At 59.2% G+C, this 52,801-nt stretch carries 70 protein-coding genes (2 of these 70 running past the window's edge); 48 read left to right on the top strand and 22 right to left on the bottom strand.

Annotated elements, in window-relative coordinates; genetic code table 11:
• Both METFOR_RS13750 and METFOR_RS13745 read right to left on the bottom strand, forming a co-directional pair.
• Positions 1-475 carry the 5' portion of a hypothetical protein gene (locus tag METFOR_RS13750; RefSeq protein ID WP_015286764.1) on the bottom strand. 281 nt of this gene lie to the left of the window's left edge, so only the first 475 of its 756 coding nucleotides appear in the window; its start codon is at positions 473-475; its stop codon lies off the left edge, out of view.
• Between the two features lie 27 nt (positions 476-502).
• Entirely contained in the window at positions 503-1,282 is a 780-nt protein-coding gene (locus METFOR_RS13745) for a DNA-methyltransferase (RefSeq protein WP_015286763.1), read from the bottom strand.
• 220 nt (positions 1,283-1,502) lie between these two features.
• On the opposite strand from METFOR_RS13745, the gene METFOR_RS13740 reads away from it, so the two are divergent.
• The 5 genes from METFOR_RS13740 to METFOR_RS13720 are packed head-to-tail and all read left to right on the top strand — an operon-like array spanning position 1,503 to position 7,160.
• Positions 1,503-2,300: a hypothetical protein gene (locus METFOR_RS13740; RefSeq protein WP_015286762.1), complete on the top strand. Its 798-nt coding sequence runs from the start codon at positions 1,503-1,505 to the stop codon at positions 2,298-2,300.
• A gap of 59 nt (positions 2,301-2,359) precedes the next feature.
• On the top strand, positions 2,360-2,863 hold the full coding sequence (tsaA, locus tag METFOR_RS13735; protein WP_015286761.1) for a tRNA (N6-threonylcarbamoyladenosine(37)-N6)-methyltransferase TrmO: 504 nt from the start codon (positions 2,360-2,362) through the stop codon (positions 2,861-2,863).
• 50 nt (positions 2,864-2,913) lie between these two features.
• Complete coding sequence (locus METFOR_RS13730; protein WP_015286760.1) at positions 2,914-3,285, top strand: hypothetical protein; 372 nt, start codon at positions 2,914-2,916, stop codon at positions 3,283-3,285.
• Between the two features lie 57 nt (positions 3,286-3,342).
• Positions 3,343-6,291, top strand: coding sequence for a phosphoribosylformylglycinamidine synthase subunit PurL (locus METFOR_RS13725; RefSeq protein WP_015286759.1), 2,949 nt, complete (start codon positions 3,343-3,345; stop codon positions 6,289-6,291).
• A 2-nt stretch (positions 6,292-6,293) separates the two neighbouring features.
• Positions 6,294-7,160 (top strand): phosphoribosylformylglycinamidine synthase subunit PurQ, encoded by an 867-nt coding sequence (locus METFOR_RS13720; protein ID WP_015286758.1) that lies wholly within the window; start codon positions 6,294-6,296, stop codon positions 7,158-7,160.
• Positions 7,161-7,203: 43 nt separating this feature from the next.
• On the opposite strand, the gene METFOR_RS13715 is transcribed toward METFOR_RS13720, so the two are convergent.
• Together METFOR_RS13715 and METFOR_RS13710 are read right to left on the bottom strand one after the other, a co-directional pair.
• Positions 7,204-8,169 (bottom strand): hypothetical protein, encoded by a 966-nt coding sequence (locus METFOR_RS13715; RefSeq protein ID WP_015286757.1) that lies wholly within the window; start codon positions 8,167-8,169, stop codon positions 7,204-7,206.
• 88 nt (positions 8,170-8,257) lie between these two features.
• Entirely contained in the window at positions 8,258-8,923 is a 666-nt protein-coding gene (locus METFOR_RS13710) for a zinc ribbon domain-containing protein (protein ID WP_015286756.1), read from the bottom strand.
• 182 nt (positions 8,924-9,105) lie between these two features.
• Here METFOR_RS13710 and recQ point away from each other — a divergent pair, with 182 nt between their 5' ends.
• A complete protein-coding gene (recQ, locus tag METFOR_RS13705) occupies positions 9,106-10,941 on the top strand; it encodes a DNA helicase RecQ (RefSeq protein WP_015286755.1) in 1,836 nt (611 codons plus the stop codon).
• Positions 10,942-10,948: 7 nt separating this feature from the next.
• A complete protein-coding gene (locus METFOR_RS13700) occupies positions 10,949-11,251 on the top strand; it encodes a hypothetical protein (protein WP_015286754.1) in 303 nt (100 codons plus the stop codon).
• Positions 11,252-11,827: 576 nt separating this feature from the next.
• On the opposite strand, the gene METFOR_RS15865 is transcribed toward METFOR_RS13700, so the two are convergent.
• Positions 11,828-12,076, bottom strand: a complete 249-nt coding sequence (locus METFOR_RS15865; protein WP_048111012.1) for a hypothetical protein — start codon at positions 12,074-12,076, stop codon at positions 11,828-11,830.
• On the opposite strand from METFOR_RS15865, the gene METFOR_RS13685 reads away from it, so the two are divergent.
• Positions 12,075-13,523 carry an RNB domain-containing ribonuclease gene (locus METFOR_RS13685; protein ID WP_015286753.1) on the top strand — a complete coding sequence of 483 codons (1,449 nt, stop codon included), beginning with the start codon at positions 12,075-12,077 and terminating at the stop codon, positions 13,521-13,523. The genes METFOR_RS15865 and METFOR_RS13685 overlap by 2 nt on opposite strands.
• A 23-nt stretch (positions 13,524-13,546) precedes the next feature.
• On the opposite strand, the gene METFOR_RS13680 is transcribed toward METFOR_RS13685, so the two are convergent.
• Genes METFOR_RS13680 through METFOR_RS13670 form a run of 3 tightly spaced genes read right to left on the bottom strand, consistent with a single transcriptional unit; the run spans position 13,547 to position 17,001 of the window.
• Positions 13,547-15,565, bottom strand: a complete 2,019-nt coding sequence (locus METFOR_RS13680) for a helix-hairpin-helix domain-containing protein (RefSeq protein WP_015286752.1) — start codon at positions 15,563-15,565, stop codon at positions 13,547-13,549.
• Between the two features lie 3 nt (positions 15,566-15,568).
• Positions 15,569-16,330, bottom strand: a complete 762-nt coding sequence (locus METFOR_RS13675; RefSeq protein ID WP_015286751.1) for a PP2C family serine/threonine-protein phosphatase — start codon at positions 16,328-16,330, stop codon at positions 15,569-15,571.
• A complete protein-coding gene (locus METFOR_RS13670; protein ID WP_015286750.1) occupies positions 16,327-17,001 on the bottom strand; it encodes a vWA domain-containing protein in 675 nt (224 codons plus the stop codon). Before METFOR_RS13670 ends, METFOR_RS13675 begins: the two co-directional genes overlap by 4 nt.
• A gap of 300 nt (positions 17,002-17,301) precedes the next feature.
• Between METFOR_RS13670 and METFOR_RS14740 the strand changes: the two genes are divergently transcribed.
• Entirely contained in the window at positions 17,302-19,419 is a 2,118-nt protein-coding gene (locus METFOR_RS14740) for a PAS domain-containing protein (protein WP_052310805.1), read from the top strand.
• A gap of 186 nt (positions 19,420-19,605) precedes the next feature.
• Here METFOR_RS14740 and METFOR_RS13660 read toward each other — a convergent pair whose 3' ends face one another.
• Both METFOR_RS13660 and METFOR_RS13655 read right to left on the bottom strand, forming a co-directional pair.
• The gene (locus METFOR_RS13660) at positions 19,606-19,806 is read right to left on the bottom strand and encodes a helix-turn-helix transcriptional regulator (protein WP_015286748.1); all 201 of its coding nucleotides are present in this window, start codon (positions 19,804-19,806) and stop codon (positions 19,606-19,608) included.
• Between the two features lie 6 nt (positions 19,807-19,812).
• A complete protein-coding gene (locus tag METFOR_RS13655) occupies positions 19,813-20,376 on the bottom strand; it encodes a DUF2178 domain-containing protein (protein ID WP_048111011.1) in 564 nt (187 codons plus the stop codon).
• A 565-nt stretch (positions 20,377-20,941) separates the two neighbouring features.
• On the opposite strand from METFOR_RS13655, the gene METFOR_RS14735 reads away from it, so the two are divergent.
• The 6 genes from METFOR_RS14735 to METFOR_RS13620 all read left to right on the top strand — a co-directional run bounded on the left by METFOR_RS14735 (position 20,942) and on the right by METFOR_RS13620 (position 26,890).
• Entirely contained in the window at positions 20,942-23,407 is a 2,466-nt protein-coding gene (locus METFOR_RS14735) for a PAS domain-containing sensor histidine kinase (RefSeq protein WP_083883447.1), read from the top strand.
• 2 nt (positions 23,408-23,409) lie between these two features.
• A complete protein-coding gene (locus METFOR_RS13640; protein ID WP_052310809.1) occupies positions 23,410-24,753 on the top strand; it encodes a response regulator in 1,344 nt (447 codons plus the stop codon).
• A gap of 343 nt (positions 24,754-25,096) precedes the next feature.
• Positions 25,097-25,369, top strand: a complete 273-nt coding sequence (locus METFOR_RS13635; protein ID WP_015286744.1) for an Hsp20/alpha crystallin family protein — start codon at positions 25,097-25,099, stop codon at positions 25,367-25,369.
• A 128-nt stretch (positions 25,370-25,497) separates the two neighbouring features.
• Entirely contained in the window at positions 25,498-25,692 is a 195-nt protein-coding gene (locus METFOR_RS13630; RefSeq protein ID WP_048111009.1) for a hypothetical protein, read from the top strand.
• Positions 25,693-25,747: 55 nt separating this feature from the next.
• Positions 25,748-26,491, top strand: coding sequence for an SRPBCC family protein (locus tag METFOR_RS13625; protein WP_015286742.1), 744 nt, complete (start codon positions 25,748-25,750; stop codon positions 26,489-26,491).
• Between the two features lie 24 nt (positions 26,492-26,515).
• The gene (locus METFOR_RS13620; protein WP_015286741.1) at positions 26,516-26,890 is read left to right on the top strand and encodes a DUF488 domain-containing protein; all 375 of its coding nucleotides are present in this window, start codon (positions 26,516-26,518) and stop codon (positions 26,888-26,890) included.
• Between the two features lie 18 nt (positions 26,891-26,908).
• Here the strand turns inward: METFOR_RS13620 and METFOR_RS13615 are convergent, their stop codons facing one another.
• Complete coding sequence (locus METFOR_RS13615; protein ID WP_015286740.1) at positions 26,909-27,319, bottom strand: hypothetical protein; 411 nt, start codon at positions 27,317-27,319, stop codon at positions 26,909-26,911.
• 316 nt (positions 27,320-27,635) lie between these two features.
• Here METFOR_RS13615 and METFOR_RS13610 point away from each other — a divergent pair, with 316 nt between their 5' ends.
• The 13 genes from METFOR_RS13610 (at position 27,636) to METFOR_RS13550 (ending at position 33,622) form a co-directional block, all read left to right on the top strand.
• Positions 27,636-28,118, top strand: coding sequence for an Hsp20/alpha crystallin family protein (locus tag METFOR_RS13610; RefSeq protein ID WP_015286739.1), 483 nt, complete (start codon positions 27,636-27,638; stop codon positions 28,116-28,118).
• Between the two features lie 129 nt (positions 28,119-28,247).
• Positions 28,248-28,565 carry a DUF2769 domain-containing protein gene (locus tag METFOR_RS13605; RefSeq protein ID WP_015286738.1) on the top strand — a complete coding sequence of 106 codons (318 nt, stop codon included), beginning with the start codon at positions 28,248-28,250 and terminating at the stop codon, positions 28,563-28,565.
• Positions 28,566-28,603: 38 nt separating this feature from the next.
• Positions 28,604-28,858, top strand: coding sequence for an ATP cone domain-containing protein (locus METFOR_RS13600; RefSeq protein WP_015286737.1), 255 nt, complete (start codon positions 28,604-28,606; stop codon positions 28,856-28,858).
• A gap of 27 nt (positions 28,859-28,885) precedes the next feature.
• A complete protein-coding gene (locus tag METFOR_RS13595; protein ID WP_015286736.1) occupies positions 28,886-29,098 on the top strand; it encodes a hypothetical protein in 213 nt (70 codons plus the stop codon).
• Positions 29,099-29,447: 349 nt separating this feature from the next.
• A complete protein-coding gene (locus METFOR_RS13590) occupies positions 29,448-29,624 on the top strand; it encodes a rubredoxin (RefSeq protein ID WP_015286735.1) in 177 nt (58 codons plus the stop codon).
• On the top strand, positions 29,621-29,968 hold the full coding sequence (locus METFOR_RS13585) for a DUF488 domain-containing protein (protein WP_015286734.1): 348 nt from the start codon (positions 29,621-29,623) through the stop codon (positions 29,966-29,968). Before METFOR_RS13590 ends, METFOR_RS13585 begins: the two co-directional genes overlap by 4 nt.
• 289 nt (positions 29,969-30,257) lie before the next feature.
• Entirely contained in the window at positions 30,258-30,872 is a 615-nt protein-coding gene (locus METFOR_RS13580; RefSeq protein WP_048111008.1) for a superoxide dismutase, read from the top strand.
• A gap of 45 nt (positions 30,873-30,917) precedes the next feature.
• Positions 30,918-31,283, top strand: a complete 366-nt coding sequence (locus tag METFOR_RS13575; protein ID WP_015286732.1) for a ferritin family protein — start codon at positions 30,918-30,920, stop codon at positions 31,281-31,283.
• 12 nt (positions 31,284-31,295) lie between these two features.
• Entirely contained in the window at positions 31,296-32,084 is a 789-nt protein-coding gene (locus METFOR_RS13570; RefSeq protein ID WP_015286731.1) for a family 1 encapsulin nanocompartment shell protein, read from the top strand.
• Positions 32,085-32,112: 28 nt separating this feature from the next.
• Positions 32,113-32,463 (top strand): hypothetical protein, encoded by a 351-nt coding sequence (locus METFOR_RS13565; protein WP_015286730.1) that lies wholly within the window; start codon positions 32,113-32,115, stop codon positions 32,461-32,463.
• A gap of 20 nt (positions 32,464-32,483) precedes the next feature.
• Complete coding sequence (locus METFOR_RS13560; protein WP_015286729.1) at positions 32,484-32,735, top strand: helix-turn-helix domain-containing protein; 252 nt, start codon at positions 32,484-32,486, stop codon at positions 32,733-32,735.
• A 76-nt stretch (positions 32,736-32,811) separates the two neighbouring features.
• Positions 32,812-33,372 (top strand): DUF6448 family protein, encoded by a 561-nt coding sequence (locus METFOR_RS13555; RefSeq protein ID WP_015286728.1) that lies wholly within the window; start codon positions 32,812-32,814, stop codon positions 33,370-33,372.
• A 25-nt stretch (positions 33,373-33,397) separates the two neighbouring features.
• Positions 33,398-33,622, top strand: coding sequence for a ferredoxin (locus METFOR_RS13550; protein WP_015286727.1), 225 nt, complete (start codon positions 33,398-33,400; stop codon positions 33,620-33,622).
• Positions 33,623-33,816: 194 nt separating this feature from the next.
• On the opposite strand, the gene METFOR_RS13545 is transcribed toward METFOR_RS13550, so the two are convergent.
• Positions 33,817-34,062, bottom strand: a complete 246-nt coding sequence (locus tag METFOR_RS13545; protein WP_015286726.1) for an MTH865 family protein — start codon at positions 34,060-34,062, stop codon at positions 33,817-33,819.
• A gap of 266 nt (positions 34,063-34,328) precedes the next feature.
• Here METFOR_RS13545 and METFOR_RS13540 point away from each other — a divergent pair, with 266 nt between their 5' ends.
• From METFOR_RS13540 to METFOR_RS15695, 5 genes are all read left to right on the top strand, one after another.
• The gene (locus METFOR_RS13540) at positions 34,329-35,831 is read left to right on the top strand and encodes a DUF2193 domain-containing protein (protein WP_015286725.1); all 1,503 of its coding nucleotides are present in this window, start codon (positions 34,329-34,331) and stop codon (positions 35,829-35,831) included.
• Positions 35,832-35,853: 22 nt separating this feature from the next.
• Positions 35,854-35,976, top strand: a complete 123-nt coding sequence (locus tag METFOR_RS15110; protein ID WP_015286724.1) for a DUF2180 family protein — start codon at positions 35,854-35,856, stop codon at positions 35,974-35,976.
• Positions 35,977-35,979: 3 nt separating this feature from the next.
• On the top strand, positions 35,980-36,720 hold the full coding sequence (locus tag METFOR_RS13530; protein ID WP_015286723.1) for an MIP/aquaporin family protein: 741 nt from the start codon (positions 35,980-35,982) through the stop codon (positions 36,718-36,720).
• A gap of 137 nt (positions 36,721-36,857) precedes the next feature.
• Positions 36,858-37,469 carry an isochorismatase family protein gene (locus METFOR_RS13525; protein ID WP_015286722.1) on the top strand — a complete coding sequence of 204 codons (612 nt, stop codon included), beginning with the start codon at positions 36,858-36,860 and terminating at the stop codon, positions 37,467-37,469.
• A gap of 450 nt (positions 37,470-37,919) precedes the next feature.
• On the top strand, positions 37,920-38,090 hold the full coding sequence (locus METFOR_RS15695; protein ID WP_015286721.1) for a hypothetical protein: 171 nt from the start codon (positions 37,920-37,922) through the stop codon (positions 38,088-38,090).
• 258 nt (positions 38,091-38,348) lie between these two features.
• Here METFOR_RS15695 and METFOR_RS13520 read toward each other — a convergent pair whose 3' ends face one another.
• The gene (locus METFOR_RS13520) at positions 38,349-38,804 is read right to left on the bottom strand and encodes a metal-dependent transcriptional regulator (RefSeq protein WP_015286720.1); all 456 of its coding nucleotides are present in this window, start codon (positions 38,802-38,804) and stop codon (positions 38,349-38,351) included.
• Between the two features lie 168 nt (positions 38,805-38,972).
• On the opposite strand from METFOR_RS13520, the gene METFOR_RS13515 reads away from it, so the two are divergent.
• The 11 genes from METFOR_RS13515 (at position 38,973) to METFOR_RS13475 (ending at position 46,434) form a co-directional block, all read left to right on the top strand.
• On the top strand, positions 38,973-39,254 hold the full coding sequence (locus METFOR_RS13515) for a FeoA family protein (protein ID WP_015286719.1): 282 nt from the start codon (positions 38,973-38,975) through the stop codon (positions 39,252-39,254).
• A 2-nt stretch (positions 39,255-39,256) separates the two neighbouring features.
• Complete coding sequence (locus tag METFOR_RS13510) at positions 39,257-39,502, top strand: FeoA family protein (RefSeq protein ID WP_015286718.1); 246 nt, start codon at positions 39,257-39,259, stop codon at positions 39,500-39,502.
• Positions 39,499-41,493, top strand: coding sequence for a ferrous iron transport protein B (gene feoB / locus METFOR_RS13505; RefSeq protein WP_015286717.1), 1,995 nt, complete (start codon positions 39,499-39,501; stop codon positions 41,491-41,493). The genes METFOR_RS13510 and feoB overlap by 4 nt, the downstream gene beginning before the upstream one ends.
• 1 nt (position 41,494) lies before the next feature.
• Positions 41,495-41,932 (top strand): hypothetical protein, encoded by a 438-nt coding sequence (locus METFOR_RS13500; RefSeq protein WP_015286716.1) that lies wholly within the window; start codon positions 41,495-41,497, stop codon positions 41,930-41,932.
• Entirely contained in the window at positions 41,929-42,228 is a 300-nt protein-coding gene (locus METFOR_RS13495; protein WP_048111007.1) for a helix-turn-helix domain-containing protein, read from the top strand. The genes METFOR_RS13500 and METFOR_RS13495 overlap by 4 nt, the downstream gene beginning before the upstream one ends.
• Before the next feature lie 351 nt (positions 42,229-42,579).
• Positions 42,580-42,804 carry a hypothetical protein gene (locus tag METFOR_RS15465; RefSeq protein ID WP_148277698.1) on the top strand — a complete coding sequence of 75 codons (225 nt, stop codon included), beginning with the start codon at positions 42,580-42,582 and terminating at the stop codon, positions 42,802-42,804.
• Between the two features lie 37 nt (positions 42,805-42,841).
• Positions 42,842-43,153 (top strand): hypothetical protein, encoded by a 312-nt coding sequence (locus tag METFOR_RS15460; RefSeq protein ID WP_015286714.1) that lies wholly within the window; start codon positions 42,842-42,844, stop codon positions 43,151-43,153.
• Positions 43,154-43,197: 44 nt separating this feature from the next.
• Entirely contained in the window at positions 43,198-43,569 is a 372-nt protein-coding gene (locus tag METFOR_RS13485; RefSeq protein WP_015286713.1) for a DUF134 domain-containing protein, read from the top strand.
• Positions 43,570-43,728: 159 nt separating this feature from the next.
• Positions 43,729-43,887: a DUF5320 domain-containing protein gene (locus METFOR_RS15690; RefSeq protein WP_015286712.1), complete on the top strand. Its 159-nt coding sequence runs from the start codon at positions 43,729-43,731 to the stop codon at positions 43,885-43,887.
• A 9-nt stretch (positions 43,888-43,896) separates the two neighbouring features.
• A complete protein-coding gene (gene atwA / locus METFOR_RS13480; RefSeq protein WP_015286711.1) occupies positions 43,897-45,492 on the top strand; it encodes a methyl coenzyme M reductase system, component A2 in 1,596 nt (531 codons plus the stop codon).
• A gap of 48 nt (positions 45,493-45,540) precedes the next feature.
• Positions 45,541-46,434 carry an Mrp/NBP35 family ATP-binding protein gene (locus METFOR_RS13475; protein WP_015286710.1) on the top strand — a complete coding sequence of 298 codons (894 nt, stop codon included), beginning with the start codon at positions 45,541-45,543 and terminating at the stop codon, positions 46,432-46,434.
• 818 nt (positions 46,435-47,252) lie between these two features.
• Here METFOR_RS13475 and METFOR_RS13470 read toward each other — a convergent pair.
• From METFOR_RS13470 to METFOR_RS13460, 4 genes are read right to left on the bottom strand one after another with little or no spacing between them, the layout of a single operon-like run.
• Positions 47,253-47,720 carry a hypothetical protein gene (locus METFOR_RS13470; protein ID WP_015286709.1) on the bottom strand — a complete coding sequence of 156 codons (468 nt, stop codon included), beginning with the start codon at positions 47,718-47,720 and terminating at the stop codon, positions 47,253-47,255.
• On the bottom strand, positions 47,717-47,974 hold the full coding sequence (locus METFOR_RS13465) for a hypothetical protein (protein ID WP_015286708.1): 258 nt from the start codon (positions 47,972-47,974) through the stop codon (positions 47,717-47,719). The genes METFOR_RS13470 and METFOR_RS13465 overlap by 4 nt, the downstream gene beginning before the upstream one ends.
• Entirely contained in the window at positions 47,974-48,123 is a 150-nt protein-coding gene (locus tag METFOR_RS15685) for a hypothetical protein (protein WP_015286707.1), read from the bottom strand. The genes METFOR_RS13465 and METFOR_RS15685 overlap by 1 nt, the downstream gene beginning before the upstream one ends.
• Positions 48,120-48,473 (bottom strand): hypothetical protein, encoded by a 354-nt coding sequence (locus METFOR_RS13460; RefSeq protein ID WP_015286706.1) that lies wholly within the window; start codon positions 48,471-48,473, stop codon positions 48,120-48,122. The genes METFOR_RS15685 and METFOR_RS13460 overlap by 4 nt, the downstream gene beginning before the upstream one ends.
• A 479-nt stretch (positions 48,474-48,952) precedes the next feature.
• On the opposite strand from METFOR_RS13460, the gene METFOR_RS13455 reads away from it, so the two are divergent.
• The gene (locus METFOR_RS13455) at positions 48,953-49,324 is read left to right on the top strand and encodes a transcriptional regulator (protein WP_015286705.1); all 372 of its coding nucleotides are present in this window, start codon (positions 48,953-48,955) and stop codon (positions 49,322-49,324) included.
• 174 nt (positions 49,325-49,498) lie between these two features.
• Here the strand turns inward: METFOR_RS13455 and METFOR_RS13450 are convergent, their stop codons facing one another.
• Positions 49,499-49,843 (bottom strand): cupin domain-containing protein, encoded by a 345-nt coding sequence (locus METFOR_RS13450; protein WP_048111004.1) that lies wholly within the window; start codon positions 49,841-49,843, stop codon positions 49,499-49,501.
• 4 nt (positions 49,844-49,847) lie between these two features.
• The gene (locus METFOR_RS13445) at positions 49,848-50,099 is read right to left on the bottom strand and encodes a hypothetical protein (RefSeq protein ID WP_052310803.1); all 252 of its coding nucleotides are present in this window, start codon (positions 50,097-50,099) and stop codon (positions 49,848-49,850) included.
• An 18-nt stretch (positions 50,100-50,117) separates the two neighbouring features.
• Here METFOR_RS13445 and METFOR_RS16020 point away from each other — a divergent pair, with 18 nt between their 5' ends.
• The 3 genes from METFOR_RS16020 to METFOR_RS13435 are packed head-to-tail and all read left to right on the top strand — an operon-like array spanning position 50,118 to position 50,764.
• Positions 50,118-50,363, top strand: a complete 246-nt coding sequence (locus METFOR_RS16020) for a DUF6448 family protein (protein WP_052310802.1) — start codon at positions 50,118-50,120, stop codon at positions 50,361-50,363.
• 13 nt (positions 50,364-50,376) lie between these two features.
• Positions 50,377-50,514, top strand: a complete 138-nt coding sequence (locus tag METFOR_RS16015; protein ID WP_015286703.1) for a hypothetical protein — start codon at positions 50,377-50,379, stop codon at positions 50,512-50,514.
• Positions 50,515-50,542: 28 nt separating this feature from the next.
• Positions 50,543-50,764 (top strand): ferredoxin, encoded by a 222-nt coding sequence (locus METFOR_RS13435; protein ID WP_015286702.1) that lies wholly within the window; start codon positions 50,543-50,545, stop codon positions 50,762-50,764.
• Positions 50,765-50,795: 31 nt separating this feature from the next.
• Here METFOR_RS13435 and METFOR_RS13430 read toward each other — a convergent pair whose 3' ends face one another.
• The 3 genes from METFOR_RS13430 to METFOR_RS13415 all read right to left on the bottom strand — a co-directional run.
• A complete protein-coding gene (locus METFOR_RS13430) occupies positions 50,796-51,350 on the bottom strand; it encodes a DUF2179 domain-containing protein (protein ID WP_015286701.1) in 555 nt (184 codons plus the stop codon).
• 751 nt (positions 51,351-52,101) lie between these two features.
• Complete coding sequence (locus METFOR_RS13420) at positions 52,102-52,476, bottom strand: hypothetical protein (protein ID WP_015286699.1); 375 nt, start codon at positions 52,474-52,476, stop codon at positions 52,102-52,104.
• Positions 52,477-52,488: 12 nt separating this feature from the next.
• Positions 52,489-52,801: the 3' portion of a hypothetical protein gene (locus tag METFOR_RS13415; RefSeq protein ID WP_015286698.1), read on the bottom strand. 29 nt of this gene lie beyond the right edge of the window; only the last 313 of its 342 coding nucleotides appear in the window; the start codon falls outside the window, past its right edge — the gene reads right to left on this strand; its stop codon occupies positions 52,489-52,491.

Below are 52,801 nucleotides of genomic sequence, written 5' to 3'. Positions count from 1 at the left end.
GGTGCCGGATCTCGCTCTGGAGGTCCCGGATGACAAACCCGCCGGTATTGACCCGGGCACGCTGGAATGTCTCCATCTCGCGGCGCCGTGCAAAGAAGACCAGGGTGTCGATATCTTTTGCATTCAGCGCCTGCATGAAGGCCCGGATATCGGCATGGGCGCCGGCAATGGCCTTTCTTGCACGGCGTGTCCCCTCTGCGTCAAGACGGTATTTTTCCTCCGGCAGCGTCTCGCCGGGCCGGCTGAGGTTGAAGACCCGCCTGAACCCGTCCACCCGTTTCCCGATGTGGTTGGTGACATTTTTCCAGAGCTCGACCTCGACATCGTGGCAGAAGTCCCTGCCGGCAAACGAGATGCTGTCGGAGACCGGCTCGTGCAGGACAACCCCGATCTCGATAGGGATCTGCATCCCCTGCCGGGTGCCGCGGATGCCGGCAAATTCCATATCGATGTACGCGGTCCACGGGGCAGGCATGCGTTGTTCACCAGTCGGCCGGATGGCTCACTCCTCCAGGGCCGGGGTTCCTGCACCCGCGAGGCGGTTCTGTGCGATGGCGCAGTATCCCCTGTCGATCTCGATACCGATCCCTCTCCGCCCGCAGAGGGCCGCGGCAACGAGCGTGCTCCCGCTCCCCATGAACGGGTCGAGCACGGTATCCCCGACAAACGTGAAGAGCTTCATGCATCGCAGCGGGAGCTCGACCGGGAACGGCGCCGGGTGCCCGATCTTCTTCTTGCTCTCGCCGTTGAATGTCCAGAGGCCGTTGGTCCAGGCCATGAACTCGTCCCGCGTGATATCGGATTTTCGCGAGCCGCTGGTCTTCTTCCAGCTGTCCTTGTAGAATACCACGATCAGTTCCACCGGCGCGATCACGTGCGGGGCCGAAGCGCTCATCCACGACCCCCACGCGGTCCGGCGCGAGATGTTCCCCTCATTCCAGACGATGGTGGAGTGGTACGAGAAGCCGGCCTCCTTTGCAATGGCCGTGAGATCTGCCCCCACGCTCTGGTGGCCTCCCTTGTTCTTGTCGAGCGGGATGTTCAAGCAGAAGCGCCCGTCGCGTCTCAGCCACCCGTGGCACCGTTTCATCCATCGGGCCGAGAAGGAAAGATACTCGTCATACGTGCCCCGGTCATCGTGGGAGTTGTACGGGATGTCCACGTTGTAGGGCGGCGATGTTACCACGAGATCGATGCTCTCGTTCGCGATTGTCCGGGTGGCAAAAAGGTCCTCGTTGATGATCATGGACCGGTCATCACGGAAAAAAACAGTTCCTGCCACAATGCCCTCCTTACTACTGGTTTGTCAGCGTGAGGTTTAGCGTTTCGCTCTTTTTTTGGCCTGCTTTGGGGGAGGCAGATACATCCTGGAGTTATCCGGGTATTTCTATTCGATTGAACCGCATGGTTATACGAATAACCCCCGCCATCCTGCCAATATTATTAAGCACCTCCCCCACTTCTGAAGAGAGCATTCGTTTCTTTATTGAGGTGGAGAGAGCGTGGTTTTTTCAATTCCGAAGATGGCGTTCAGGGCAGGCATTGTTGTTGTGCTCCTGATGCTCATCGCACCGTCCGTGTCAGCAGCAGTTGACCCGGACACGATCCCCAGAAGTACCGCCCCCGACCATGCTGACCGGCCCGAAGCGATTCTTCTGGAAAAGACCCATATCGCGTACGTTGCCTGCGACCAGGACACCCGCATGAACGGCATCATCCGGTACATCGAGATCATCAGCAACGGCACCGGTGCCTATCGCCTCCGGCAGATCCGGGACGACTATCTGGTCACGGCCTCGACCATCCCCCTGATGCAGACCTCAGCCGAGATCGGGAAGGCCCGTGACAGTCTCGGCGCCTCTGCCCGGGAGTTCTCCGATGAGACGCAGGCGCAGATGCTGCTCTTCAACGGGAGCGCGACCCGGATGCAGGCCTGTATCCGCAGCATGGCAAATGCAAGCGCAGTCAGGAATGCCGACAGCCCGGATGGCGCCCTCTGGCTCAAAAGCGAGTCCTCGCGGCTCGTGCTCTTCAACCGGGAATCAACAGACCGGAAACGGATCATCGCAGATCTGGGGAAACAGGGTGCCAACACGACACTCATCCGGAACATCTCGCTGCAGATCGATGCACAGCGCCCCAACATCCAGGGGGCCCTCATGAACAAGTCTTCGGAGGCGCTCCAGTCCACCAATGTCGTGATAAAAGACCTGAACCGCGAGTTCCGCTCGACCGTTGCCGACACCCGGGCTGCGCTTGCCATTGCGATGAAACGCGATGCGATCATGGCCATGAAATGACCGGCACCGTGCCCCTCCCGCATCCATACGTTTTTCCCTGAACCGCCTGAAATCTCTTCATGCAATCCCCGCCCGATTCTGCCCCGTCGATCACGCTCACCCCGGTTGGAACGATCCACTCGCCGTTCGCCGATATCGCGGGCATGCCCATCCAGCCGAACGGTGCCCGGGGCACACGGGGCACTGTCGAGGTATTCCCCTCCTTTGCGGGGGGCCTCCGGGATCTCGACGGGTTTGAGCGTATCATCCTGATCTATGCATTCCACCAGTGTAACGGGCACCAGCTGGTTGTCAGGCCCTTCCTTGACACCACGCCCCGTGGCGTCTTTGCCACCCGGTCGCCAAAGCGCCCGAATGCCATCGGCTTATCGACCGTCCGCCTCATCGAAGTGAAGGGCGGGACACTGACGGTCGAAGATATCGATGTGCTGGACGGCACGCCGCTGCTTGACATCAAGCCGTACGTCCCGGCCTTCGATGCGTACCCCGGCTCCCGCTGCGGGTGGTTCGAGAACGTTGCCTGCAATGCCGAGACCCACCGGTCCGATGACCGGTTCCGGTAGGTCCTGCAAAGCCTCATCATGATGCGGGTCCAACAAACCCCCTGATCGCCATGCACTGGTACCCGCTCTCAGGAAAAGATGCCGTCCTCCTCCTGCTCGTCTTCGTGATGAGCGGGATATTCAGCCGGGTCCAGCCGTATTTTGTCGCCCCCTCCCTCATCCCGTTCACCTACGCCTTCTTCCTCTTCCTCCTCATGCTGGCCTATTTCCCCCTTGCCCGGCCGAAAGACCCGCTGGCGCTGGGGAAGTTCCTTGCGCTCCTTCTCGGGGCGATTTACGCAGTTATGATCGTTCTTGTCGAGATCATCGGCCGGCACAATTATTCCTGGGGCAGCGTTGTTGTCCTTGCCGGAGCCGTCCTCTCCCCGCTCGTGGCAGCCGGGATCTACCATCTCTTCTTTGGGCGCCGTCCCCCGCGCTGAACGGCTTCCTGCCCCCTTCGATATCTATTTTCTCCTTGTGCAGCAAACCCTGTATACATGGCTTCTTTTGTCCACCGCATAGAAGTTCACTTCACCAAAGACCCCCGGCTGAAGACCCGGACGGACCGTGTCCGTTCGCTCGGTTTTCCGGTCGACGAGCTGCACCTTGCCGATGTCTATACGATCGTAACCCGTTCCCGCGACTTCACCCGGGACGAGCTTGTACAGGTTGCGCAGCAGCTGGTCAACCCGGTGGTGCAGGAGTATACGGTGGATGAAGCTACCCTGCCGCTCTTCGATTATGCCATCGAGGTCGGGTTCCTCCCGGGCGTTACCGATAATGTGGGCACGACCGCCCGGCAGACCATCGAGGACTTCCTCGCGATGAAATTTGTTGAGGGGGAAGCGGTGTACTCCTCGCAGCTCTATTTCGTGCGGGGCCAGATGCCGCGGCCGGCACTTGAGAAGCTTGCCGCAACGCTTGCAAACCCGCTGGTCAACCGGGTCTATATCCGCACCCGGCAGGAGTACGGGCAGAAGGGAATGGACCGGGTCGTCCCCGCCGTCGAGCTCCATGAACTCTCCACCGCCGAACCGGTAGATCTTGAGATCAGCGACGCAGAACTCATGAAACTGGGAAAAGAAGGGATTTTAGACCCGCAGACCGGCCAGCGCCGGGGGCCGCTCGCCCTTGACCTTGCGCAGCTCCATACCATCCGCGATCATTTCCGCACGCTTGGGAGAAAACCGACCGATGTGGAACTCGAGTCGCTTGCCCAGACCTGGAGCGAGCACTGCAAGCACACGATCTTTGCGTCCTCCATGGACGATGACGTGCCCCGCGGGCTGTACAAAACCTACATCCAGGCAGCAACGAACGAGATCCGCGAGGCAGCGGGGGAGAAGGACATCTGCGTCTCGGTCTTCTCCGACAATTCCGGCGCGATCGTCTTCGACGACGAGTTCATTGTCACGCACAAGGTCGAGACCCACAACTCGCCCTCCGCCCTCGACCCGTTCGGCGGGGCCCTCACCGGCATCGTGGGAGTGAACCGCGACACCATCGGATTCGGCCTCGGGGCAAAGCCCTGCATCAACATCTATGGTTTCTGCGTCGGCGACCCGGAGACCGGCCCCTCCCTCTTCCGCGGGAAGGACGCATCAAACCCGGTCCTCTCTCCCCGGCAGATCCTCGAAGGGGTTGTGCGGGGCGTGGGGGTTGGGGGGAACTGCTCGGGCATCCCGACGCCGCAGGGCTTCTGCTGGTTCGACAACCGGTACGCGGGAAAACCGCTCGTATTCGCCGGGACCGTCGGGATCCTGCCCCGGGAAACGGGCGGGCGGAAGCTGCACGAGAAGACAGCGCACAAGGGCGACCTCATCGTGATGGTCGGCGGCCGCGTCGGAAAGGACGGGATCCACGGGGCCACGTTCTCTTCGGAGGCGCTCGATTCGAAGAGCCCGGTCACCGCAGTGCAGATCGGCGACCCGATCACCCAGAAGAAGTTCTCTGACGTGATCGTGAAGGAGGCCAGGGACCTTGGGCTGTACCGGAGCATCACGGACAACGGGGCCGGGGGGCTCTCCTGCTCGGTTGCCGAGATGGCAAAGGAGTGCAACGGCTGCCACGTTCACCTCGACCGGGTCCCGCTGAAGTACCACGGCATGGCGCCATGGGAGGTCTGGATCTCCGAGTCGCAGGAGAGAATGACGCTTGCCGTGCCCCCTGATAACCTCGGGGCATTCATGGACCTGATGGACCGCCGTGACGTGGAAGCAACTGTGATCGGTGAATTCACCGATTCCGGCCGGTGCGTGGTGGAGTGCGGGGGCAGGACCGTGATGGACATCGGGCTTGACTTCCTCCATGACGGCCTCCCGAAGAAACAGTTAACGACACGCTTTGAAAGGAAAGCGAACCCGGAGCCGGTCGTCCCCTGTCCCGGCCGGCTCGATGCAATCCTTCTCCTGATGATGAAGCAGAAGAACATCTGCTCAACGGAGTTCATCACCGTCCAGTACGACCATACCGTGCAGGGCGGCCACGTGCTCGGCCCGGTCCAGGGGAAGGGCCGGGTCCAGTCAGTCGCGACCCTGACAAAGGTGGTCCTGAACTCGAAGAAGGCGGTGGGGCTCTCGCAGGCCCTCTTCCCTTCGTATTCCGAGATCGATCCCTACCAGATGGCCGGTGCCGGTATCGACACCGCTATCCGCGGCCTTGTCGCGATGGGCATTCCCCCGGATACGATCGCGATCCTCGACAACTTCTGTTGGTGTTCATCGGACGATCCGGAGCGCCTCGGGCAGCTGAAACTCGCGGCAAAGGGCTGTTATGACTTCGCGAAGGCATTTTCGACACCGTTCATCTCCGGCAAGGATTCCATGTTCAACGACTTCTCGGGGTTCGACGCGGACAACAATCCCGTGAAGGTCTCGGTCCCGCCCACGCTCCTCATCTCGTCCATCGGCGTCCACCCGGATGCGGCAAAGGCGGTCTCGCTGGACGCAAAGATTGCAGGCGACCTCGTGTATATCGTGGGGCAAACAAGGGAGGAGCTGGGCGGGTCCGAGTACTTTGCCTACCTTGGCAGCCCCGGCAACACCGTGCCGGTGCTGGACGCAGGTGCGGCAAAGGAACGCTACGCCCGCCTTGCCTCTGCGATTGCCCACGAGCTCGTGGCCTCGGCGTTTCCGGTCAGCCACGGGGGTCTTGGCGTTGCGCTCGCAAAGGTCGCGGTTGCCGGAAAGCTTGGCATGGATCTCACGCTCCCGGTCCCGGATCGCATGCGGCCCGATTATTTCCTCTTCTCTGAATCGCTCTCCCGGTTTGTTGTTACGGTTGCGCCCGACCACAAGCGGGCATTTGAGCAGGCGCTGGGTGCGGATGCCGTGCTGGTCGGCCGGACCGGCGGCAGCCGCCTGCGGATCAGCGGCCGCGTCCTGCTGCTCGATGTCGGCGTCGATGACCTGGAGAAGGCCTACAAGGCACCATTCGGGGGGTACTGACAATGGCAGCAGCAAAGAGGAACATCAAAAGGCCCGTTGTGGCAGCGAAGGCGCCCGCAGCCCGCAAGATGATCCCCGAGAAGGCTCTTATCATGAGCGGGTACGGGATCAACTCCGAGATGGAGACGCAGGAGGCGCTGGCCCGGGCCGGCATGGCCTCCGACATCGTCCACATTAACGACCTGATCGCGGGGGAGCAGCGGCTCTCTGACTACCGGCTTCTCGTCTTCCCGGGCGGATTCTCGTATGGCGACGACACCGGTGCCGGCAATGCCTATGCAAACCGGGTGAGAAACAACCTCTGGGACGAACTCCAGGAGTTCCTGGATGGCGACAATCTGGTGCTTGGCATCTGCAACGGGTTCCAGATCCTGGCAAACCTCGGCCTGGTTCCCGCGTTTGACCGGAGTTATGGACGCGAGATTGCCCTCATGCCAAACCGCGGCGGAAGGCTTGAGTGCCGGTTCGTCACCCTGAAGCCGGAACACGAAAGCCACTGGACAAAGGGGATCGAGCGCATCTGGTGCCCGGTCTCCCATGGTGAGGGAAACTTCTCCTGTTCAGCAGAGACACTCAAAAAGATCAAACAGAAGAAGATGGTGGCGTTCACCTACTGCCGCGAGGACATGAGCCCGGCAAACGGTGAATACCCGTACAATCCCAACGGGGCGCTCGGGGATATTGCCGGCATCACCTCAGCCGACAGGAAAGTGCTCGGCATGATGCCGCATCCCGAACGGGCCATGGAGTTTTACAACCTCTACGACTGGCCGCTGGTAAAAGAGCAGGCCCGGCGCGAGGGAAGGCCGGTGCCAAAAGAATCGCCCAACATGCAGATCTTCAAAAATATCGTGGAATACTTCTCGTAATCCTGTTTTTTTGATGAGGGTCCGCCCCTCTTCCTTTGCCCCCTCACTCTTTTGTAAGGGTATAGACAATGACGGCACCGACAAAGATGATACCGAGAATCAGGAGTTTGTCGAGCCAGTCCGGAAGGGAAGCCTCACTGGGCGGCAGCGGTACCGGGGGCTGGTGGGTGGGTGCCCTGCCGTCCGCGTTTTTGACCGTCACGTATGCCATGGCGCTCTTTTCGCCCCCCATTGCCGCGCTGGACAGGGTGATGCGATACTTCCCCGGTTCGAGGCCGGGCTCTTCCAGAACGTACGACCACCTGTTCAGGCTGCTGCCGGGGAGGATGGCAATGTCTTTGGTGGTAATCGCCGTACCGGACCCGGCATCGGAGATAACAGCATGGATCGCATCATCGCCCCGCAGGTTCGTGGTGCCGGAAATGACGATCTTCTCGCCGGTTGTTGTGTCCGGAAGGCGCGAGTCCGAGGCTGGGATGATCCCGTCGAAGTAGATGGATGGTTTTTCGACAGAGAAATACCGGACAAGGAAGATGTCATCTACCCCCTCCAGCCGGGCCGAGGATGCAAGTGCCTCAGCCTCCCGCTGGACATTGCCCGGGAGGTCTTCCATCCGGCCGAGGCGGAAGATGATCTTGCCCCGGTTCATGACCGTCAGGTTGCCCCCGGTATCCCTGCCGGGCCCGATCTCAAAGGAACGCGATTGCCCGGGGTCCTGAAGCACCACGGCATACTGCCCGTTCTGGAACTTCATGGTGTCGGTCGGTTTGTACACGAGGGAAAAGTTGCCGTACCGGTCAGGGGTCACGGTCCTGACATCGAAGTACTCCCTCCCGATGATCCAGAGGGCAACCGTGCTGTTTTTCGCACCGATGCCGCTGACGACAAACGTGTCGCCCTTCGTGATGATCTGGGGGGTGCTGGCGCTGTAGTAGACCTCAGCGGCGGCAGGAAATGCGAGGCAGGACGCTGCAAGGAACAGAATCAGAATGGGAATTGCAGACTTCATGCACTATCACCGCGGGGAATACTAATTCGTGTACCCTGAGCGGTTATACGTTTTCGGGTCTGGATGAGGGGGGCCTCACCGGCCCCGCCTACTTTTTCAGGAAGTTGAGGCCGCCCTTCCTGCGGGATGCCGGTTCAGCAGGTGCCGGGAAGTCGTCAAGACCCGCAGCGGATTTCTTGTAATCCTTCAGTTCATCGGCTATCAGGGGGAGGTGGGAGTATTTCTTCTGCGGGACCCGGATCTGCGGGGCGGGCGCCGGGGTTTCCTGTTCGCCGGGGCTGTCGGACCAGGGGTCCCAGTCGGCCGCCGGGGGCTCCTCCACTATTGGGAGGGGAGAGCGCTTCGGGGTGAGGACCACGGACGGGGCAGGCGAGGCCGGTGCCGCTGCGGGTGGGGCGGCGGCTGTCTTCAGTGCTGCCCCGCACCGGTTACAGAAGCCGGCGTTTTCAGGATTGACAAAGCCGCAGGACGCACAGGTCCCCGGCTTTGCAAACGTTGTCCCGCACCGGGTGCAGAACTTCGAGTTTTCGTCGATTGCCGGGTTCCCGCATGTCGGGCAGGCCAGGGATTTTTTCATCGGCCCCCCGCACTTGTCACAGAACTGCGCCAGGGGATCGGCCACCTGTGCGCCACAGGTCCCGCAGACCGGGAACTGCGGTTCCGGTTCATCCACGATCGCGGCCCCGCACCGGTTACAGAACCGTGATTCTCCGTCAGGTGCCGGGATACCACAGGAACTGCATTTTCTGGTCATGATACTCCTTAGTGGATTTTCGGGGCAGCGGGATAAAACCTGTGGTTCCAGCGGCAACCGTCCCGCCTCCAGCCCTTTTTCGGGCTGTGCACTTGCGCGTCCCGCACCAAAGGTTTTTCCCTGATTCCGGTCGAAACCTCTAAAAAACGTCTCCTGACCCGTTCGGGGATTTCCAGGTTCCCATGGCAACGATACACGACCTTCTCCGGCAATACTGGGGCTCACCCTCGTTTTTGCCGCTCCAGGAAGAGATCATCGGCTCCGTTCTTTCCGGCAACGATACGCTCGCGATCCTGGCGACCGGCGGCGGAAAGTCGCTTTGCTACCAGCTTCCCGCCCTGTACCTGGGCGGCCTCACGCTGGTCATCTCCCCCCTCATCTCCCTGATGAAGGACCAGGTTGACGACCTGCAGGCCCGGGGGATTCCGGCAGCTGCCTGGAACAGCAGCCTCGACCAGAAGGAGCGTGCCCGGATCACAGGGGGGATCTCCGACGCGAACCTCCGGCTCCTCTTCATCTCACCGGAGAAATGCCTGCAGCCGGGCTTCCTCTCGTCGCTTGCCACTGCCCGCGTACGGCTTATCGCGATCGACGAGGCCCACTGCATCTCCGAATGGGGCCACAACTTCCGGCCCGAGTACCGGCAGCTTGCCCGGATCAAAGAGGTATTCCCCGGCATCCCCCTCATTGCCCTGACCGCAACCGCAATCCCCGGGGTCCGACGGGACATACGGCAGCAGCTGAAGATGGAATGTGCCCGGGAATTCACGGGCAGTTTCAACCGGAAGAACCTCCGGTACCGCGTTGTTCCCAAGAAGAACCCACTGGTATTCCTTGCCGATTACCTCGGGCAGCACCGCGAGGAGTCAGGGATCGTGTACTGCCTGTCGCGCAGCGAGACCGAGACCGTTGCCGGGGACCTTCAGCAGCGGGGCTTTTCTGCAGCCGCATACCATGCCGGGCTTTCCCGGCAGGAGCGGGAGCGGGTGCAGGAGTCCTTTATCCGCGACCGGGTGCAGGTGGTCTGCGCCACGGTGGCTTTCGGCATGGGAATCGACAAGCCGGACGTGCGGTTCGTCATTCACTATGACCTGCCAAAGACTCTCGAAGGGTATTACCAGGAGACGGGCAGGGCCGGCCGTGACGGCCAGTACAGCGAGTGCGTCCTCCTGTACAGCCGGGGCGATTACGCGAGGATCCGCTCCCTGCTCGAACAGGGCGATTCCGGCGGACAGCACCTGAAAGTCTCCCTCGCAAAACTCCGCGACATGCAAGAGTACTGCGAGACGACAGGCTGCCGCCGGAAGTTCCTGCTCACCTACTTTGGCGAGGATTACCCGGAGGAAAACTGCGGCTCGTGCGATACCTGCGATCACCCCCCCGAGATGACGGACTGCACGGATGCGGCAAAGCTGATCGCAGGCTGCGTAAAACAACTCCCCCGGAGTTTCGGCATCGACCTGATCGCCGATGTCCTGAGGGGCTCTAAAAACGAGAAGGCCCGGCAGTACAATCTCACCTCTCTCCCTGCGTATGGGACCGGGAAGAAGTACAGTAAGGCGCAGTACCGCACCTGGATCCAGGAGATGGTACGGCAGGGATTCCTTTCCCGCGCCGGTGAGCAGTATCCCGTGATCGGGTGCACAACCCGGACCGATGAGATCGTAAGGAACCGTTGCCGCGTGATGCTTCCGGCGCCGGAAGACGCCGCGGTACGGCGCCGTGCTTCGCCGGCGGTGGTGCCGGTGCATGGCAGCGAAGACCTCTTCCAGCGCTTAAAAGCCCTGCGCCGGGAGATTGCCGAAGAAAACCGCGTGCCCCCGTATGTTATCTTTCCTGACCGGACCCTGCAGGAGCTCGCTTCCCGCCGGCCGTCCGGCATGGCGGGCCTCTCGACAATCTTTGGCATCGGGGCGGTGAAGCGGGAGAAGTACGGCATGGCCTTCCTCAGAGAGATTGCCCGCCAGGACACATACTCCTGGGGGAAAGAAGGGAATATCTGCGTCAACGACCAATGATCTGCACATGAAGTACACGGCGCGGCATATCCAGCGATTCCTCGAACAGGGCAAAATCGGCGCGACCCTCTGGAAGAGCCACTTCCCCTCGCTGCTGCCAACCCAGGTGCCGGCCTGCAGCGACTGTACGGAGTTCTCGGCAAAAACCTGCCCCGGGAACAAGGACCCGGTCGACTGTCATCTCTCTAAAGTTTCGGCATCGGAGGGGGACAGCCAGAAGAAGAAAAAACGCGACCCGATGCTCGGCCTTGGTGCAAAAGGCCCGGCAGCCCGCGGCACGGCACTCCCGAGAGACCAGTCGAAGATGTGAGTCCGAGCGGGATAGAACGGAGATTTTTTCATCCCGTTTTTCCTGATATTTTCAGAGCCGCACGACTGGAGGATGAATCAGCCCCTCTCTTTTATTCCTGAACAGATACCAAGTGCACCGACGGGCAAATAACCGTTGATGCCGTCCGTTTTTTGCTCTGAAGAATACCTATTTCCTCCTTCGATTACCCCCCTTGCGCCTCCGACTGGTTTGAAAAATCAGGAGGATGAGAAGAATGCGGATGCGTTCTTCGAAAGCCCTGACTCGAAGAACCTTGCAGGTTCTTCTCGTGTCTCGGGTCTGAAGACCCTCAACATCCCCGTGGGGGCGGGGGCGCAGGCGATGCCTCTGTATTACCTGAAAGGGATACTCCGACAAAGGTTGTTTTCAAAAAAAAGAATTTGAAGCCGCCACGGGGACAGCCGCTGGCTGTGGAGAAGTGATAACTTCGACTCGCCCTTTGGGGATTGAGTGGTTCATCAGAACCACGAAGTCGAGAAGAACCATCAGGTTCTTTGAATCGGCGGCGGCAAGCATCTTGATAGGGATATGGGGGCATCAGCCCCCATCATTACTTCAAAGGATTTCAACGGAGAAAATGTTTAAAAAATTTACTTTCAGATTTGCTGGCCCCAACCCAATCATCCGTAAACCTGCCGGCAGTTCATTGGAAGAAACAACACGAAAAACCGGCATTCCACCCAGCCCTTGGATCCCCTTGCCCGGTCCGATCAGGACATATGGGAGAAGAGCTGACACACTGTCTTGATCACGAACCATGACCAGAAAGCCACGAACACGACGCGGTGCCCCGGCAGTTGACATGGAGGCGATTGCCTGGGATGCCATGAAGAAGTACGGTTTTAGGCCACAGTTTTCCAATACCGTGATGCGGGAGGTCGGCAACATGGAGGAAGGTGACCAGAAATGGCCACGGCATTCCACAAAAGACCTGCGTGCCCTCCTCTGGTCATCCATTGACAACTTCGACTCCATGGACCTTGACCAGCTGGAGTACTGCGAGAAGGAGACCAACGGCGAGATCCACGTGCAGGTCGCCATCGCCGATGTCGACAGCCGTGTCCCGAAGAACTCCCGGACCGACCGGCATGCCGCCCTCAACGGCGCCTCGATTTACCTCGACGTGGCAACGTTCCCCATGCTTCCCCTGAAACTCTCGGCAGGGATCACCTCCCTCCTGCCGGGGAAGGACTGTCTTGCGATGGTCGTGGACTACTGGGTCCTCCCGGACGGGAACATCCGGTACGGCACGGTTGGCCGTGCGCTGGTCGAGAACAAGGCAAAACTGGTGTACGAGCAGGTCGGTGCCTGGCTTGAGGGGAACGTTCCCGAGCCCGACAATGTCAGCATCATCCCCGGGCTCGCTGACCAGATCCGGCTCCAGAACGAGGCGGCGGTGCGCCTGCGGCAGAAGCGGACCGGGCAGGGCTCCCTTGACCTTGAAACGATCGAGGCGCAGGCGGTGTACGAGAAGGGCGAGGTCAGGGACCTGCTCCTCGTGGAGAAGAACGCGGCCCGGTCGCTCATCGAGGAGTTCATGGTTGCTGCAAACCGGACCATGATGGCGTTCCTCTCGGCAGCGGGGGTCCCCCGGATCGAGCGGATCGTCCGGGTACCCAAGCACTGGGACGGGATCGTGCTTGTCGCCGCAGCGCTTGGCGAAGACCTGCCGGACCAGCCCGATGTCAAAGCCCTTGCCCGGTTCTTAGACCGGCAGCGGGAGAAGGACCCGGAGCGCTTTCCGGACCTTTCGCTGACGGTCGTCAAACTGATGGGGCCAGGGGAATATGCCATGCTCCTGCCCAACAGCACCCCGATTGGTCACTTCGCGCTTGCGGTCATGGATTACACGCACGGCACGGCACCCAACCGGCGCTATGCCGATCTCGTCATCCAGCGGCTCATCAAGTCCGTGATCGACCGGCAGGAAGTCCCGTACACCCCTCGGGAACTCGAGGAGATCTGCCAGTGGCTGACCGACCAGGAGAAGCAGTCCAAGAAGGCGGAGCGGTTCATGCGCAAGGCTGCCGCCGCCGTGCTCCTGCGCAACCGGATCGGCGAGGTTTTCCCCGCTCTCGTGACCGGTGCGTCCATGAAAGGGACCTATGTCCGGCTCCTTGCTCCCCCCGCGGAGGGCCGCGTCATCGAGAAAGAGCGGGGCCTTCGCGTGGGCCAGAAAGTGCGGGTGAAACTGCTCGGGACCGACCCGTACAAAGGGTACATCGACTTTGCGTTTATCGGAAATGCCTGATAAGGGGGTGCAGACTCCGACGGTTACCGGGCAACGATACGCTGGATGAGCGTCTCGATATCCCGGCGGATCGCCTCCTCGATGTCGCTCTCGAAGGGGCGGTAGTCTGCCCGTGCCTGGGCGAGCTCCTTAGCCCGTTTCTCGACCGGGGCCCGGAGGCTGACCCGTTTTTTGAATACGTCCTGCTGGATTCGTGCAAGCCGGTGGACCCCCTGCACCAGCTCCGCCTCGACCGGCCGCATCTGCGGCTGGTACTTGTGGACGAGCGCCCGGATCCCGGACCGGCTCCCGCCTTTTCCGGGATCGAACAGGAATGCCTTCTCCAGCCGCTCCCGCCAGGAGATCAGCTCACCGGAGACCTTTGGATCGAGAAGCGGAACGCGCCGGAGTTTGCCGGGCGTCACGTCAGCGGCAGTCACAATCCCCGCGGCAGTCAGGGCCGCCATCTGGGTGGGACTGATCCGCGTGAGGCTGCCCGACGCGATCGCGTACCGCTCTAAAAATCCGCTGATCTGCTCGTCGCGCACGGTCTTTTCGAGTGCCATGACGCCCCGCTGGAACTCCCGGTCGATCCGTTCGTAGGCCTGACGGAGTTCCCGGATCCGGGCAAGCTGCGCGGAAAATGCTGCGTCGCCGGCCTCGTCGGTCCATTTTTTGCTCCAGAGCCGCCACATGTATTCCGCCGTCTCGAGATGGGACCAGCGCTTCTTCCGCTCCGTCTCCTCTCTGCCGGGCACAAAGAAGAGAGCGATGGCAACAAGGCCGATCAGGAGGATCACGAGCGGATCGGTGACCAGTTCGCCGATGGCAAGGATGAGGCAGGCAACCGCCAGGGTAATGCCGGTCAGCTGACGGAACTTGCGGAACTGCAGCGACTGGCGGACCGCTGGTGCGAGGGGCGCAGGCTGCACGTAATACATGCCGGGCGTAACAGCCGGCAGCGCACCCGGTGAAGGTATCGCCTCGATTTTCTGCATCTCGCGCCGGAGGTCGATCTTCGTTATGCTGTCTGCCGAGAGGAAGAGCAGGACACCGGATGCTGCTTCAAGCCGGCACCACGGGCAGGACGAGAGGCCGGCATAATAGTAATGGACGCCGTCCGTGCCGCACCGGCGGAGCCTGCTCTCGAAGGGGTCGAGGGCGTCCCACCACTCCTCCGCGGTCGGCCGGCCGCCATCCCGCATCCCCCCATCGGCAAAGGCCTGCTCGAAGAGCGAGGCAATCGTGTCCGGGACAACCGCGAGCCCCACGGAGTTGGGCGGCGGAGCCATCAGGCGCGCCCGGGCATTCCTGCCGTACGGGAACCGGAACTCGGCGATGGCTTTTTCGATAGGCATGTCCTCTTTCCCGGAATAGACGCCGGCATACGGGTGCCTCCCCAAAAAGAGGAGCTGGAAGATCAGGACGGCAAGCCCGAAGTTGTCCTGGTTGGCGGTCCGTTCGAGCCGGTAGGTGTCCGTCTTCTGGAGCTCCGGCGGGGTGAAGTGCGCAACGCCTACCTCGCAGTAATAGGTCCGGCCTCCTGACCGCACCTGGAACGAGTCGCAATCGATGAGCCGGACACAGGCCGTGTCGTTGACGAGAATGTTCCCCTCGTTGACATCCCCGATAACGTAGCCGTATTTGTGGATGACGCAGAACGCGGCTGCAAGGTTCTTTGCCGCCCGGACCAGGAAGCGCCAGTCGGCGTGGGGGAAGGTCTCCTTGCGGTGGGTGGGCCCGTACACCTTGTGGACCGGTTCCGCGTCCGAGATCCTCGGCATGATGAAGCCGACCACCGGGCCGCCGGGCCGGGAGGAGAGCACGTCGGTGGGCCAGGCCGAGATCGCCTCCAGCTCGTCGTTACAGCCCCGGGCCATCAGCCGGAGTTTCTCCTGCTTGTGCTCTTCGAGCGGCTTTTTGTAGATCTTGGCAACCGTCGTAGTGGGGGAGGAGAGCAGTTCATACACGTCCCCTTCGCCCCCGCTCCCGATGCGCCTGCCGAGGCGGACCGGGCTGCCGCGGCTGTCATAGAACGGGGATCGGGAAGCGGTTGTTGTCATGGATTATCCCTGCACGGCAAGGACAAGGGTCTTGTCGTCGTCGCTCCGTGCCGAGACATCGTCCCGGAGGAGGAAGCGCTCAAGCTGCCCGGCAAAGTCGGAGAAGCCTGATGCCGGATCGTTCCGGAGGGCAGCAAAGAGCGGCTGGAAAAACCCGGCATGGGCCTGCTTCTGCGCAAAGGAGAGGGCGAGGTTCTGGAGGCCGTCAGAGAAGAGAGCGATCTCATCCGGCGAACCGTCGCGGTGCCGGATGCTGAGAGTGTCCCGGTAGGTCTCGTCGGAGAGGAAGAAGGTGGTGTTGGCGTACTCCCCCTGTTCGGGCCAGAAGACGGTCTGGTATGCGCTGTCCACGCGGATCACGATGGCGCCATCGCCGATCTGGAAGAAGAGCGCATGGCTGTCGCCTGCTGCTGCCCCGAGGAGCGTGCAGGCATAGTCACGGATCCGCTTTCCCTTTCCCTGTGCTTCTGCAGAAATCGCTTCCCGGGCAGCGGTGACCCATGTGCGGATCATGTCGTCGGTGATCGCGGCAATGCTGCCATCCTGACGGAGAGTGTCGAGGATGGATGCGTGCAGGGTATCGCAGGCGATCTCCGCCCCCCTGCCGCCATCGGTCGTGCTCCCGGCGCCATCGGCAACAAGGCCGATAAAGTACTCACTGTCGGCAATCCGGATGGAGCCTGCACGGCAGAAGTCCTGCCCGCTCTCCCCCCGGTTTGCGTGCGAACTTCCCGTGACAGACGATGCGGCAACCTTCCAGCTCATATCTCGCTCCAGCCGAGCGGGGGAGCCAGCTGGATGCGGTCCCCGGGGTTGGAGCGGGACGCGGACTTCATGGAGTTGGAGAGCCACTGGAAGAACTCGCGGAATTTGAGGCCCTGGAGTTTCACGGGCTCGCGGACCGAGATCTGCTTTAAGACTTTCATGTCCGCCTTGTTGACGCCAATCGTAAAGAAAGCAAAGTTTTTACTAGCCTCGCCCTCGCGGACGAGGGCTGCGGCGCTCTGCCACTCGTCGGTCGGTGCGCCGTCGGTGATCAGGAAGATCCACGGGCGGTAGAACGAGATGCCGTTTGCCCGGTACTGCTCTTTCCGTGCACGGATCAGCTCGATCCCCTTCCGGATCGCCTCGCCGATGGGGGTATCTCCCTCGGCCACGAGCTCCGGGTCAAAGACGCATTCCGCGGTGTTGAATTCGCTGATGACCCGGACAGGCCCAAAGGTCATCAGGGCAACTTCGACCCGCTTTATCGCAAGGGAGTCGCTCTGGAGTTCGGCATAAAATGATTTGATACCGGCATTGAGTTCCGCTATTGCCTCGCCGGCCATCGATCCCGACGTGTCGAGCAGCAGGAGGCAGGGGCAGCGGGGTTCCGGGTTCTCCGCAAAGGTCACCGCTGCCATCGGCTGCTGGTCCAGGTACATATTGTCGCTCATATCATCTCACCAAAAATACTGGATATATTGAAGGATGGTCTCGTAGTGCTTAGTTGGATTTGTAACGTATTATTAACTATTTTCTCGTGATGGATCGATCGATATGGGTAAAGAACGCCCCTTTCCATCTGCCCGGGAGGGGGGCTCATCCTTAGCTCTCCCAATCAGTAAAGGTAAGGGCCCCTGATGAGTATCCGGCTCTCGAGGAACCTCCGCGAGGGTGATCATCCCGCCTCAGTTCCCGCGCCAATCTTTAAATTGTTACAGGAATTACTGATGGTAAAAGCGGGATGCCGGAGAATGGATTTTTTATTCTTTGATGATCTCGGGAAGAGGCCCTACCTGGTTCCCGCCCTGATCGTCATCAGTTCCCTAGCATTTCTTCTCCTGAACGTGTTCGGGCTTACCCATGGCATCTCGTACGTTCTCCCCCACCTGTTGTACTTCCCCATCATCCTGACCGCCTATTATTACCCGAAGCGCGGGATTCTCTTTACCCTTGGCCTGTCCCTGTGCTATTGCGCACTGGCGTTCACGGTCGTCGCACCGACAAACGCGGAAATGGTTTCTGCGATTGCACGCTCGGCGGTCTTTGTCATCATCGCCGCAGTTGTCTCGAATATCAGCGGCCGGATGCACCACGACACCCAGATGTGCCGGCGCCTGGTATCGGTGGTGCGGTCTTCCGGAGATGCAATCATCAGTGAGACGTTCGACGGTATCGTTACGGACTGGAACCGGGGCGCTGAAATGCTCTACGGGTACACCGCGGAGGAGATTGCAGGGCATTCATTATTCAGGATCATTCCCCCGGATCGGCAGGAGGAAAAGCGCCACCTGATGGAGAGGATCCGGCAGGGAGATGTTGTTGAGCGCTTCGAGACCGAACGGATAACAAAAGACGGCACGCACATCCAGATCTCCCTCTCCCTTTCCCCGATCCGGAACAACCGGGGGGAGATCATCGGGATCTCGGAGATCGCCCATGATATTACCGAGCGGCAGCGGTTCCAGAAAGCGATCCTGATGGAGAAGGAGCAATGGGAACGCACGTTCGATGCCGTCCCGGATATGATAGCGATCATCGACAACCAGTTCCGGATCGCCCGGGTAAACAGGGCAATGGCCGATCGTCTGGGCATTTCAACGGCAGAGGCGGTCGGGCTCCAGTGCCATGATGTAGTCCACCATACCGCAGTTCCCCACGGGCTCTGCCCGCACCGGCTCCTTCTCACAGATGGCCATAGCCATTCGGTCGATATCCATGAAGAGAACCTCCATGGCGATTTCTTCCTGACCGTCTCACCCATCCGCGATCCTGACGGTACGGTTGCCGGGAGTGTCCACATCCTCCATGATATCACAGAGCGGAAAAAGATGGAAGCAGCGCTCCGCAAGAGCGAGGAACGGTACCGTACCGTGATCGAGAATATCCAGGACGTCTTCTTCCGGGTCAGCAGGGAGAATACGATCGTCATGGCAAGCCCCTCGGCAGTGAAGGTATTCGGGTACGGATCGGTACAGGACCTGATCGGATTGCCAATAACGTCCCTGTGGAAAGATCCGCAGAAACGCGAAGAGCTCCTCGATGCATTGAAGGCGCGAAACGGTGCTGTGCAGGACTGGGAGGCGGAATTCAAAAAATCCGATGGTTCGGCGTTCTGGGTATCCCTTACGGTCCGGTTGCAGACGGACGAAGTGGGGGGATATGCCGGGACCGAGGGAATAATCCGGGACATCTCGAAACGGAAGAAAGCGGAGGAGGCCTTAAAAAGTGCCCTTAAAAAACTGAACATGCTCTCCTCCATCACCCGCCATGACATCCTCAACCAGATCATGGGACTCCGGGCATACCTGGAACTCTCGAAAGAGGACCTCAAAGGCACGAAGTACGAGGCGTTTATCACAAAAGAGGACCAGGCGGCGGAGGCCATCCAGCGGCAGATCGAGTTCACGAAATACTACGAGGATATCGGGGTCAATGAGCCCCGGTGGCAGGATGCCGGCGCGGTCATGAACGAGGCGCTCACCCAGCTCTGCCCTGCTGGCGTCGATGTGCAGGTAGCGGTAGATGGCATTGAGATATTCGCCGATCCGCTGATCGTCAAGGTCTTCTTCAACCTCATGGAGAACTCGCTCCGGCACGGGGAGCGGGTAACCACCGCGCAATTCTCCGCAGAGGAAACCGGTGAGGAGCTTGTGATCATCTACCGGGACAATGGGGTGGGCGTGAGCGAGGCCGACAAGCAGAAACTCTTCCGGAAAGGATTCGGGAAGCACACCGGCCTTGGGCTCTTCCTCTCCCGCGAGATCCTTGCGATCACCGGTATCTCCATTGTGGAGAACGGTGAGCCGGGGAAGGGCGTGCGGTTCGAGATTGTGGTACCGGACGGGGCGTGGCGGAAGACCGGCCTGTAACCGGGACCGGCCTGCCTGAAGGTGGGCCGGCGTTATCCCCATCATGACCGAATCGCTGGTCTCGGAATGGATGCAGGACTGGGGCAACCCGAAGGCCATGGAGCTGGTCCGGAACGTGTACTCGCAGTACGGGTACATGATCGGGCTGCAGGAGGGCAGGCAAGGAGTCTCCCGGGGAAAAAGGCGTTATTCCCCTTCGTCGAGGCTGAAGATCTCCTCGACGGGGACATTGAAGAGCCGGGCAATCCGGAACGCGACCTCAATGGACGGGTTGTACTTCTCCCGCTCGATGGAGTTGATCGTCCTGCGGGTGACGTGCAGGAGCTCGGCAAGCTCCTCCTGCGTCATGTCGTGCATGGCCCGGTAGACCTTGATTTTGTTCTTCATCGCTCGCTATTCCTCATATTTCCGGGTATAGTAATAAGAAAATGCCGCATAGAGGGCGGTGAGGAGGAGGACAATGAAGCCCATGCCGATCCCGAATACCAGGGGGAATTCACGGGCCTGGTGGCCGTTCTTGAAGAGCAGGTCGAGGCCCCAGAAATCCTCCCCGGTCATGTTCGCCGGGTCGGGGATGAGGTAGTAATTCCAGGTATCTCCCTGCCTGAACGGCGCCTCCGTTGCGAATCCGACGCTCACCGAGCCGTTCGGGAACGTATGGAATCCCCCGCCATATCCGGAGTTGAAGTACCAGGTCATGGCCCCCGCGTACAGGATAGCGGCAACAATGATGGTCACGATGAGGGCATTGAGGGCTGCCTTGCCGTAGATCGTGTCGGACAGGTCATCGCTCATCACGTCCGTTACTTTCCGTTTTGCGAACCATACGACTGCAATTCCGGCGAGGATGAGCAACGCCGGGATGACCGGATTGCCCGTGGTTATCGCGATCCCGAGACACAGGATCTCGGCCGCGATGACGCAGCCGACCACCGCATAATATGTCTTCATTCTCATGATTTCACAATGTAACATATGTTTCTCATTTAGATAAAAACATTTCTCATATTGGGAACAATAATTCTCATATGCGGGGAATCCGGCCAGGGCAGAGGTACCCACCCCACCCTTTGTCCCGGCCCGGAACCGGCGCGGGGCCCCCCTCCCGCTGAGGAACCCCTACCAACCCCCCTTAGCACTGGAAGGGTAGTGACCTCTCTCCTCTTTCCGGATTAACGACTCCGGTGATGTTGAACCCCGCAGGGGCTGAGACCGGAGAAGATCTCCTTCGTCTGTTAGGTTCTTTAAAAAACTGCAGTTCTCTCACCCGTTAGCCCTGACGACCTGTCGGGCTTCGCTGTGGTGAGGGTCGAAGACCCGAACCATAAGAAGAACGCGAAGCGTTCTTCGCTGTGGTGAGAGTCATCCTCCCTATCGTTTCAAAATCTGCAACAAAACCATATCCTTTTTTAAACCTGCCACGAGGTTTACAGTACGATAACCGGATGCGTGCAGGTACGGGACCGTGGGTATTGTTCCGGCATACCCGTGTTCCTGGAAATCCCGGTAGCGGTGATGGCAGATGAGAAAAGCGATCGGGCAACAACCAGGGGCCGGCCTTTCGGCATCGTCTCGCCATGTGCAACCCGCTGCGGAGAGCAGGCACAGTTCCCCTTCAGCCCCGGACTCCGCAAGCATGCCCTGCGACCAGGACCCGGAGCTGGAAAAACTACGGGAAAGCGAGTCGATCCTACGGAGTTTTTTTGATTCAACCGGTGTCCTGCGGGGCATCGTGGAAGTCATCAGTGAAGACGATATCAGGCATATCGCCAGCAACACCGTCTCCGCAGCATTTCTTGGCCTGACACCCCGGGACATGAAGGACAAACGCGGGTCTGAACTGGGAGAACCCCGGGATATCCTGCGGATGTGGATTGGCCATTATACCGAGAGCCGGAAAACGGGAAAGCCCGTGACATTCGAGTACGCAGACCCGCGGGCAAAGACCCTGATCTGGTTTCTTGCCACCGTCACGTTCATCGGGACACCCGCCGGGGGATTTCCCCGGTTCGCGTACGTGGTTATCGACATCACCGAACGTAAAAGGGCCGAGGAAACTCTCCGGAACGCCCGTAATGAGCTGGAAATCCATATCCAGAAACGCACCGGGGAACTGAAGCGGGCAATAGACGCCCTGACTACCGAGCGGCACCAGCTGTACGATGTACTGGAGACCCTGCCGGCCTATGTCTGCCTGATCGATGCGGAATACCGCATGCCGTTCACAAACAGGACCTTCCGTAAGATGTTCTGCGAACCGGCCGGGCGCCGGTGCCATGAATTTCTCTTTAACCGCGACACCCCCTGCGAGAACTGCGAGACCTTCATGGTGATGAAGACCCGCGAGCCGCACCACTGGTTCTGGACCGGCCCGAACGGCAGGGACTACGACATCTACGATTTCCCCTTTACCGATACCAACGGCTCGCGCATGGTCCTCGAGATGGGGATCGACATCACGGAACAGAAGATGGCCGGGGCAGCGATCGTGAAGGCGAATGCGTACAACCGGAGCCTGATCGAGGCGAGCCTTGACCCGCTGGTCACCATCAGCCCGGACGGGACGATCAGCGACGTGAACGAGGCCACCACCCGGGTGACCGGGTTGTCCCGGGATGAACTGGTGGGGACCGATTTCTCCGACTATTTCACCGAGCCGGCCAAGGCAAAAGCCGGTTACGAGAAGGTATTCCGTGACGGCTTGGTGACCGATTATGCGCTGGAGATCCGGCACCGGGATGGGCACGTGACGCCGGTGCTCTATAATGCGAGCGTGTACCGGGATGCATCCGGGCATGTCATCGGGGTCTTTGCCGCGGCCCGTGACATCACCAAGCTCAGGAAAGCCGAGGAATCCCTGCAAAAGGAGCACGACCTTCTCGAAGAACGGGTGAAGCAGCGCACGGAGCAGCTTGCGATCAGCAACGCCCACTTAAAGGACGAGGTCACCCAGCGCAGGGAGGCGGAAGCCCTTGTCAAAAAGACCGTGTCCGAACTGCACGCAGCCCTCGAATCCACGGCCGACGGGATCTATGCCGTGGACCGGAGCGGGAAGATCAGCCGGTACAACCAGAATTTTGCCTCGATGTGGAAGGTCCCGGAGAATATACTCCTGAGCGGAGACGACCGGAAGGTCACCGCGTACCTGAAAACGCAGGTCAGGAACCCCACGCTGTTTGCGGACTACAATAACGAGACGTCACGGAACAAGGACCGCGAGGTCTACGATATGCTGGAACTGGCTGACGGGAGGATCTTCGAGCGGTATTCCAAACCCCAGAAAATGGACTCTGCCATCATCGGCCGGGTCCTGAGCTACCGGGACGTCACCGACCGGAGGCATGCCGAGGAGAAACTGCTCCAGTCCCTCCAGGAAAAGGAGACCCTGATCCGGGAGATCCACCACCGGGTGAAGAACAACCTCCAGATCATCTCGGGCCTTCTGGACATGACCCGGATGCGGACGCCGGACAGTGCGACCCACGGTATCCTTACCGACATGATGATGAAGATCAAGACCATGGCCCAGATCCATACGCGGCTGTACGAGAGCAAGCAGTTCGACCGGATCAACATGGGGAGCCAGATCCGGGACCAGGTTGTGGACCTGTCTACTATCTACGGCCGTGCCGGTGCCGAGATAGAACCGGAGATCGATACGCAGGAGATCTACCTGCCGGTCGACCAGGCCATCCCCTGCGCCCTGATCGTGAACGAGGTCCTCTCCAATGCCTTCAAGCACGCCTTTATGGGGAGACGGCACGGGACGCTGCACGTCTCGGCAGTGCAGACCGGCGACCGGGTCCGCATCGTCGTGCAGGATAATGGTGTTGGCATCTCCGGAAGCATCGACGTGTACCAGACCACGAGCCTCGGGCTCAAGCTTATCCGGAGCCTCGCGATGCAGCTCGGGGGGTCCGTGGAGATCGCCAGTGAAAAAGGTACACGGGTAACGGTAGAGTTCCCGCTCCATAACAGGGGAAAATGATCATGTCGAAAATTCTTGTTGTTGATGATGAAGCGATCATTACCATGCAGCTGGAGGAACGCCTGACCGCTATGGGATACAGCGTTGCGGGGATGGCAGCGTCGGGCGAGGACGCCATCGAGAAGGCCCGGAGGCTTTCCCCCGACCTGGTACTGATGGATATCGTCATGCCGGGAAAGCTCAACGGCATCGAGGCGGCAAAGACTATCACCGGGGAGATGGGGATCCCCGTGGTCTTCGTCACGTCCTATGCCGATGACGCGATCATCGAGAAGGCCAAGCAGGTCGGGCCGTACGGGTATATTGTCAAACCGTTCAACGAGCTGGAGATCAAGGCCGCGATCGAGGTCGTCCTGTTCCGGAAGGCCGCCGAACAGGAGCTCAGGAGAGCTGACGTGGCAGCTGCCATGAAAGGGGGCCGCCCGGCCGCCGGCGAAGTGGGAGAAGGGGCAGAGTACATCGATCTGCCGGAGATCAAGACGCTCCTCTTAAAAGACATTGTCTCCGACATCCTCCTCTTCCTCTATGTCGACCCCGCGCTCAGGGAGCCGGTTTTCAGGTTCGCCATCGAGGAAGGCGTGAAGAAGGGCGGGCGCAACTTCTTTGCCTACCACCGCTCGGTGCTCCAGAAATATTTCTTAAAAGAGATCCAGGAGGGGGCGCTCCATATGCGGAGGGTGAAGAAAGGCGAGGTTTACCTCCTGCCGGGCATCCTGGAGAAATGCACCGGGTCGCTCTCCCCGGAACAGCCGCAGGGAACGCTCCAGGTGCTTTTCGATTTCTCGGAAACAGACGAGTTTTCCGACATCCTTGCGGTGAAGGACCTGGTCCTTGCCAGGAAAAGCCAGGGTGTCCCCCTGTCCGGCATCATCGCGGTGAACATGGCCGATATCGACCACAACCAGATCCGCGAGCTCTCGGCCGGCATTGCCAAGATCATCATCTCCACCGGGAAAGAGACGACCCTCTCCTTCGCCCGGCAGTCGTTCCCCTCGGAGGCCGTTACGGTCGTCCCGCAGGCAACCATCGACGACGTGGTGAAGAAGTCCCTTGAGCCCGTCGTGCTCTCGATGCTGGACAAACCCATCTCCGGCTACGACATCGTCCACGAGATCCACAGCCGGTACAACGTGCTCATCCCCCAGGCACGGATCTACACCTACCTCTACGATCTGGAGCAGAAGGGGTACCTGATGATGAAGGCATCCGGCAAGTCGAAACTCTACTCACCGACCGAGACCGGGAAGAAGTATATCCACAACCGGCTCAACGAGTTCAAGTTCGTCTTCCGCCATATCATGGGGGAGGGTCTGGCACCGGGAAGTCCGCCCGACCGGAAGCAGTAAAACGAATCATAAAAGTGCACCACGATCTCACAAAACGTGAAACAATCCCTGCAATACCCGGATACCTATATTGACTTCCGGAAAAAAGCAGGATGCGTGGGCGAGAAGGACCCACACAATGGGAAAATGCCGTGATGGCGGGTTGACACTATCACCTCTGGAACAACCTGCCGTCCCGGCCACGGGAAACAGGATATGCAAGAACGCCATGCACACGGGTGTCCGCAAAGGACAACGATCAGGGGAGTTTGATTCCTCCAGAATCACATCCATCCATTCCCGGGCACGGGCAGGCTGCCCGGGAACCATGTTCCGCCCCGGCGGTGCCGGAAGGTGATGACCGATGAGACACGAGAGACAAGAAAGGAGCAGTGCGTTCAACCCAAGCGTCCACCGAAGAGATGAAGGCAGGACGATCCACGTCACGGTTCCCCTTGACGGTATCGCGGAAGAGCAGATCCGGTTCGACCTGGAGAAGACAACGCTGACCCTTTCTGTCACGCGTGACTCGGAGGTCACAAAGAAGACCCTTCGGGTGCCCGGCGGGACGCGGTTTTTCAAAAAGAAGATCCACGACGGGATCCTGGAGATCATTCTCGAGAAACCAGCGCCGTGATGCCGGTCAGGATATCCCGGTTTTTGTCTCAAAATCTGTTTTGTACCGATGAGGCTATCATCTCCCAGCCGCCATGTCGGAAACGGGTGTTACGTATTTCCCATCCCGAAACCACAGACACGCTTTTCATGGCGGGCGAGGACCTGGACCAGATCTGGCGGGATCTCTTCCGCTGGAATGGCAACCGGATTGCCGGGGGGAGTTCCGGCCTCCGGAACCGCGGAGTCATCTGTCCTGCCCGGGGTTGTCACGGCTGTACGGAACCGGGGTGTTCCTATGCCGTGTTCATCCGCCGGTACTGGGACCACCCGCAGTGTGACTGATCGTGTCAGGGTAAGGAGTCATGGGGCAGGGAAGTTCAATGGAGGGGATAAGAATATGCAGCAGATTACCGGCAGTAAAAAGTACCAGAACGGGATTATGGTCTTCTGGACCGAAGAAGGAAACGAAAAGAAGGATTTCTTCTCGTACGATGAGCTTGTTGAACAGAGAATCAATGCGCTGGATCTCCTGAACAATCCCCGGCTCTACCTGGTGAATGTGCCGGGCCACCGGATCGAGTCCGCAGCCTCAGGATGCAGTTTTGCATCGAAGACCTGCGAGGACGAGATTGTCATTACCCGCTTTTTCGATGCCCCGCGGGAATTTGTCTGGCGGGCATGGACGGCGCCTGAACTCGTCATGATGTGGTGGGGGCCAAAGGACTTTACCGCCCCGTCCTGCACAAGCGATTTCCGGGTCGGCGGGTCGTACCTCTACTGCATGCGGTCGCCCGATGGGAAGGACTACTGGAGCACCGGTACATTCCGGGAGATCCGGGCACCGGAGCGGATCGTCTGCACTGACAGTTTCTCCGATGAGAACGGCAAGGTGGTACCGGCAACGTACTATGGGATGAGTGCGGATTTCCCCATGGAACTGCTCGTAACAGTGACCTTCGGGGAACAGGCCGGCAGGACCCAGCTCACCCTGCGCCATGCCGGGTTCCCTGACGGACGGGACCGGGACCTGGCACGGGAGGGGTGGAACGAGTCGCTGGACAAGTTTGCGGGCGTTGTTGCACGGAATGTCTTTCGGGGAAAGCGTGCCGTGCATGCGGCAGATAATGAAAGGAGGGCCTAAAAAGGCCGCCCGTGAGATGATCCCATGATCAAGGCAAAGCATATCGGGGATCCGGTCTCCGCTGACGACGGGCTCCGGGTTCTCATCGAGCCGGCCTGGCCAAAAGATGTTGGCCGGACACGGGCCCCCCTTAACATGTGGCTCAAGGACCTTGCGCCGAGCCAGAAGCTCTTTGCCCGGTTGCAGGACAATACGCTGAACTGGGGCGACTTCGTCCTGCTGTACTCGGTCGAGCTGGAGAAAAACCGCGAATATTTCCCGGGCCTGCAGGACCACAACCGCAACGGCGGGCTCACCCTGCTGCACGCATCGTCCGATGACGATCACAACGCGGCAGTCGCCCTGAAGATGATCCTTGAGGATGAAGACCGGATGGCAAAGGATCCACGGATTGTATGAAACCGGGATCCCGTTCTTTTACCGCCCAGGATCCGGAACCTGCGTTTTTTTCAGGACGATGAGTGCCGTGTCAATCTTCTGGGCAGGATATCCCAGCCTGAGAAGGGCCGAGCGGATCTCGTCTACAGGCAGATCGCACGAGATCCCGCGGGAAAAATCCGCAAGGAGCCGGGAGAACAGGAAGAGGAACCGCTCGGGAAGATGGTGGTGCAGGTGCTCCAGGAAGCGGGTGAACGCATAGTTCCACACCGAACTCCCGTAAAGAGCAGGATTGTCCCGGCCCAGCTCAAGGTATTTCCTCCATTCGTCGCATAATTCATGGTCCAGCAGGAACCTGATAAACGCTGAAGACGACAGGTAATCCTCAAAAGACCGCGCCCACAGCAGGGATATCATTTCCCCGATGGTTTCTCTCACTTCCTGGGTCATGACCTTCCGGCCCCGTGCCCGGTTCCTGCTGTTTCATGGGAGCTTCTCTGATTATTGTGTTGCTGATGGTTTCAGGAAATGTCTCAAAAACTGCGGTTCCGCCATAGCTTGATACCATCACAAAAAGATGAGTCCACCGGCAAGGGGCAGCCGGACGTGGGTACCAAAGGTAAGACGGGTGCGCCTTGTCATGCAGCCGGCCCGATCCAGCAGGTCCGGGCCGGATAACCCGGTGAAACAGTGACCCCCCGCAACACATCCCGATCAGAATTCCCAAGGGGGCGGGTCACTGCGCCCGGGATTTGGGAGGCACACTATGGTACGATGGTATTACCGATCAGTTTTTGACGAGCTTGAGGAGATGCGAAAATACATGGAAGCACTATCGCAGCAGATGTACGATACCAGTCCTGTTGCATTGTTACCCGGTTCTGCGGAGCCCGGCACAAGGATGCTTCCTGCAACGCGGGCGGCAGATCTTCGCGTGGACGTGACCGAGGATGAGAAGGAAGTCATTGTCACCGCCGACATGATCCCCGGGGTGACCAAAAAGGACATCACTCTCGATCTGATCAATCCGCAGGCGCTCGAGATCACCTGCGAACGGAAGGACGAGAAGAAGGAAGAGAAAGAGGGGTACTACATGCGCGAGCGGTCGTTCGGCTTGATGACACGGGTGGTCCCGCTCCCGAAACCGGTGACCGAGAACGGGGCAACGTCCACGTTCAAAAATGGTGTGCTCGAAGTGCACCTCAAAAAGACAGCCAAGGCAGCCCGGGGAAAAATTGCCATTGAGTAACGATGCCCGAACGGCAAAAACCCGGCCGCCGTCATACGATTGAACCCGGGGGCGGCTGCAGGACAGAGCAGGGAGTGGAGGCGGCGCTCGTATTCCGTTGATTGGGCAGCACATTTCCTGAGGTGACCCATGGACAAATTCGAAGAGACCATTCTATCGATGTGGGGCATGACCCCAAAAGACAGGGAGGAATCCGACGGGAAATTTGCAGCCCTGTGCACGTGCCCCTCCTGCCCCACCTATACCGCCTGCGCACAGGATGCCCGGGAACTGCTGTTCTGCCTGAAAGGGAAGAGTTTCCTCTGCATCTCCGAGGAAAAGGGCTGCCTCTGCCCGTCCTGCCCGGTCACTGCGGAGTACGGGTTCCGGCACACGCTCTTCTGCCGGCGGGGAAACGAGAAGACGCAGCGCTATGAGCACGGGCTCTGGGGAACGAAGATGATCTGATTGGATGCACAATGACGGCATTCCGGAGTCGATCAACGATGGTTCAGGTAACGAAAAGAGATGGCAGGAAGGAACCGTTCGTGCCGGAGAAGATCGTGGTCAGTATGGTCAAGACCGGTGCACCTGCCGATTATGCACGGAAGACCGCACAGGATATCGCGAAAGACGCTGTTGACAGCATCACGACAAGGGAGATCCGGAAAAGGTCCCTTGCTGCACTCAGGGAAAAAAACCCTGACTGGGAGCGCAACTGGCTCGTGTACGATGGCGCGGTCAAGAAGAGGACAGGTTGAATTGCGGGATTGCAGGAGGTGAGATGAATGCCCTACCGATGGAAGAAGAAAGTCGACGTTGACGAGGCCGTGGTCGTTGTCATGAATGTCCTTGACAAGAACCCTGAGCTGCCGAACTGGCTGCTCTCCACTCTCAACGGCTCGATCGCGGACTCGGATGCGAAGCTCGGAAAGTACTTCTTTGAAGAGATCAAGAAGCACGCCCCGAAAGCACTGCGGTATTTCGAATCACGGGAGTGACCCGGCTCCACAGGGTTTCTTTCTCTTATGGTTGTCGCGGGATCCCGACAACCATTGCGTGTATGATAATACAGTTCTGTCACATCACGGATCCCGAAGATCCGGCTTGTTGCCCTGTGCGAGGTACGTTTTTTCAATTTTTTTAACCGGATATGGGAATACATGGTGCCCGGAAGAGCAATCGGGAGAGGGATCTGCATCATGGCTGATCAGCTGTTCCGGTAGTACGATGGCGGTTGTTGTCAACTATTCTCCGATACCGTTGTCCTAAAATTTGAAAAACAGGAGTATTCCTAAATAGCAGGCTTGCCGAATTGACCTGCTGATAACACCGCACAGGAGTAAATGCATGGCTGATATCTTGGAAATGTACGTATGCCTTGTCTGCGGCTATATCTACGATCCGGAAAAGGGGGATGAAAAGAGTGGCATTCCCCCCGGCGTCCCGTTCGAAAAACTGCCGGCAGACTGGGTCTGCCCCGAATGCGGGGCAGGAAAGGACCAGTTCGCGATGGTGCAGGAATGATCCGGGTAAAACGCGTGTATGATCCGCCGCAGTCGGAGGACGGATTCCGGGTCCTTGTCGAACGGCTGTGGCCCCGGGGGATGACCCGGGAGATGGCCCATCTGGACCTCTGGCTTAAGGAGATCGCACCCAGCACCAGTCTCAGGAAATGGTTTGCCCACGATCCGGTGAAATGGGAAGGGTTCAAAAAACGATATGAGGGGGAACTTTCAGAAAAACACGATCTGGTCAGTTCCCTTACCAGGAAGAGCCGCACAATCCCGGTCACTCTCCTGTTTTCCGCGCACGATGTACAGCATAACAGCGCCGTGGTCTTAAAAGGCGTCCTGGAAAAACAACCGTAATGCCCGGGACCTGGTGCCCTCTCTTCCGTAATGGGCGGCGATGGCGGGACCTGCCGGAAACAGACGTCCGGAAAAATGGCCTGTGTCCATGGCATACGCCGATCTCGCGGATCCCCCATGCAGTGCGACCTTGGTTCTTCTCCTGGTTTTTCCGGTCCCTCCCGATGTTTCAAATTTTGTTTCATGGTTTGGTTTCTGGGAAAGAGCCTATACCCTTCAGTGGTGCACTCCCATGCAGGCGGGGAGGCTGCCGGAGTGGGCAGTCCCCTTGTTTTACGAGGAGAGAATCATGGAAAACAGCAGGCTTTATTCACTGCCAAAACTGCCGTACGAGTACAACGCTCTTTCGCCCGCAATTTCGGAGGAGCAGCTCAAACTCCACCACCAGAAACACCACCAGGCGTACGTGAACGGTGCAAATGCCATTTATGAAAAACTGGACAAGGCACGGAAGGAGAATGCCACAGCCGATATGAAGGCGGTGCTCAAAGAACTCTCGTTCCATATCGGGGGGTTCAAGCTGCACAACCTGTTCTGGGAGAACCTTGCGCCGGCAGGAAAGGGCGGCGGCGCCCCGAAAGGAGAACTCGCAAAAGCGATCACCGGCGAGTTCGGCACCTTCGACCGGTTCAAAACCGAGTTCACGCAGGCCGCGGTGAGCGCCGAAGGCTCCGGCTGGGCTGCCCTGACGTTCTGTCATAAGACGAAGCGGCCGCTCGTCATGCAGATCGAGAAGCACAACACGAACGTCTACCCCGGCTTTTCCATCCTCATGGTACTCGATGTCTGGGAGCACGCCTACTACCTTGACTACAAAAACGACCGGGCGAAGTTCGTTGACGCGTTCTGGACGATCGTGAACTGGGATGTGGTTGCACAGCGGTTCGAGGCCGCAAGGAAATGATCCGGGCAGGTCCCGGAGCAGAACAACCCCAGGAGTGAGAAGGAAATGCCGGAATTTGTAAACCCGTTCTCCGGGATGGTCCCGGGACGGGAGATGACGCTGGACGAGCTGGTCCGTGCCCTGCGCCTGGACCTTGCCTCCGAGCACGAGGCCGTCCACACCTACATGGCCCACGCCAATGCCACCGACAACCCCCTGGCAAAGGCGGTCCTCATCGATATCGCCAACGAGGAACGCGTCCATGCGGGGGAATTTTCCCGCCTCATCGCTATCCTGACCGGTGACGAGGAGAAGCACCTGGCGGAAGGGGCTGCCGAAGTGGACGCGATGGTTGCATCGCTTGCGCCCCCGGAACTGAAGTCCCCGCAGGGAGCGGATGAGACCACGATTGGATCGTTGAAATCCAGTTAGGAGATGAATGACATGGAGACATCATATCTCGGGCGCGAAGACGCCCCCCTCAGTGCCGGGACCTGGAAACTGCTCGATGCAACGATGATCGAGGCGGCAAAGAGCCAGCTTGCGGGGCGCCGGCTGCTCAGTATCGAAGGACCGTTCGGGTTCGGGCTCAAGGCCGTCCCCTTAAGCGACTGCGAAGTTGCCGAAGGGATCACCGCAAGCCCGTTCCTGCCGGTGAACCTCGTGACCACCACATTTTTCCTGAACAAGCGGGACATTGCCGCAGCCGAGCGGGACAACCTGATGCTGGACCTTGACCCTGTTGCCTGCGCAGCGATGTCGTGTGCCGCAAAGGAAGACGGGATCATATTCTCCGGGATCGGGGACACTCCCGGCCTCCTTGGGGCGGAAGGCTCGGGGTCGCTCGCCCTCACCACGTGGGACAAGGTCGGGACTGCTGCCGACCAGATCATCAGTGCCGTGACAAAGATGGACGACGCCGGTTTCCACGGCCCGTACTGCCTCGGCCTCGCCCCGTCGCGGTACAACCTGCTCCTGCGCCGGTACCCGCAGGGCGACGGCACCGAGCTCGACCACATCCGCTCCATCATCGGCGGCGACGTTGTCAAGGCCCCTGCCCTGAAGACCGGCGGGGTCCTGCTGGCCTCCGGGAAGCAGTACTGCTCGATCGTGATCGGCCAGGACATGAGCATCGGCTTTGTCGGTCCGGCCGGGGATGCGTACGAATTTTCCATCTCCGAGAGCCTGGCGCTCTTCATCCGGGCGCCGGAGGCGATCTGCGTCCTGACGTGATGCAGGGATACCTGAGGCGGTGATTGCCATGAAGGAAACAACGAAAGAACTCCTGAAACAGTTCGAGAGAGACTACGAGATCTATGTCAGTGCCACCGAGGCGCTGACCTACTGGATCCTCTATGCCCGGGTGACACGGGAGAGCGATCCCGAAACCCGCCACTTCCACCACGGGCTCAAGTACGTGTCCGGGCCGGGGCAGGATGGCAACGTCCTCGTCCTGCGGGATCCGTTCATCTCGGACTCATACAGCGTGGAGGACTGGGGGAAGATGGAGACGATCGACGATTTCGTGGAGAAAGGGCTCGCCCGGATCCTCGAAGAAAAGGAGACGATGGCGGGCATGCCGGCGGGAGGGTGCGGGACCGGTTGTGCCTGAACCGCCCCGGGAGGAGAATGATGAAACCGTTACCACCATCATCAAAGATCGTGCTCAGGATCCTCGGCCGGGGGGGCGCGATGACCCACAAGGATATCGTGAACAAGACTCACTGCTCTCCGAGGACCGTGCGGTTTGCCTTAAAACGGCTCAAGGAGCACGAATTGATCATCGAGAAGATGAACATGCGGGACATGCGCCAGATCCTGTACCTGAGCAGGAGTATCCCGCTGCAGAAAAGCCCTATGGCCGGCAGCGTGTCGGGCAGCTGAGGGAACCGGCCCTGTTGCCGGGAACGCCAGGGAAATGCCTGTGGCGGGAAGAAGACCACAACGAGCGTGATACCATATGCCACCCCATTGTGATACGCGGGACGGGCCTGTTGTCAGGGCTGCACAGAAAGCGCTGAAGACAGGAAATATCAACCATGTCCTGATCTGGATCCCCCGGGAATCCGAGAAAGAACTGAAGATGATCTTTGACCGGACCCAAAAAGCGAGAAAGGCCGGGCCTTATGCACAGGAAGTTGCCGATGACTGGTTCTTTGAGAACGCTATCCGGCTCCACCGGGCCGGGGAAGGTGCACCGTATACCGGCATGAAACCGGCAGGGCTTTCCGAGGGCCCGGTTGTGCCGCTGGCGGAAAAAGCGATCGAGACCGGCGATCCCGGGGAGACCATCGCGTTCATCCAGAAGACGGTTGAGGAAGACCTCATGCGCCGCTTCCACCACGTGATGGAAAAGAAAAAGTTCGATGTCAATGACGTGGCCTCCGGCCGGGAGTACATTGAAGCGTTCATCGGCTGGGTGGTACATTCCCACCACCTCTATATGTCGATCATTGAAGCAGGCGGACATGGGAAACACCATGGCGAAAAGAGATGTGCATGCAGTGGCGGACACGATTGACCTGCCCTTGAGGTGAGGGAAACACATGAACGTCAGTATCCAACGTGATGCCTGCACCAGCTGCGGGACCTGCTGGGAGACCTGTCCGGACTTCTTTGAAGAGAATCCGGACGATCACTTCAGCCAGGTCCGGGAAAAATTCCGGTCCGCGGGGGCCATTGCCGAGGGCATCTCGCCGGATGACCTGGAAGCCTGCGTGCGGGATGCCGCAGACCTCTGCCCCGTGCAGATCATCAGCATAGCGGACTAAAAAGGAGAAAGGCGATCCAGGATATGTTCATCGGGCACTTTGCGGTTGCCTACCTCCTCATCGCGCTCTTCCCGACAGTCCCGCCCCTCGTCGTCCTGTTCGGCGTGAGTTTCCCGACCTGCTCTGGCCCGGTTCCGGTATGCCCGGGTGAAGCCCGACCCGTCAGGACTGCACGGGTAAAAAAAGGGAGATGCTCAGATACCGGCCCGCTCAACAACGAGATCGGCAACGGCCTTTGCGCTTGTGAACGGGAAGTCCGAGGCCTTCAGCAGCAGTGCCGCTTCCCCGGCCGTCATCTTCAGGTCGCCGACCCGGCAGGTTGTGTTCTCCCCGTCCGGGAACGCGGCGATGAGATCCTCCGGGGTTTTGACCGGGAATTTCGCGCCCTTGAGTGCACCGACAATCTGTTCACGGACCTGTCTCTTCACCGACTTTGTCATGGTCTCGTTCACCTTCCTCTCATGAATGCCGGAAGATGGCCGGCACGGGAGAAAAACCCGGGGCCGGTTCTCATTTTTTGATGCAAATCCTGAAGGGAAGGGGTGGCCTTGTTCCGGGGCGGTCATGCCCGGGAAACGACCGTTCCTGGCGCCGGAGAATGCCCCTTTTGGCGTTCTTACAAAATTTGAAAGGTGAACGATACTTTATCCCTGCTATCGGCGATACCACGCAGTAGTCCGGTATACGGAGTTACCAGGAGGTCATTATGGAACAGGAAATCATCAGAAAAATGATCAAGGAGGCAATGGCTGCCCAGCACGCCGACGTGAACCAGGTCAAGAAGAAGCGCGGGCAGAAGTTCGTCATCGACGACACGAAAGCCTATGTCGATGCCGTCAAGGGCATGAAAGCCGCCGGGAGCCAGTGCAAGGCGGTCTTTGCGCTGCATACCGACTCGGTCAACGCCCACTACGCGATCTTAAAGGGCCTGACCACCACCATCCGGCCCGAGGACGACCCGTTCGTCGAACATTACCAGACCCCGGTCATCATGGAGATGCTCTACGATGCGGATCCGAAGTTCCGAAGGAGCGTGGACGCATTCATCAAAGCGGTCGGGAAGGCCGAGGCCCTGATCGGGAAGGAGTCGGCCCGGCGCTATGCCGGGTTCTACGGCCCGACCTGCGTCGTGGACTTCGCCCTGATTCCGGGCAGCAGCAGCAACATCGTCAACCAGATCTTAAAGACCGTGGACATCCCCGTTGCCCACAAGCAGACGATCCTCGCCGCGAAATCGTGGGCCATGAACACCTCGTACGGCATTGGCGATGTCTTTGCCCATGCCCTTGAAGGCGGGGCGACCCTTGCCGATGCGGTGAAGCAGGAGGTAGCAATGGTCCAGTCCATCTACGACACGCCGGTCGATGCGCAGGCGAAGCTGATGGACGGCGTGGGCCAGTCCTCATTCGACTGCCGGAAGTACATGAAGGAGTACCGGAAGAAGATGGAGGGTGCGGTGAAGGCATCGCTCGACGAGGGCGTCCACTACGGCAACATCGTGACGGTCCCGGCCTACTGCGTTGGCGATATCGCCCACCACATCTCGCAGTCCACGTACAACATGTGCAAGGACGACGTGATCATGGCGGTCATCGAGTCCGTGACCGAGGTCATGGACAGGACGCTTTCGAAAGCGGCGCCGAAGATGAAGACCGAGCACGAGGTGCTCTCGGTCGCCACCGGCGCCTCGGCCAGCGCCGCGGAGTATATCCTCGAACTCGACGGGTTCAACGCTATCATGGTCGTGGACATGCTGACCAAGCGCTACCACAACTACGTCCAGCTCTACCCGAAGCGGGGAGCGGCCATCGAGCTCCACAACTGCGATTTCATGGACATGATCTACCGGGGCTGGAAGATGGTGGACAAGGCCCGGAGGATGCAGGCAGCCGATGCCGGCCCGGTGGTTCCGAAGGCCGGCGGGTTCGATGTCGACCTTTCGCCCATCACGAAGAACGAGGTGCTGGCAAACCCGCAGCGGTACGCGTACCCGGCCTGTGCGATGACGGTCCGGTTCTCGGCAATGATGCGGCTTGCCGATTACCCGTGCCTCTTAACGAGCGAGCCGGTGACAGCAACCTTAATGACGAACATCATCGCACTTCACAAAGAGGCTGCAGCGGCTCCTGCACGGATCTGCAAGGACTGCGCATCTGCGGCCCTGATGGATTTCCGGCACTGCTCGTGCCAGTGGAAGGATGCAGTCTGATCCGTGCCGGGAGAGGTGTGTCATGAAGTGCTACGTCTGTGCAAAAGAGGGCAAGGAGAGCGACGCGGTCGCAGTCTGCGTTGCCTGCGGTATGGGGACCTGCATGAAACATACGAACCGCAGTGCGGCCTTGAAGGAGGGATAAGCGGTGGCAACGCTTACCAACCGCAGTATCGCTGAGGCAGTCGGGACGGCGCTCCTCGTCTATTTCGGTGCCGGTGCCGCTGCGATCACGCTGATGATCGCAAACGGGACGAAACCCGCAACCCCGTTCAATATCGGGATCGGGCAGCTCGGGGGGCTCGGCGACTGGTTTGCGATCGGCCTGACGTTCGGTATCGTGATCGCCGTGGTCATCTACGCCCTCGGCCGGGTCTCCGGGGCCCACATCAACCCTGCGGTGACCATCGCCCTCTGGGCAACGAAGCGCTTCCCGGCCGGGGATGCCGTTGCCTATATCATCGCCCAGCTCATCGGCGCTGCTGTGGGAAGCCTTCTCTTCTTCCTGACCGTGGGGATGGACGCAGTCACCATCGGCGGCCTCGGGGCTACCGCTCCCTTCCCCGGCATCGGGTACGGGCAGGCGATCTTGGTCGAGGCAATCGCGACCTTTGTCCTGATGCTTGCGATCATGGGCACGGCCGTGGACAAGAAGGCCCCGGCGGGGTTTGCCGGACTCGTCATCGGCCTGTCCGTGACCGCGATGATCACCTCGACCGGCAACATTGCCGGAGCCTCGCTCAACCCGGCCCGGACCTTCGGGCCGTACCTCATGGACTTCCTGCTCGGCGGCTCGAACCTCTGGGGTTTCTTCCCGATCTACATCATCGGCCCGGTTGCCGGTGCCCTGCTCGCTGCGTTCTTCTACGACCGGATCACGGCAGAATAAAATTCCCTTCTCTCCTTTTTCGCCCGCGTACCGGCACGATCCGGCGGTATCTTTCTCCGATGTAACCATTGGCACTATCCAAACGGTTATTGAAGCAGCCGGGGATATGCCGTGTATCTGTACGAAGGTGAAAGACCATGCCAGCTGCAAAAGACGGAAACCTGGAACTGCTCACGGACAAGAACAGTGCGCTCGTGCTCGTGGACTACCAGCCCACGATGTTCTCGGGGGTCGGTTCGGGCGACAAGACGATCATCCGGAACGCCGCGTACTGCTCCGCGAAGGCCGCAAGCATCCTCGGGGTCCCGGTCGTGCTCTCGACCATCAACCCGGACCACAACGGGAAGTTCATCAGCGATATCCAGAAGCTCTTCCCCAAAGAGGAAGCGATCGCAAGGAAAGTGCCGAGCTTCGACGCGTTCGAGGACGAGAAGACCTATGCTGCGTTCAAGAAGACCGGCCGGAAGAAAGTCGTGGTCTCCGGGCTCTGGACCAGCATGTGCTTCTGTTACACTGCGCTCCACGCTGTCCGCGACGGGTACGAGGTGTACGGCCTGATGGATGCGGGAGGCGATTCAACGCCCGATGCGCACAAGTGCGGGATCAAGCGGATGCTCCAGGCCGGCGTCATCCCCATCACGACCGAATCGCTGGTCTCGGAGTGGATGCACGACTGGGGCAACCCGAAGGCGATGGAGCTGGTCAGGGACGTGTACTCGCACTACGGGTACATGATCGGGCTGCAGTGAGGATGGATCTTCGGATCCACCCCCTCTACCCGGTTCAATGCATACTCCGATCCCTGGATCGCAGACCGATCCTCAAACCGGGAGGTCCTATACTGACAGTTTTCCGGGGCAGTCTCTAATCCTGTAGGGGGAAATATCTCCAATAATTATTCCGTTTCAATTCGCTGTACTCTGATTCGCCAAAAAGTGCGACCTGCCGAAAACCGGTTCTCCAAAATGGGCTCTGATTCGAAAACAGAGCGATTAAACGATTTTCATATTCTCCGGGCTGGTCTGTCCGGAAGCAAAAAAGGTGGTAATTTCAGCGGTCCCGGGAATGGATATGGCATATTTGGTTCCGTCACCCGATCCTCACATCCTTCGGCATCTCTTGATCACGACCTAACAGGAGATTATTGTTTGGCAGACGCTTCCAGCCACAGGGAATGCGATCTGCACAGGAGAAACACCATGGATATACTTGCAAACGAGCCCTTCGGGTCGATCAGTTCGATCCGGAACCTGGCGTCCGCTGCACCCAACAACCGCACTGCACCGGGCAGCACCGGATGGTATGAATCATACAACAGAGGAACGAGCCGCACGGGAGGTGAGCCGGGAAATCCCCTGCCATGCCAGTGAAGAATGTCACGCACAAACTCACCACTCCATACGCCCCGGACCACACACCGGCATTTCGCACACGCGATCCACTCATCTCCCCCGGCAGCCGATGACAGGCGTTCCTGCCGGCAGACTTTCGACAAAAACACCTTGTTCCTTTTTTTTAGAAAAACGGGCAATCCCGTTCATCACAGGGTTTCCCCTGCATGGGTGCCGTACCCACAAGCGCAGGAGGGCAATTGCGGTGGCGGTAACCACATGAAGAAACGGGTAGTGTTAAGAATTCAATGATGCGGGCTTTGCCTTCTTCACAGCCATGAAACCTGCAAATGTTTTCATGGCATCCGCTGCCCGGGGATCGTCTTTGAGATAGGAAAGGAACATCCGGATCTGCGCAAGGGTCTCGGGTGAGAGCTCGTGCTCCATCATACAGGCATCCTTTGTTGCGATCGAATCCGGAACAAGGAAGAGGTCGAGGAAACTCTTGAGCGTCACGTGGCGGTCCCTTATGACCTCTGCAATCTTCCTCCCTTCCGGTGTGAGCGTCACGCCATCGTACTTCCGGTACGTGATCATCCCCATCCGGTCGAGTTTCTGGACCATCTCCACGACCGTGGGCGGCTGGATGCAGAGCTCGCGGGCAATGTCCTTGGTGCGGGCATAGCCCTTCTCAAAGGAGACATTGAGAATGGCTTCCAGGTAGTCTTCCGCTTTCCTGCTGAGCGCATGCATGATCGATCTTGGCTGTCCGGGGATATAAAAATTTAGGAGTTCCTAAATTCAATTATCCATGACCGTTTTAGGAAAAACAGAATAATCCTAATGTTTTTCGGCGCTCGTAAGGCAAGCCGAACAGGGTTCGGCCGCCTGTTATCACGACCAAACATGCTCTTTGTTCCCATGGATTGTTCACAAAATTCACGTACTGTCCCGCGTTCCGGGGAATACCTGACCACGCTCGACCAGGTCCTTCCTCCCGGGACCTGTCGGGTCGTAGCGGTATTGGCAGGCGGGCCGGTCCGGAGGAGGCTGTTTGCGCTCGGGTTCGTTCCCGGCGCACCGATCGAGTCCGTCCGTGCCGCACCGCTGGGCGACCCGGTCGAGTACCGGATCAAGGGATACTGCATCTCGCTCCGGAAGGAAGACGCCCGGCTGATCACAGTTTCATATGAGGGAACCTGACGATGCAGCGCATGCCACTCTCGTTCCTGACTCCGGGAACAGAAGCGGTTGTCACGGATGTCCGGGCAGGACACGGCATGCTTAACCGGCTCTCTGCCATGGGCATCTGCCCGAAAAGCCGCATTACGGTAGTCTGTGCAGACCGGGGATCCCTGATCGTATCGGTCGCTGGCTCGCGTTACGCTCTCTCGAAAGGGATGGCAATGAAGATCCATGTCGGCATCAGCGCCCCGGGAGGTGCGGCATGAAAGACCGCCTCCGGATCGCCCTTGCCGGCAACCCGAACGTTGGCAAGAGCACGATCTTCAACGCCCTGACCGGGTCGAACCAGCATATCGGCAACTGGCCGGGTGTTACCGTTGAGAAGAAGAGCGGCGTTGCCCGCCTTGGAGCAGATGAAATCGAGGTTGTCGACCTGCCGGGCACGTACAGCCTCACGGCATATTCGGTGGACGAGGTGGTTGCCCGGGACTATATCATCGACGAAAAACCCGATGCGGTCATCCAGGTGATCGATGCCACCAATTTCGAACGGAACCTGTACCTCACCACCCAGCTCATGGAACTTAACGTACCGCTCGTCATCGCTCTCAACATGTCCGATGAAGCGGAGAAGAACGGGGTTGCCATCAACCGCACCCTGATCAAAAAATACTTCGAGATCCCTGCGGTGCGGACCATCGGCAGCAGCGGGGAAGGCCTCGACGAACTCCTCCGTGCTGCGGTCAGCGAGGCAGCGACTTCGCCCCACCATGAGCACGCCATCGGATACGGGGATGAGATCGAGGAAAAGATTGCCCTCCTGGTCCCGGCGATCAGCCGCGATGCGGCCCTTGCCTCGCGGTACCCGCCCCGCTGGCTTGCCATCCGCCTCCTCGAAGGCGATGAGAACGCCCGTGCCCGGGTTGCGGAGAGCCCGGTCCGCGATGCGATCGCTTCTGAACTTGCAAAGACCGGCGCGGAAGAGACCGAGGCTGCCATGGCCGACCGCCGCTACGAGGTCATCGCGGCCCTCCTGCCGCAGGTATGCACCACCTGCGTCCGGACGCTGAACGCGTCAGACCACATCGACCGCGTGGTCACGAACCGCTGGCTCGGCATCCCGATCTTCCTTGCCCTGATGTGGGGAGCATTCGAGCTGACCTTTGCTGCGGCATCGCCGTTCGCCGCTGCCATCGATGCGGGAGTAGCGTATGCGGCTGCGGCCGTAAGCTCGGGGGTGCAGCCCGCATGGCTCGGTTTGCTCCTGGGAGACGGTATCATCGGGGGCCTTGGGGCCGTCCTCATCTTCATCCCGAACATCTTTATCCTCCTCCTCCTCCTCTCGCTCCTGGAGGACAGCGGGTATCTTGCCCGGGCCGCGTTCGTCATGGACCGGCTGATGTATGCCATCGGCCTGCCGGGGAAGTCCTTCATCCCGATGCTGATCGGGTTTGGCTGCAATGTCCCGGCCATCATGGCGACCCGGACCATCGAGGACAGCAACGACCGGCTGATCACGATCCTGATCACCCCTTTCATGTCCTGCGGGGCACGCCTGCCGGTCTATGTCCTCTTTGCCGGGATCTTCTTTCCGCAGAACGCGGGCACCGTGGTCTTTGCCCTGTACGTGCTCGGGATCGCGCTTGCCATCGGCTCGGCCTGGCTCATGAGGAGAAGTATCCTCCCCGGGAAACCCGCAGCGTTCCTGATGGAGATGCCCCCCTACCGAATCCCGACCGCACGGGTGTCCCTCCGTCACATGTGGGACCGGGGGCAGATGTACCTCCGCAAGGCAACCGGTGTAATCCTGATCGGTGCACTGGTCGTCTGGTCCCTTGCCTCCTTCCCGGCCGGTGCCGAATACGGCAGCGCGGAGAGTTACGCCGGGATGCTGGGGCACCTGCTCCAACCGCTCGTTGCCCCGCTCGGGTTTGACTGGAAAATTGCTGTGGCGCTCCTCTTCGGCTTCGTGGCTAAAGAAGTCGTTGTCGGGTCCCTCGGCGTCCTGTACGGCGCGGGAGAGGGATCGCTCCCGGCGGCCCTGCTCGCCGACCCCGCGCTCTCACCGGTCACGGCATTCGCCCTCATGGCGTTCGTCCTCATCTACCTGCCCTGCCTTGCCGCGCTTGCGGTGATAAAAAAGGAGACCGGATCCTGGAAGTGGACGGGCTTCTCGGTCATCTATGGGCTTGTTGTTGCCTATCTCGTTGCATTCCTCATAACCCGGGCCGGCACGGTTATCGCCGGGGGGATCTGACATGACCACGTTTTCAAAACTCCTGTTTGCCGGGCTCTTTGGCATCCTGTACACCGCGTTCGGCCTCACGATGATACTATCGGCGCTCCTGCCCGGGGCTGCTGAGATTACGTTACCGTGGATGATCCCGACCGACCCGGCCGGCGGGTTCGTCCTCTGCATTGTTGGTACCGTCTTTCTCTTTGCCTGGCAGAAACTGGCAGCGGCCTCGGGGGACGGGTACGCGTTCCTGTGCATGGGAATGGCCCTTGCCGCGCTTTTCGGTATCGTGGCACTGGTCGCCGGCCTGGCCCGGGGGATTGAGATGCTTGTCTTCGGTGACGGGGAGCCCTGGAGCCCGGCCGGGCTCCTTGTCCCGATGTTCTGGCTCGCCCTTGTGCCATCCCTTGCGCTCTTCACCTGGGGCCGGGTATTCATGCATGACCTGGTGGGGGCATGATCATGGCCGGTGTCACCGCGACAATCGCCCGGATGGTGGGCAGCGGGAACGCAACGCTTGCGGAGTGTGCGGAGCGACTCGGGCTTTCCCGGGAACAGCTGGAGAACCGGCTCCGGCTCATGGAACGGCAGGGATATCTCGCCCGCAGGAACGAGGATGCGGCACCGGGCGGGAACGCGTGCAGCTGCGGGCACTACTGTTCCGGTTGCAGGAGGATCCGGGACCTGCCGGCCCCGGTCATCTTCATCCTGACCCCGAAAGGAGAACGCCTTGTGGGTGGTGAGGGGAGCGGGTGATGGGTGGGGTGCCGGAAAGACGCCTCCCCGGTCTTCCCTGTTCACCGATCTCCGGCTTGCAGTCCGATCGTTGAACCGGGAGGTCCTATACTGACATTTTTCCGGGGCTATTCCTGCCTCTGTAGGGGAAAATGTCTCCAATAATCTTTCCTTTTCAATTCATTGTACTCTAATTCGCCAAAAAGTGCGACCTGCCAGAAACAGGCAATCCAAAACAGCATCCGATTCGAAAATAAACCGATTTACGGCCCCCTCTTTTTTTTCTCAGGATTCCTGTAACAATGCCAAGCTTTTAACCATTTATGCGCATATGAGTAATTATCGTACGACAAGCGTACGGTTGGTGAACACATGCCAGAAGAGACCACACATACCACACCCCGGCAAAACGACGATGACAACCTCCCCCTGCATACCTGTGCATGTGGAGAACAGCACCGGCACCGCCCGGGCGGCAGCCGGAGCCACCGTGATGAATGCACGTCCGAGAAAAAATTCGGCGACTCCTGTTGCTGCGGGCCGAACGCCGGCTCGGGAAACCAGCACCGCTGCGGCCACGGGCCACGGTGCCAGTGAGATCTTCTCTCACCCGATTTTTTGGAGTTTTTCAGTCATGCACCGCCATCCGGAAGTCCCTGAGCTGCTGGAGCAGTACATGGAAGCATCCAGAACAGCAGAGTGCTGGGTAACGGTCCGGGAATTTCGTTCCTTTTTCCGGATGGACGAATCGGCAGGCCCCGCCATCTCGGGATTCCTCCAGCGGATCCACCACGGGCCGTTCCACGCATGCCGGTACCGCGTCACCCGCATGGAGAAGTTCCGCGACACTGCACCGCCCTACCGGATTATCAAAAAGTATCTCGTGCAGGCCCGGCCTGCCCCCCGGTCATCCCGCAGTGCTGCAGGGAGAGAAAAAAACCGGTAAACCTGTTATACTATTCAGGCTCCAGTATTATTCAGGAACAGCGTATGGCAGCAGAAGAGAATCCTGTAATGAACGAGTGCCCCCGGCGCGGGCGGCCCCGCGTCCGGCGGACGATTGCGGGTATCTCCGAGTCCCGTTGCTACAAGCCCTGTTGCTGCGAGGGGGAGGGGGAAGGCATCACCCTCCAGCCCGAGGAGATCGAGCTGATCCGGCTCATCGACCTCGAAGGCCTCGAACAGGAAGAAGCTGCCGAGAAGCTGGGCGTCTCAAGGAAGACTGCGTGGCGCGACCTTCACGAGGCGCGCCGGAAGATCGCCGATGCACTCGTGAACGGCAAAGGAATCCAGATGGCCGGCTGCACAAAAGCTGCCGAGGGCCGGTGCCCGAAGTGTCCGCGGGATAATTCACCGGAATAACTTTTTTTTCAACCAGGCGGGCGGGAATGCCCGGCATGCCGGCTGCCCGTGAGGCAGCCGGGAGATGCACGCCGGCGCCCGTTCCGCAAGACTCCTCTTTGATCCCAATCCTTAAATCTTTATGCTCATATGTGTAATAATTCCGTACGAGGAAGTATCATGCCGAACTATGACGGGACCGGGCCGCTGAAACGGGGGCGGGTTATCGGGAGGGGGATGGGACCCTGCCATGCCCATCCCGGGGAATGCCTGCACAACGAAGACCTGCCGGAACAGGTATCCCGGCAAAAGAAACCTGTGGAACCTCATTGGGAGTGAGAACCGACCATGCCACAACCGTTTATCAGCGTGTCTGATCTCTGCATGGAGTTTGACGAGACCCGGGTCTTGAACAACATCTCCTTTGAGATCCCGGAAGGCGAGGTCCTCGGGGTCATCGGCAGGAGCGGCGCCGGGAAGAGCGTGCTGATGCACCTCCTCCGGGGCGTGGAACAGCCCCCGACGAAAGGGTCGGTTGTCTACCACATGGCAGCCTGCAACCGCTGTGCATTCATGGACGTGCAGAGCCAGGCAGGCGGGAAATGTCCCGAGTGCGGTGGGGAGCTCGTCGCGGTTGACGTCGACCTCTGGGACGAGAAAAGCGACGGGATGAAGTCCCGGGTCATGAACCGGACCGCCATCATGTTCCAGCGTACGTTCGCCCTGTACGGCGACGACCGGGTCATCGAGAACGTGCTCCACGCGCTCGACGATATCCGTTACCCGCAGGAGCATGCAGTGAACCGCGCCGCCGACCTGATCGACCAGGTGAAGCTCTCGCACCGGATGATGCACATCGCCCGCGACCTCTCGGGCGGGGAGAAGCAGCGGGTGGTCCTTGCCCGGCAGCTGGCCAAGAACCCGGCCATGCTCTTTGCCGATGAACCCACGGGGACTCTCGACCCCGAGACGGCGAAGCTTGTCCATTCCATGCTCATCGATGCTGCAAAAAAGAACCGGATGGGGATGGTCGTCACCTCGCACTTTTCGCAGGTGATCGAGGACATGGCCAACCGGGCGATCCTGCTCGCCGATGGCGAGATCGCGGCCATCGGGTCACCGGACTCCGTCATCAAATCCTTTGCAAAGGGGTACCATGAACTCGAAGAGACCAGCGTTGCAGAGGTCGGGGAGAAGATCCTTGCGGCCCGGGACGTGACCAAGCGTTACATCTCCGTGGACCGTGGCGTGGTGAAAGCGGTCAACAGTGTCACGTTCGATGTTGCCAGAAAAGAGATCTTCGGCATCATCGGTAAGAGCGGGGCGGGCAAGACCACGCTTTCCCGGATCATCTCCGGCGTGATCGAGCCCACGGGAGGCGAGATGAACGTCCTGATAGGAGACGACTGGGTGGACATGACCAAGCCAGGTATCGACCAGCGGGGCAGGGCCAAGGAGTACATCGGCCTCCTCCACCAGGAATACGACCTCTTCCCCCACCGGAGCGTGCTCGACAACCTCACCGACTCCATCGGCCTCGAGATCCCCAAGGAACTGGCGGCGAGGAAGGCCGTTGTCACGCTCCGGATGGCAGGTTTCACCGAAGAGAAGGCAAAGGCCATCCTGAACCGGATGCCCGGCGAACTCTCGGACGGGGAGCGGCACCGGGTGGCGCTCGCCCAGGTGCTGATCCGCGAGCCCCGGCTCGTGATCCTCGACGAGCCGACCGGGACCATGGATCCGATCACGAAGCAGGACGTGAAGCACTCGATCCTGCATGCCCGCGACGAGATGGACGAGACCTTCATCGTGGTCTCGCACGACATGGACTTTGTCCGCGACATCTGCGACCGGCTTGCCCTGATGCGGGGCGGGAAGATCCTCTCCATCGGCCCCACGGAGCAGGTCCTGGCCCAGGTGACTGACGAAGAGAAGGCAGACTGATCACGAATAACCCCCCTGTTTTTTTGAAATTTTCCCTGAGATGAGACTATGACACAAGAGACACGAAAAAATCCCGATACCTGCGATGAGAACTGCACCGATAACTGCGATACCTGCCCGTCAAAGAAGACTGCCGGCGCACCCAAGGGACTGCCCCCGAAAGCAAAGATCGACGTAAAGCACGTCATCCTCGTGCTGAGCGGGAAAGGCGGGGTGGGCAAGTCCACCGTCTCCGTCAACCTCGCGTTCGCGCTCGCAAACCACGGGAAGAAGACCGGCATCCTCGACCTTGACTTCCACGGGCCCAACATCCCCAAGATGCTGGGCATCGAGGACCAGCGGCCTGCGGTCACCGCCAATACGATTGAACCCGTCCACGTGACCGGCAACCTCTCGGCCCTCTCGATGGCGTTCCTGCTGCCGGACACGAGCACGCCAGTTGTCTGGCGCGGCCCGATGAAGATGACCGCGATCCAGCAGTTCCTTGCGGAAGTGCACTGGGGGGCGCTTGACTATCTCGTGGTCGACCTACCGCCCGGTACGGGCGACGAGGCGCTTACGATCGCGCAGCTCGCCCCCAATGTCCGCGGCGCCGTGATCGTGACAACCCCGCAGGAAGTCGCGGTCATGGATGCCATGCGGGCGGCGAAGTTCATCGAGAAACTGGACCTGCCGGTACTCGGTGTCATCGAGAACATGAGCGGGATGGTCTGCCCCCACTGCGGCGGGGTTGTCGACCTGTTCAGTACCGGTGGCGGGAAGAAGGCAGCAGAGGACCTCGGCGTCCCGTTCCTCGGGGCAATCCCGCTGGACCCCGAGATGGTGAAAGCCGGCGACGACGGGCGCCCCTACATCCTGCGGCACGCGGACTCCCTCACGTGGAAGGCCGTGGATGCCGTGATGGAACGGCTGGTCCGGGAGATCGATGCACCGAAGGCATAGGCCCGGCCTGCCATTCTATTTTCAGGAGCCATGAGAAAATACAACGGCATCCCGGAACTGCTGGAGCAGTTCATGCAGGCAGACGGCTCTGACGAGCGGTGGGTGACGGTGCAGGAACGCGCGACCGCTATGGCCTGACACGGTATCAGTGCAACACCGTTTCGGGATTTTTGCGCCGGATCCATGACGGGCCGTTTGGCCAGTGCCCGTGTATCGTTCTCCGCATTGAGTTGATGGAACGACGGAATCCTTCCGATCCACCGAAATATCAGTACCTGGTGAAACGAAAAAAGCCGGGATACTCTCCGGATCACGGCAACCAAGTCCAAACACAGATTTGGCTCCAAGATCCCCGTTGAATGCACAAGGGGGGTCCCCACCCGGTCTCTCGCACACTCCAGTCCATGGATCGTAATCAGATCCTCAAACCGGGAGTTCCTATACTGGCATTTTTCCCGGGCATTATCCGTCCCTGTAGGGGTAAATCCCCCCGAAAATCGCTCTGTTCAAAATAACTGTACGTTAATTCGCCAAAAAGTGCGATCCTCCGGAAACCGGTTTTCCAAAATAGCCTCTGATTCGAAAACGGGGCGATTTACGAGGATTTCAGATTTCTGGGGTCCGACCCGAATAACAGCCTCAACTACGACGCTCTCCGACAATGGGGATATTCGGGGAACCAAAACGCCAGCCTGTCGACCGCTGGTGGAGATTCCTTTTGTAAACAATCGCTGGTTCAGGTTTTCGACCTTCACCAACTCGATGATTCTGGCGAATTATCTCATTGCTTGGGTCTTGCGACCCTCAAAAAAAGAGGGTTATTTTGGCGGTCCCAGGAACGGGCAGGTGTACGTGTGCTCTGCTGCCGGAACAATGCCGGGGAGTGCCTTCGGATCCGGCCCGGGCGCATTGCCCCGGAGGCGGCTTTTCCCTGGTTCCGGAGGAGGCAGTTCGGATGGGATCTCCACGATCCGGTCGCGCAGGATCAGGAAATACTGCCATGTTCCCGCAGAAGTCCGGACCCAGATCTCACGGATGAAGACCGGCGTTGCCGGGACCCGGCGGATCCGGGCAATGTCCCGCGGGTAGGCCGCAACGAGGTCCTCTGCCGTGATGGCGATCAGCTTTGTCCCCCTCACGCGGACGGCGATCGTGAACGAACTCAGGTGGATAGAAAAGTCATAGAGCGTACCGCGGCCTTTCGAGTTCTCGCAGGTTTCCCCAAGACGGCTGGCGATCTGCTTTGCCTCCTTCAATCCTTTTCCCGGTGGAGGGCCGCGTGTCACGGGAACGCCCCTCCTGTAACCACTCTTTTGTCCGGGTTTCTGGAATTCTGCACCCGGGCCGGCATCCCAAGAGCGGGCATCAGCTCGCGGGGCAGGGTCTTTGTCCGGATCGAGACGCTGTAGTGGTGGTGCTCCGTCCGCTTCACGCTGATCCGGTAGATCCGGTCGCCCATCTTTTTGATCTTCCCTTTTATTTTATCGGGAATGAGGAAGAGCGGGATCCCGGTCTCTTCGTTTAAGCGTATGCGGGCCATCACGCCCACCGCCGCTGCCGGAATTTTCCGATTGTCCGCTCGAAGCCGGCCAGCTTGTTCCGGAGCCGGCCGGGTATCTCTCCGGACCATCTGTCGTCATGTACGAGATGGACACCGGGATGTGGCAGTTCCCCCACGGATCCGGTCATTGCGGGGCCCCCGCGTCATTGGCGTGTTCTTTCCGGTTCACCACGGGAAGATCCGCTTCGATATCTTCCATGCGGTACTGGAGATCGATCATCCTCCGCAGGAGTTCCCCGTTCATCCGGTCCTGCCGTTCCATGAAGGAACAGACAAGGTCCCGTAAGGCATTCTCGAATTTCACGTACGGGATCTCGGGATCGCGTTCGTTTAAAAGAGCCAGGGTCTGTCTCCGCATCGACCCCCGGGGAGCGGGGGCTGCCCCGATGTGCTGACCGCGGAGGCCGGTACGGCGCTCCACGAGATACGGAGTAGTCTTTGCAGGATCTGTACAGGGTTTGTAATTTTTCGATACCATCCTATCACCTCACAGGTGTGGTTGCTGTTCTTCGTTCGTTACCGCGAAGTCACACAATCCCCGTGAGATGATTCCGAAATACTCCCGTTAACCCTACAATCCGGGAGTATCCGGCCGTTCCCAGACGGGAACGAGCATGGAATCATCCGGGAGATGGCATTCCTTCTGTCACCTCTATCATTTCCGGCTGCCCTCTCACTGCACACACGCACCCCGGAGGGGGCGCGGTTATGCACGTGATTGCAAAATTCTTCGATATTTTTTATTAAATATTCGGACGATAGGATTGGTTTGTTGATCTATCTTCCGGGTTACATGCTTCATGCCGTTACGAAGCGAAATGCGCCCGGCTTGCCGGAATATATTTTTCATTACGAATAGTTTTCCGTCCTGAATTCGGGACTCATTCGCCCCCCTAACCAAAATGCATTTAATGGTATAATAATAACAGGATGAATCAATCCAAAAGGAAATGAATCATGATCGAAAAAACAATCCACCTGTTTACGGACAAGGAGGAGGAATTCATCAACCTCCTTGTCAGGATCGGAACAAAGCAGACCATCGCAAAGACGCTCGTGCTTTTTGCAAGACTGAAGACGGCCACAAGCTATGACATCGAACACGGGGCAGACCTCCGCCAGCCCGAAGTGAGTGTTGCGGTGAAGTACCTTGAAAGGAAAGGCTGGATCGAGAACCGGGAATCCGTTACCCCCAATAAGGGGCGCCCGATAAAGATCTGGACCCTGAAAGTGCCTTTCAAGAATATCCTTGACGCCATCAGCAGGGAGAAGCAGGGCGAGCTGAAGGCACGAATAGAGATGATCGGGAAGGTCAGGAATTTTGCGTGAATGGCCTGAATCCCGGCCTAATTCCTTTTTTTACAATCCGTGGCACTCTCTTTCGCGCAGGTTTACCAACCCGGGCATGGACTGGACAGGAGGACCGGCATTTCCTCGTACATTCCGTAAAGAACAACTGCACCGTGCAAAGCATTGCTCCGCGACCGCCTCGCCTAAAAAAAGTTACCGGAGTCTGGTGTCTTTTCCTTTTCCTGTGGTAAGGATCTTCACGACGAGGATACGAACCACAGCATTACTCTCGTTCTTCCAGGTGTGTGCAATCATCGCGGGACTCTCCACAACAGAGTCCCTGCCAACGCTCTGCCGCTCCTCACCGGTTTCAACGACACCCGTTCCCTCAAGCACGTAGAAAAAGACAGCGACCGGTGTGACGTGCTTCTTGAGCGATTCACCGGGCTTCAGCGTGATGACCACGGCTGAGGTATCAGGGGCTTCGAATACTTTCCGTACATCGACATTGTGCGGATTTTTCACTGATTCCAATTGTGCTACTTCAGTAATTTTCATCTCATTATATCTGTTTAACTGGTACATACGGCAGGAGCGATAAGAGCGCGGATCGGATCGTTTCCATTCCGACACGCTCCATGAACCGGGCGGTCCTCTCATGGGATTTTGCATGGATCCGGTAAAATTCGGCAAGCCTCTCAGCGCAGTCAAGCGCATCCGCTGCCGACAGGTTGCGGGCGATGATGTCTGCGAACCGTGGCCGCGTCCCGGCATTGCCCCCGAAGAGGATCGTCCATCTCTTGTTCGTCCCCATGATGCCGATGTCCCGGGTATGGCTCTCGCCGCAGCAGCGGGGGCAGCCCGAGACCCGATCTTGATCTTCGCCGGGAACGTCCTGTCCCTGAACCGTTCACCGACCGCCGGGATGAAACCTGCCGGCCTGAGCGAGGGCCCGGTCGTGCCAAGAGCTGAGAAAGCAATCGAGACCGGCGCTCCCAAAGAAACGATCGATTTTATCCTGAAAACCGTTGAGGACGATCTTACCCACCGCTTCCATCATGTCATGGAAAAGGAGTAGTATGACGTGAACGATGTTGCTGCCGGCAGGGAGTTCAATAGAAGCCTTCATCGGCTGGGTCGTGTATTCCCATCACCTGTACGTGAATGTGACAAGCACCGCAGGCCACGGGGAGCAGCACAGCGAAAAAGCCGGGTGCGGGCACCACTAATCCTTTTTGGGGAGTCCGTTTCATCAGAGTGAGCATCTATCGTTCAACCAGTGTCAGCTGCGATTCCTGCCGGGATGCCTGCCCGGGCTTCTTTGAACAGAACCCGGATGACACGTTCAGCCAGGTTGTTGAAAAATACCGTTTGGGCGGGAATCCCGGGACAGGGACGCCCCTGTCAGATCTTGAAGCATGCGCACAGGATGCTGCGGATCTCTGCCCGGTGCAGATTATTACCATTGATGGTTCCTGAGCACCGGATCATCCCGGTTGTAAGTGATTCGTCAACTGTATCCGGTGAAACCCAGAATGCCCCTGCGGTTCCGCGTGCCGAAATAGATCTCCCGCTCACTCATCGTTGAGACATCCTCGATGGTGAAATGCGCATCGGGATACTTCGTCTTTAAGACTTCAAGCAGGCGTCCCGTCTCTTTTCTTGGCACCATACTCAGCAGGACCGCGACGGACGAGACGAACTGGCCGGCGCCATTAATGCGGGTAGTCCCGTACCCGAGATCCCCCAGATGCCGGATGAGCGGTTCCGGATCTTTTGTGCAGAAGATCCTGATGATGACCGTGCCAAGGCCGATCCACGATTCGATGGTCATGCCAAGGAGTGTCCCGACACCATATCCCAGCATGTAGGCGACAATACCGGGAATATTGTCAAGGTTCGTCAGGACAAGCCCGGTGGAGAGCACCCATATGCCGATCTTCAGCGTCCCGATTCCCGACGCGAGATACTTGTGGCCTTTCGTTACGTACACGAGCCGGATCGTCTCCATGGTTGTCTCGACAATCCGGGCAACAAGGATGATTAAGGGTAAGACAAGGTCCATTATGCATCCATAACCTGTGACCGCAACTCACGTACGGTAGCGTATCCGTCCGTGAGTATGTGTGTTTTGTGGAGTACCGGCCTGTTGTCCCTGCGTGCAGGAGCCTCCCGCGCTGTATTTCCCGGGCCGCACGATCCTGTCTGGCTAACGGGTTTGGAAATTTTTTGGGGCATTGTGCCGGCAGTCCTTTGCGACCCTGCCCTCCGGTATTGTGCCCCCCTCATACCGTGAGCGGATCCAGACGTGAGCCCCAAAAGGGGCATTCCGGCAAACCGGCAATGCGCCGGTGAAGAGTTACAGGTCGTCATGGAGCAGATCGAATGCCGGTTTATCGCGGAATAGCAAGCGATAGAAGACCTTCTTTATGAGAAAAACCAGTCTTTTCCACACGCAAGGTACCTCCGTTTATGGACAGGCCTCTTTTGGCACCGGAGTGCTGTCCCCAGTCTTCTTCCGGATGGATTATGGAGCCGGGCCGCCCGGAATAATAAAAGGGCCGGCGGGGCAGCCGGTCCTTCTTTTGGGATATCAGGTATCCCCCGGTTCTGGTGTCTGCCGGCAGGATCAAAAATATGCGGACCACAAGAATACCGGCTACCGGCCGGGGCTGCCCCGCATTCCGGGAATTCCTGTTTTTTTCCGTGAATTACTCTCGTTCTCCTTTATCCAGCAGTGATAGTGGTAGGTTTTGTTATCCTTCCAGACGGTGTCATCGTGAATGAGCAGCAGCTGACCGCACCGGTTGCATGGCTTACGTATCCATCTCATGGGCATTGTTTTCTTCATCAGTATTACCTGCTTTTGCATTGCGGATATCCCGGGTCCTGATGCCCGCCTGGTTCAGCCTGTGCCAGATAACCGAGGGAGGGACATCGAACTCCTGTCCGATGCGATAGGTACTCCACTGGTCATCAAGATAGAGATGGACAATTTTTTTCATATCGAGATCGTACCGCTTTTTCACGTCCGACCGGTTCCGGGTCGGGATGCCTGCACGGAGAATGACGTTCCTCGCACCGCCATGAGTGATCTTCCCTTCGAAATACCGCTCAATCTGGTAAGGGCTCATTCCCCCCCGGTATAGTGTGATAATCTCTTCCTCCATCTCATCAGGTGTACGTTTCATGCTTTTTTGTATCTATTGCAATAGATAATGAAATTTTCCGCGTGCATATTCATGGATTGAACACCCCGGCGTCCGGCATCCCCAGCGTTCTTCCCCGCTTTGTCCTGACGCAATCGGGAACATCGGCTTCCGGCAGACACCGCAGGGGATCTTCCTCACGGATCGTTTCACAATCTCCCCCTTGCGCTGGACGATGTCGAAAAGGCAGGCGATGCCCGGCCTGTCCGGCAGGGCAACGATTGCCGGACACCGGGAACAATCGCGGGCATCGTCGCAACTCGGCCGGGTCCGGAGTGCAAGCGTCCGGATGTCCTGAATGGCGATG

The sequence above is a fragment of the Methanoregula formicica SMSP genome, from assembly GCF_000327485.1.
In the GTDB taxonomy this organism is placed as follows: domain Archaea; phylum Halobacteriota; class Methanomicrobia; order Methanomicrobiales; family Methanospirillaceae; genus Methanoregula; species Methanoregula formicica.
This window is presented reverse-complemented; position numbering and strand designations above follow the sequence as displayed.

Bases quoted from the DNA above. Each gene is read 5' to 3' on its own strand.
- METFOR_RS13605 (WP_015286738.1), top strand. From the start codon at position 28,248: ATGGACAAATTCGAAGAGACCATTCTATCGATGTGGGGCATGACCCCA.
- METFOR_RS13595 (WP_015286736.1), top strand. From the start codon at position 28,886: ATGCCCTACCGATGGAAGAAGAAAGTCGACGTTGACGAGGCCGTGGTC.
- METFOR_RS13485 (WP_015286713.1), top strand. From the start codon at position 43,198: ATGGCAGCAGAAGAGAATCCTGTAATGAACGAGTGCCCCCGGCGCGGG.
- METFOR_RS15685 (WP_015286707.1), bottom strand. From the start codon at position 48,123: ATGACCGGATCCGTGGGGGAACTGCCACATCCCGGTGTCCATCTCGTA.
- METFOR_RS13600 (WP_015286737.1), top strand. From the start codon at position 28,604: ATGGTTCAGGTAACGAAAAGAGATGGCAGGAAGGAACCGTTCGTGCCG.
- METFOR_RS13450 (WP_048111004.1), bottom strand. From the start codon at position 49,843: ATGAAAATTACTGAAGTAGCACAATTGGAATCAGTGAAAAATCCGCAC.
- METFOR_RS13445 (WP_052310803.1), bottom strand. From the start codon at position 50,099: ATGGGGACGAACAAGAGATGGACGATCCTCTTCGGGGGCAATGCCGGG.
- METFOR_RS15460 (WP_015286714.1), top strand. From the start codon at position 42,842: ATGCACCGCCATCCGGAAGTCCCTGAGCTGCTGGAGCAGTACATGGAA.
- METFOR_RS13620 (WP_015286741.1), top strand. From the start codon at position 26,516: ATGATCAAGGCAAAGCATATCGGGGATCCGGTCTCCGCTGACGACGGG.
- METFOR_RS13420 (WP_015286699.1), bottom strand. From the start codon at position 52,476: ATGAAACGTACACCTGATGAGATGGAGGAAGAGATTATCACACTATAC.
- atwA (WP_015286711.1), top strand. From the start codon at position 43,897: ATGCCACAACCGTTTATCAGCGTGTCTGATCTCTGCATGGAGTTTGAC.
- METFOR_RS13615 (WP_015286740.1), bottom strand. From the start codon at position 27,319: ATGACCCAGGAAGTGAGAGAAACCATCGGGGAAATGATATCCCTGCTG.
- tsaA (WP_015286761.1), top strand. From the start codon at position 2,360: ATGCAATCCCCGCCCGATTCTGCCCCGTCGATCACGCTCACCCCGGTT.
- recQ (WP_015286755.1), top strand. From the start codon at position 9,106: ATGGCAACGATACACGACCTTCTCCGGCAATACTGGGGCTCACCCTCG.
- METFOR_RS14740 (WP_052310805.1), top strand. From the start codon at position 17,302: ATGGATTTTTTATTCTTTGATGATCTCGGGAAGAGGCCCTACCTGGTT.
- METFOR_RS13500 (WP_015286716.1), top strand. From the start codon at position 41,495: ATGACCACGTTTTCAAAACTCCTGTTTGCCGGGCTCTTTGGCATCCTG.
- METFOR_RS14735 (WP_083883447.1), top strand. From the start codon at position 20,942: ATGAGAAAAGCGATCGGGCAACAACCAGGGGCCGGCCTTTCGGCATCG.
- METFOR_RS13465 (WP_015286708.1), bottom strand. From the start codon at position 47,974: ATGGCCCGCATACGCTTAAACGAAGAGACCGGGATCCCGCTCTTCCTC.
- METFOR_RS13545 (WP_015286726.1), bottom strand. From the start codon at position 34,062: ATGACAAAGTCGGTGAAGAGACAGGTCCGTGAACAGATTGTCGGTGCA.
- METFOR_RS13570 (WP_015286731.1), top strand. From the start codon at position 31,296: ATGGAGACATCATATCTCGGGCGCGAAGACGCCCCCCTCAGTGCCGGG.
- METFOR_RS13455 (WP_015286705.1), top strand. From the start codon at position 48,953: ATGATCGAAAAAACAATCCACCTGTTTACGGACAAGGAGGAGGAATTC.
- METFOR_RS13685 (WP_015286753.1), top strand. From the start codon at position 12,075: ATGGAGGCGATTGCCTGGGATGCCATGAAGAAGTACGGTTTTAGGCCA.
- METFOR_RS13580 (WP_048111008.1), top strand. From the start codon at position 30,258: ATGGAAAACAGCAGGCTTTATTCACTGCCAAAACTGCCGTACGAGTAC.
- METFOR_RS13585 (WP_015286734.1), top strand. From the start codon at position 29,621: ATGATCCGGGTAAAACGCGTGTATGATCCGCCGCAGTCGGAGGACGGA.
- METFOR_RS13475 (WP_015286710.1), top strand. From the start codon at position 45,541: ATGACACAAGAGACACGAAAAAATCCCGATACCTGCGATGAGAACTGC.
- METFOR_RS13730 (WP_015286760.1), top strand. From the start codon at position 2,914: ATGCACTGGTACCCGCTCTCAGGAAAAGATGCCGTCCTCCTCCTGCTC.
- METFOR_RS13700 (WP_015286754.1), top strand. From the start codon at position 10,949: ATGAAGTACACGGCGCGGCATATCCAGCGATTCCTCGAACAGGGCAAA.
- METFOR_RS15110 (WP_015286724.1), top strand. From the start codon at position 35,854: ATGAAGTGCTACGTCTGTGCAAAAGAGGGCAAGGAGAGCGACGCGGTC.
- METFOR_RS13540 (WP_015286725.1), top strand. From the start codon at position 34,329: ATGGAACAGGAAATCATCAGAAAAATGATCAAGGAGGCAATGGCTGCC.
- METFOR_RS13675 (WP_015286751.1), bottom strand. From the start codon at position 16,330: ATGAGCTGGAAGGTTGCCGCATCGTCTGTCACGGGAAGTTCGCACGCA.
- METFOR_RS13495 (WP_048111007.1), top strand. From the start codon at position 41,929: ATGATCATGGCCGGTGTCACCGCGACAATCGCCCGGATGGTGGGCAGC.
- METFOR_RS16020 (WP_052310802.1), top strand. From the start codon at position 50,118: ATGGCTCTCGCCGCAGCAGCGGGGGCAGCCCGAGACCCGATCTTGATC.
- METFOR_RS13515 (WP_015286719.1), top strand. From the start codon at position 38,973: ATGGATTGTTCACAAAATTCACGTACTGTCCCGCGTTCCGGGGAATAC.
- METFOR_RS13555 (WP_015286728.1), top strand. From the start codon at position 32,812: ATGCCACCCCATTGTGATACGCGGGACGGGCCTGTTGTCAGGGCTGCA.
- METFOR_RS13590 (WP_015286735.1), top strand. From the start codon at position 29,448: ATGGCTGATATCTTGGAAATGTACGTATGCCTTGTCTGCGGCTATATC.
- METFOR_RS13610 (WP_015286739.1), top strand. From the start codon at position 27,636: ATGGTACGATGGTATTACCGATCAGTTTTTGACGAGCTTGAGGAGATG.
- METFOR_RS13575 (WP_015286732.1), top strand. From the start codon at position 30,918: ATGCCGGAATTTGTAAACCCGTTCTCCGGGATGGTCCCGGGACGGGAG.
- METFOR_RS15865 (WP_048111012.1), bottom strand. From the start codon at position 12,076: ATGTCAACTGCCGGGGCACCGCGTCGTGTTCGTGGCTTTCTGGTCATG.
- METFOR_RS13715 (WP_015286757.1), bottom strand. From the start codon at position 8,169: ATGAAGTCTGCAATTCCCATTCTGATTCTGTTCCTTGCAGCGTCCTGC.
- METFOR_RS16015 (WP_015286703.1), top strand. From the start codon at position 50,377: ATGTTGCTGCCGGCAGGGAGTTCAATAGAAGCCTTCATCGGCTGGGTC.
- METFOR_RS13670 (WP_015286750.1), bottom strand. From the start codon at position 17,001: ATGAGCGACAATATGTACCTGGACCAGCAGCCGATGGCAGCGGTGACC.
- METFOR_RS13660 (WP_015286748.1), bottom strand. From the start codon at position 19,806: ATGAAGAACAAAATCAAGGTCTACCGGGCCATGCACGACATGACGCAG.
- METFOR_RS13630 (WP_048111009.1), top strand. From the start codon at position 25,498: ATGGCGGGCGAGGACCTGGACCAGATCTGGCGGGATCTCTTCCGCTGG.
- METFOR_RS15690 (WP_015286712.1), top strand. From the start codon at position 43,729: ATGCCGAACTATGACGGGACCGGGCCGCTGAAACGGGGGCGGGTTATC.
- METFOR_RS13510 (WP_015286718.1), top strand. From the start codon at position 39,257: ATGCAGCGCATGCCACTCTCGTTCCTGACTCCGGGAACAGAAGCGGTT.
- METFOR_RS13655 (WP_048111011.1), bottom strand. From the start codon at position 20,376: ATGAGAATGAAGACATATTATGCGGTGGTCGGCTGCGTCATCGCGGCC.
- METFOR_RS13565 (WP_015286730.1), top strand. From the start codon at position 32,113: ATGAAGGAAACAACGAAAGAACTCCTGAAACAGTTCGAGAGAGACTAC.
- METFOR_RS13625 (WP_015286742.1), top strand. From the start codon at position 25,748: ATGCAGCAGATTACCGGCAGTAAAAAGTACCAGAACGGGATTATGGTC.
- METFOR_RS15695 (WP_015286721.1), top strand. From the start codon at position 37,920: ATGGATATACTTGCAAACGAGCCCTTCGGGTCGATCAGTTCGATCCGG.
- METFOR_RS13710 (WP_015286756.1), bottom strand. From the start codon at position 8,923: ATGACCAGAAAATGCAGTTCCTGTGGTATCCCGGCACCTGACGGAGAA.
- METFOR_RS13520 (WP_015286720.1), bottom strand. From the start codon at position 38,804: ATGCATGCGCTCAGCAGGAAAGCGGAAGACTACCTGGAAGCCATTCTC.
- METFOR_RS13525 (WP_015286722.1), top strand. From the start codon at position 36,858: ATGCCAGCTGCAAAAGACGGAAACCTGGAACTGCTCACGGACAAGAAC.
- METFOR_RS13725 (WP_015286759.1), top strand. From the start codon at position 3,343: ATGGCTTCTTTTGTCCACCGCATAGAAGTTCACTTCACCAAAGACCCC.
- METFOR_RS13680 (WP_015286752.1), bottom strand. From the start codon at position 15,565: ATGACAACAACCGCTTCCCGATCCCCGTTCTATGACAGCCGCGGCAGC.
- METFOR_RS13720 (WP_015286758.1), top strand. From the start codon at position 6,294: ATGGCAGCAGCAAAGAGGAACATCAAAAGGCCCGTTGTGGCAGCGAAG.
- METFOR_RS13640 (WP_052310809.1), top strand. From the start codon at position 23,410: ATGTCGAAAATTCTTGTTGTTGATGATGAAGCGATCATTACCATGCAG.
- METFOR_RS13460 (WP_015286706.1), bottom strand. From the start codon at position 48,473: ATGGTATCGAAAAATTACAAACCCTGTACAGATCCTGCAAAGACTACT.
- feoB (WP_015286717.1), top strand. From the start codon at position 39,499: ATGAAAGACCGCCTCCGGATCGCCCTTGCCGGCAACCCGAACGTTGGC.
- METFOR_RS13550 (WP_015286727.1), top strand. From the start codon at position 33,398: ATGAACGTCAGTATCCAACGTGATGCCTGCACCAGCTGCGGGACCTGC.
- METFOR_RS15465 (WP_148277698.1), top strand. From the start codon at position 42,580: ATGCCAGAAGAGACCACACATACCACACCCCGGCAAAACGACGATGAC.
- METFOR_RS13635 (WP_015286744.1), top strand. From the start codon at position 25,097: ATGAGACACGAGAGACAAGAAAGGAGCAGTGCGTTCAACCCAAGCGTC.
- METFOR_RS13430 (WP_015286701.1), bottom strand. From the start codon at position 51,350: ATGGACCTTGTCTTACCCTTAATCATCCTTGTTGCCCGGATTGTCGAG.
- METFOR_RS13560 (WP_015286729.1), top strand. From the start codon at position 32,484: ATGAAACCGTTACCACCATCATCAAAGATCGTGCTCAGGATCCTCGGC.